The sequence below is a fragment of the Actinokineospora xionganensis genome (assembly GCF_014323725.1).
Classification (GTDB): Bacteria; Actinomycetota; Actinomycetes; order Mycobacteriales; family Pseudonocardiaceae; genus Actinokineospora; species Actinokineospora xionganensis.
The window spans coordinates 1-57,671 of record NZ_JABVED010000026.1 but is presented as its reverse complement, the minus strand read 5'-3'; the positions used below and the strand labels follow the sequence as shown (position 1 = coordinate 57,671).

Genomic DNA, 57,671 nt, shown 5'->3' with positions numbered 1-57,671 from the left:
GGCCTTCGCCTCCTGGCTGGGCTGGCTGGCGCCCGACGACCGGCCGTTGGTGATCATGCGCGGCCCCGACCAGGATGCCGCCGAGATCGCCTGGCAGGCCGCCAAAATCGGGTACGCCAACCTGGCGGGCGAGTGCGCCTTCGACGCTTGGACGGCCGCGCGGTTGCCGACCACCGCCACCAAGCTGATCACGGCCGACGAGGTCTCCGGAAATGTGCTCGACGTCCGACAGTCGGCGGAGTTCGCGGGCGGGCACCTGCCGGGCGCGACCCACATCGAACTCGGCGACCTCGCCGACCGTGCCGATGAGGTGCCCGCGGAACCGACCGTGGTCATGTGCGGCCACGGCGAACGCGCCATGAGCGCGGCGAGTGTGCTGGAACGAGCGGGCCACCGTGGCCTGGCGGTGCTGGTCGGCGGGGCGGAGGACTGGGGCCACGCCACCGGCGGCCGGCTCGCCACCGGCCCATGACTTCCCGATCCTCCAACACCCTCCACATGGGACAGACCGGAGACAGCCGCGTGAGCACCGACCTTCGTCTCGGCCTGCGGGCCAACCTCGCCCAGTTCAGCCTGCTCGTCGCCGTCAACGCGCTGGTCGGCGGCGTGCTGGGCCAGGAGCGCACGGTCCTGCCGCTGCTCGCCGAGCAGACGTTCCACCTGTCCGGCTACACCTTCCTGCTGACCTACGTGCTCGCGTTCGGCCTGACCAAGGCCGCCACCAACTACTTCGCGGGCACCTGGTCGGACCGGTTCGGCCGCAAACCCGTGCTCGTCGCGGGCTGGCTGATCGCGATTCCCGTGCCGCTGATGCTGATCTGGGCCCCGAGTTGGGGCTGGGTCGTCGCCGCGAACGTGCTGCTCGGCGTCAACCAGGGCCTCACCTGGTCCACCACGGTGATCATGAAGATCGACCTGGCCGGCCCCAGCAGGCGCGGCCTGGCGATGGGACTCAACGAGGCCGCCGGGTACATGGCGGTCGCCGCCACCGCACTGGCCACCGGCTATCTCGCCGCACGCTACGGGTTGCGGCCCGCGCCGTTCCTGCTGGGCCTGTCCTACGCCGCGCTCGGCCTCGGGTTGACCGTGTTCGCCGTCAAGGAGACGCGTGAACACGCACGGCTCGAAGCCACCAACCACGTCGCCCGCGAGGACGGCCGCCACGACCATCTGCACGCCGACCTGACCAGCAAGGAGATCTTCGCCCACACCAGTTTCCGCGAGCCCGCGCTGTCCTCGGCCAGCCAGGCCGGGATGGTCAACAACCTCAACGACGGCCTCGCGTGGGGCCTGTTCCCGATCCTGTTCGCCACCGCCGGGCTCTCCGTGTCCCGCATCGGCATCCTCGCCGCCGTCTACCCCGCCGTCTGGGGTCTCGGGCAGTTGGTCACCGGCCCGCTCTCGGACCGCTGGGGGCGCAAACACCTGATCACAGCCGGGATGCTGCTGCAAGCCCTCGCCCTGGCCATGGTCGCGCTCGTCGACACGTTCGGCCTGTGGGTCACGGCCGCGGCGCTGCTCGGCGCGGGCACGGCGATGGTCTACCCGACGCTGCTGGCCACCGTCGGCGACGTCGCCCACCCGGTCTGGCGGGCGCGGGCGGTCGGCGTCTACCGGCTCTGGCGCGACGGCGGCTTCGCGGTCGGCGCGGTGCTCGCGGGTGTGGTGGCCGACCTGTGGGGCCTGCGCGCGGCGATCTGGGTGGTCGCGGTGATCACCGCCATCTCCGGGCTGGTGGTGGCGGTCCGGATGTACGAAACCAAGACAGTTCAGCAGTAGCTGTATAGTTCTGCGAATGCTGACCTGTGAGACCCGGGAGTCCGCGCTCGCCCGACTGGGAAGGGCGCTGGCCGACCCGACCCGCTGTCGGATCCTGCTGTCCCTTCTCGACGGACCGGGCTACCCGGCACGGCTCGCCGAGGAACTCGCGCTCACCCGGTCCAACGTGTCCAACCATCTGTCGTGCCTGCGCGGCTGCGGACTCGTCGTCGCCGCGTACGAGGGCAGGCAGGTCCGCTACGAACTCGCCGACGCCCACCTGGCCCGCGCGCTGCGCGAACTCGTCGACGTCGTGCTCGCCGTCGACCCCACCGACGACTGCGCGGACCCGGCATGAGCGAGTGCGCTTGCTGCGCCCCCGCGGCGGAGAGAACCGTGGAGCGCCAACAGGTCCTGACCCGCCGGGTACGGCTGCTGGTCGCGGCGACCATCAGCTACAACATCGTCGAGGCGATCATCGCGATCACCGCGGGCACCATCGCCTCCTCGACCGCGCTGATCGGGTTCGGCCTGGACTCGGTCATCGAGGTCGCCTCGGCGACCGCCCTGGCGTGGCAGTTCGCCGCGAAGGACCACAAGACCCGCGAACGGACGACGCTGCGGATCATCGCGGTGTCGTTCTTCGTCCTGGCCGCCTACGTGACGGTCGAGTCCGTCCGAGCGCTGCTCGGCGCGGAGGCGGCCGACCACTCACCCGTCGGCATCGCCCTGGCCGCCGCGTCGCTGGTGATCATGCCCGGCCTGTCCTACGCCCAGCGCCAGGCCGGGCGGGAACTCGGCTCCGCGACCGCCGTCGCCGACTCCAAGCAAACCCTGCTGTGCACGTACCTGTCCGCCGTCCTGCTTGTGGGCCTGGTCCTCAACAGCACGCTCGGCTGGTGGTGGGCGGACCCGATCGCGGCCATGACCATCGCCGCCGTCGCCCTGAAGGAGGGCCGCGAAGCCTGGCGCGGAAACCACTGCTGCTAAAGGAGAGAAGGACGACGATGAACGTCGATCTGTTCCACGCCCCCGACTGCCCCAACGCCGCGACGACTCGGGAACTCGTGCTGGACTGCCTCGCCGAAGCGGACGACATCGTCTTCGCCGAGCACATCGGGGACTACCGGTCGCCATCGGTCCTGGTCGACGGGGTCGACGTCATGGACGGCGGCCGGGAGGTCGCAGGCACCGCGTGCCGACTGGACCTGCCCACGCGTGAGCGGCTGTTGGCGGCATTCGCCGCCCGCGGGTGACCAACACGAGTATCGACGGGTATCGATGGTTGCATTAATCGACGGGAGTCGATACATTCGTCCTCGTTACATCGAACAACGTCGATGAAAGAGGTTTGGACGATGACTGACCTTCCAGTCGTGGTGGTGGGGGCCGGACCCGTGGGCCTGGCGGCGGCAGCCGAACTCCTGGAGCGTGGCCTGACCCCGTTGGTGCTCGAGCGCGGTGACCGAGCGGGCGCCGCGGTGGCCGAGTGGAACCACGTGCGCCTGTTCTCCCGCTGGGCCGAGCTGGTCGCCCCGGCCGCCCGCAGGCTGCTGGAACCGCGCGGCTGGACGCACCCGGACGTCGAGGCCTACCCGACCGGCGCCGAGTGGGCTTCGCTGTACCTCGCCCCGCTGGCCGAGGCCCTGGGCGAGCACGTCCGCTTCAACGCCGAGGTCGTCGGCGCGGCCCGCCGGGGACGCGACCGGGTCGTCGACGCCGGGCGCCACAGCGAGCCCCTGACCGTGCACCTCCGCACCGCCGAGGGCCGCGAGGAGCGAATCACCGCGCAGGCGCTGATCGACGCCTCCGGCACCTGGGGCACGCCGAACCCGCTGGGCGGCGACGGCCTCCCGGCGATCGGCGAGTTGGCCGCGGCCGACCGCATCAGCTACCGGGTGCCGAACCTGGCCGACGAGAGCGAACGCCTGGTGGGCAAGCACATCGCCGTCGCGGGCAGCGGGCACTCCGCGCTCACCGCGCTGGTGGTGCTCGCCGGTCTGGCCGAGCGCGAGCCTGCCACGAAGATCACCTGGGTGCTGCGTCGCGGCGCGACGGGCACCGTGTTCGGCGGCGGCGACTCCGACCAGCTCCCGGCCCGCGGCGCGCTGGGTCTGCGGGCGAGGGCGGCGGTCGAGTCCGGCCACATCTCCGTCGTCACCGGGTTCCGCGTCGAGCAGGTCGACCGAGCCGAGGACGGCAGGCTGACTCTCGTGTCCTCGGCAGGTGAGACCGTCGACGGAGTGGACGAGGTCGTGGTGCTGGCGGGCTTCCGCCCGGACCTGACCTGGCTCTCCGAGATCCGCCTCGACCTCGACCCGACCCTGCAGGCGCCGGTCGCGCTGGCCCCGCTGATCGACCCGAACGCGCACTCCTGCGGAACGGTGTACCCGCACGGCGCCAAGGAGCTCTCGCACCCGGAGCCGAACGTGTACCTCGCGGGCATGAAGGCCTACGGCCGGGCGCCGACGTTCCTCGCGCTCACCGGGTTCGAGCAGGTCCGCTCGATCGCCGCCGAACTCGCGGGCGACCGCGAGGCGGCCGAGCGGGTGGAGCTGGTGCTGCCCGAGACCGGTGTCTGCGGCGGCGCGGGCCTGTTCGACGACGCGCCGGCGGAGGCCTCGGGTGGCGGCTGCTGCGCCCCGCCCGCGGTCGAGTCGCTGACCCTCGCCGCGCCCGCCGCGCGCTGACATCGTGACGGCGGTAGCCACAGAAGTCGCCCCGACGGAGACCCCCGCGGGTCTCCGTCGGGTGCTGATCACCTTGTGCGTCACCGTGATCACCGGCTGGGGCGTGCTCTACTACGCCCTGCCGGTGCTGGCGGGCGACATCGCCGCCGACACCGGCTGGTCGACCACCGGGATCATCGCGGCGCTCTCGGCGAGCCAGCTGGTGGCCGCGGCCGCGGGGATCCCCATCGGCCGGTGGCTCGACCAGCACGGTCCACGCGGGGTGATGACCGCGGGCTCCGCGCTCGCGGTCCTCGCGCTGGTGGCCGTGGCGTCGGCGCCGACGCTGTGGTGGTTCATCGGGGCGTGGTCGGTCGCGGGCGTCGCGAAGGGCGCGACCCTCTACGCGCCCGCCTTCTCCGCGGTGACCCGCTGGCACGGACCGAACCGGGTGCGCGCGCTCACCGCGCTGACCTTGGTCGGCGGTTTGGCGAGCACGGTCTTCGCTCCCCTGACCGCGCTCCTCGCGGATTCCCTGAACTGGCGCGGCACCTTCCTGGTGCTGGCCGCGATCCTCGGCGTGATCACCATCCCCGCCCACTGGTTCGGCCTGCGTCTGCCGTGGCCCCCCCGCCCGCAGGCGCAGCCGGAGCACGCCGATCCCGGCCGGATCAGCCGCAGCCGGGAGTTCATCACGCTGACCGTCGCGTTCAGCGTGGCCGCGTTCGCGACCTCCGCGGTCGTGATCAACCTGATCCCACTGCTGGCCGAACGCGGCATCGACACGGCGACAGCGGCGATGGCTCTCGGGCTCGGCGGCGCGGGCCAGGTGGCAGGCAGACTCGGCTACGGCGTCCTCGCCCGGCACACCACCCCGAGGACCCGCACCGCCGCGATCCTCGCCGCGATGGCGGTCACGACAGTCGTCCTCGGTGTCCTGACCACGGTGACCGCGCTGATCGGCGCCGCCATCCTCGCGGGTGTCGCCCGAGGCGTGTTCACCCTGATCAAGGCCACCGCGGTCAGCGACCGGTGGGGCTCGGCGCACTACGGCAGGCTCAGCGGCGTGCTGTCGGCGCCGCTGACGATCTGCACCGCGCTGGCCCCGTTCGCCGGCGCGGCACTCGCCCAAGCGGTCGGCGGCTACTCGACGGCCTTCGTGATCCTCGGGGCGATCACCCTGGCAGGCGCCCTGATGGCGCTCGCGACAGGCGGGGCGACCCTCAAGGGCGCGTAAAGATCGCCCGCAGGCGCGTCAGGACGTCGTCAGCGACGCTCAAGGCGGATCGGCGCGACCGCAGGATGGCGATGCCCGGGCCGCCACAGGCGGCGGCCCCGCCTGAAGAGAGTCGTCATGGCCGATACGGCCTACCTCTTACTGCTGATCGCCGGTTTCGCGGTCCTCACGCTGATCGTCCGCGGGCTGGAGCGCGGGTGAACGACGTGCTCGCCAACGCCGTCGGCGGCGTCCTCGCCCTGCTGCTGGTCATCTACCTGTTCGTCGCGCTGATCCGCCCGGAGCGGTTCTGATGACCGACACCACAGCGGGCCTCTTACAACTCGGTGTGCTGCTCCTGGCCCTGGCGGTCGCCTACAAACCGCTCGGCGACCACATGGCCCGCGTGTTCACCAGCGACCGACACCTCCGGGTCGAACGCGGCGTCTACGCGGCGGCCCGGGTCGATCCGGATTCCGAGCAGAACTGGGGCACCTACGCGAGGGGTGTCCTCGGGTTCTCCTTCGTCTCGATCCTGTTCCTCTATCTGCTGCAGCGGATCCAGCCTTGGCTGCCCATGGACTTCGGTCGCGGCGCGGTGGAGCCGTCGATGGCGTTCAACACCGCGGTCAGCTTCGTGACCAACACGAACTGGCAGTCCTACGTGCCGGAGACCGTGCTCGGCCACTCCGTGCAGCTGGTCGGGCTGACCGTGCAGAACTTCGTCTCCGCCGCGGTCGGCCTCGCGGTCGCGATCGCACTGATCCGCGGGTTCACCCGCTCGCGCACCGACCGGCTGGGCAACTTCTGGGTCGACCTCGTTCGTGGCGTGGTCCGCATCCTGCTGCCACTGTCCTTTGTGTTCGCCATCGTCCTGGTCGCGCTCGGCGTCGTGATGAGTCTGCGGTCCGGTGTGGACTACACGACTCTTGACGGCGCGGGGCACACCAGCGCGCTCGCCCCGGCCGCGAGCCAGGAGGCGATCAAGGAGCTGGGCACCAACGGCGGCGGCATCTTCAACGCGAACTCCGCGCACCCCTTCGAGAACCCGAGCGCCTGGACCAACCTGCTGGAGATCTTCCTGCTGCTGGTCATTCCCGTGTCGCTGACCCGCACGTTCGGGACGCTCGTCGGCGACCGCCGCCAGGGAACCGTGCTGCTCGCGGTGATGGGCACGATCTGGGCGGGCATGCTCGCGGTCCTCTGGTGGGCCGAGACGCACCCGAACGGTCCGGCCGCCCTGGTCGCGGGCGCTTCCACCGAGGGCAAGGAGGTCCGCTTCGGCATCGCCGGGTCGGCGCTGTTCGCCAACAGCACCACCGGCACGTCGACCGGCGCGGTGAACTCGACGCACGACAGTCTCAGCGGCCTCGGCGGCGGCACCGCCATGCTGAACATGCTGTTCGGCGAGATGACACCGGGCGGTGTGGGGACCGGGATGTACAGCATCCTGGTGATGGCCATCATCGCCGTGTTCCTCGCCGGGCTGATGGTCGGCCGCACCCCGGAGTACCTGGGCAAGAAACTCGGCCGCCGCGAGGTGACGGCCGCGGCGATCGTGCTGCTGGCCATGCCGACAGTGCTGCTGGTCGGCGCCGGGATCGCCGCCGTGCACCCGGGAACGGCCGCCGCGCTGAACAACTCCGGCGCACACGGGCTTTCCGAGATTCTCTACGCCTACGCGTCGGCGTCGAACAACAACGGCAGCGCGTTCGCCGGGATCACAGTGACCAGCGACTGGTTCCAGTCGTCGCTGGGCCTGTGCATGCTCTTCGGCCGGCTCATCCCGATCATCGCCGTGCTCTGCCTCGCCGGTTCCCTTGCCGCGCAACGCAAGACCCCGGCGACAGCGGGCACGCTGCCCACCACCGGCCCGCTGTTCGTCGGCCTGCTCAGCGGCACGGTCGTCCTGGTCGCAGCGCTCACTTTCGTCCCGGCGCTGGCGCTGGGCCCCATCGCGGAGGCACTGGCATGAGCGTTCTCACCCGTGAGCCGGTCGACGCCCGGCAACACCACGCCGAGAAGACCGGGCGCGTCGGCGCGGGCGTGTTCAGCCCGCGGCAACTCCTCATTTCGCTCCCGGACGCGCTGCGCAAGCTCGACCCGAGGCACCAGGCGCGCAACCCGGTCATGTTCGTCGTGTGGGTCGGGTCGGTGCTGGTCACGGTCTTCGCGATCACTGATCCCAGCGTGTTCACCGTGGCTCTGGCCTGCTGGCTGTGGTTCACCGTGCTGTTCGCCAACCTGGCCGAGGCGGTGGCCGAGGGGCGTGGCCGGGCGCAGGCGGAGACGCTGCGCCGGGCCAAGCGGGAAACCGTGGCGCGTCGACTCCGCGACGGCCGCGAGGAATCCGTTCCCGGCGCGGAACTCGCGATCGGCGACCTGGTCGTGGTCGAGGCGGGCGAGGTGATCCCGGGCGACGGCGACGTCGTGGAGGGCATCGCGACCGTCGACGAATCGGCCATCACCGGGGAGTCCGCGCCGGTCATCCGCGAATCCGGCGGCGACCTGACCGCGGTCACCGGGGGCACGACCGTGCTCTCGGACCGCATCGTCGTGCGGATCAGCACCAGGCCCGGCGAGTCCTTCGTGGATCGCATGATCGCGTTGGTGGAAGGCGCCAAGCGGCAGAAGACACCCAACGAGATCGCGCTGACGATCCTGCTGTCCACGCTGACAATCATCTTCCTGCTCGCGGTCACCGCGCTGCAGCCGATGTCGATCCACGCCGGGGCGCCGCAGTCCGTGGCGGTGCTGGTCGCACTGCTGGTCTGCCTGATCCCGACGACGATCGGGGCGCTGCTCTCGGCGATCGGCATCGCCGGGATGGACCGGCTCGTGCAGCGCAACGTGCTCGCCACGTCCGGCCGGGCGGTCGAGGCGGCGGGCGACGTGAGCACCCTGCTGCTGGACAAGACCGGCACCATCACCTTCGGCAACCGCCGGGCGACCGAACTCATCCCGGTCGGCGAGTCCACAGTGGACGAGCTGTGCGCGGCCGCCCGGCTGTCCAGCCTGGCCGACGAGACCTCGGAGGGCCGCAGCATCGTCGAGCTCTGTCCCGGGTTCACGACCGTCCCGAACGCGGAGTTCGTCCCGTTCAGCGCGCAGACCCGGATGAGCGGCGTCGACTTCGACGGCGTTTCGGTCCGCAAGGGAGCGGCGAGCGCGGTCACCGACTGGGTTCACGCCCACGGCGGCGAGGTTCCCGAGGCGGTCGCCGCGATCACCGACCGGGTCGCGGCCGATGGAGCCACTCCCCTGGTCTGCGCGGAGCTGTCGGACGGTGTCGCGACGGTGCACGGGGTCATCCGACTGTCCGATGTGGTCAAACCAGGGATGCGCGAGCGGTTCGCCGACCTGCGCGCCATGGGGATCAAGACGGTGATGATCACCGGCGACAATCCCCTGACGGCCAAGGCGATCGCGGCCCAGGCCGGGGTCGACGACTACCTCGCCGAGGCCAAGCCGGAGGACAAGCTCGCGCTGATCCGGGCCGAACAGGAGGGTGGCAGGCTCGTCGCGATGACCGGCGACGGCACCAACGACGCGCCCGCGCTCGCCCAGGCCGACGTCGGGGTCGCGATGAACACCGGGACGGCGGCGGCCAAAGAGGCCGGGAACATGGTCGACCTGGACTCCGACCCGACCAAGCTCATCGAGATCGTGGCGATCGGCAAACAGCTGCTGATCACCCGCGGCGCGCTGACGACGTTCAGCCTGGCCAACGACCTGGCCAAGTACTTCGCGATCCTCCCCGCGATGTTCGCGGCGATCCATCCGGCGCTGGACAAGCTGAACGTCATGGGCCTGGCCACGCCGAAATCGGCGATCCTGTCCGCGGTGATCTTCAACGCGCTGGTCATCGTCGCCCTGATCCCGTTGGCGCTCAAGGGAGTCCGCTACCGGCCCGGCGGCGCGTCCGCGCTGCTGCGACGCAACCTGCTGGTCTACGGGCTAGGCGGGGTGGTCACGCCGTTCCTCGGCATCTGGCTGATCGACCTGCTTGTCCGTCACATCCCCGGGATTGGGTGACTCCGATGACCTCGTTGTTCCGCCAGACCACGGCAGGCCTGCGGGTCCTGCTTGTGCTGACCGTGCTCACCGGTGTGCTGTATCCGCTGTCGGTGTGGCTGGTGACCAGGCTGCCCGGCCTGCAGCACCACGCCGAGGGCTCGGTGGTGTCCGTCGACGGCCGCGCGGTCGGCTCCGACCTGATCGGAGTTGACCTCGTGCCTGCCGATCCCGCGCACGACCCGTGGTTCCACACCCGGCCCAGCACCATCACCGACACCACCACCTCGGGCGCTTCCAACAAGGGCGCGGGCGACGCCGACCTCCTGTCCGCGGTCGCCGAACGCCGGGAGACGGTGGCCCGACGGGAGGGCGTCGACCCGGCGGAGGTGCCCGCGGACGCGGTGACCGCGTCCGCGTCCGGGCTCGACCCGCACATCAGCCCGGCCTACGCCGACCTGCAGGCCCCCAGGGTGGCGCGGGAGACCGGGGTGCCGGTCGAGACGGTCCGCGGGCTGATCCGGGAGCACACGACCGGATGGTTCTCCGCCGTCGACGTGCTGCGCCTCAATCTCGCCGTGCGCGCGGCCGCGGGCGGAGCAAACTGACCAGGTGAGCGAGACCGAAGGGAACCGCCCGCGCCGGGGCGAGCTGCGCATCTACCTCGGCGCGGCCCCCGGCGTGGGCAAGACCTTCGCCATGCTGGACGAGGGCAGGCGCAGGCGCGACCGGGGCACCGACGTCGTCGTCGGGCTGGTCGAGACGCACGGGCGGGCGAAGACGGCCGCGCTGCTCGACGGCTTGGAGGTGGTCCCGCGGCGGCGGTCCGAGCACCGCGGGGTCGAGCTGACCGAACTGGACGTGGATGCCGTGCTGGCCCGCAGGCCGCGGCTGGCCCTGGTCGACGAACTCGCCCACACGAACGTCCCCGGCAGCCGCAACGCCAAGCGGTGGCAGGACATCGAGGAACTGCTCGACGCCGGGATCGACGTGCTGTCCACGGTGAACATCCAGCACCTGGAGGGGCTCAACGACGTCGTCGAGGGGATCACCGGTGTGCGCCAGCAGGAGACCGTGCCCGACGAGGTGGTGCGCCGGGCCGAGCAGGTCGAGCTGGTCGACCTGACCCCGGAGGCGCTGCGCCGCAGGCTGGCCCACGGCAACGTCTACCCCGAGCACCGGGTCGACGCCGCCCTCGGCAGCTACTTCCGCCCCGGCAACCTGATCGCCCTGCGCGAGCTGGCCCTGCTCTGGGTCGCCGACCAGGTCGACGTCGCCCTGCGCCGCCACCGCGCCGACGAGTCGATCACCGACGCCTGGGAGACGCGGGAACGCGTGGTCGTCGCCGTCACCGGTGGCGCCGAGAGCGAGACCATGATCCGTCGCGCCCGCCGCATCGCGTCGCGGGCGGGCGCGGACTTCCTAGTCGTGCACGTCCTGCGCGGCGATGGCCTGGCGGGCGCCGACCCGCTCGCCCTCACCCGGTTGCGCACCCTCGCCGAAGACGTGGGCGCGACCTTCCACACCGTGGTCGGGGACGACGTGCCCACCGCGCTGCTCGACTTCGCCCGCGGCGTCGACGCCACCCAGCTCGTGCTGGGCACCTCGCGGCGCTCCCGCCTCGCCCGACTGCTCGACGCGGGCATCGGCTCGGCGGTGCTGCAGGGCTCGGGCGCGATCGACGTGCACATGGTGACCCACTCGGAGTCGGGAAGGCGGTCCGGCTCGACGGCGCGCGGCGCGCTGAGCCGTCGACGGCGGCTGCTCGGGCTGGCCGCCGCGGTCCTCGGCCCGGTGCTGGTCTCCGTCCTGGGACTGCCGCTTCGCGCGACCCTGGAGATCTCGACGCTGGTCGTCGGGCACATGCTGGTGATCGTGCTGGTCGCGATGCTCGGCGGCATCGGGCCCGCGCTCGTGGCGGCGCTGCTCAGCGGGGCGCTGCTCAACTTCTTCTTCACCGCGCCGTACCACACGCTGCTCGTGGCGGATGGTCAGAACGTCCTCGCCCTGGCCGGAATGGTCGTCGCCGGCGTGCTGGTCGCGGCGATCGTCGACCGGGCGAGCAGGCGGGCGGAGGAAGCCGCCCGGGCCGGGACGGAGGCGGCGCTGCTCGGCTCCTACGCGCGGACCGTGCTGACGCACAAGGAGCCACTTCCCCGGCTGCTGACCAAGATCCGGGAGAACTTCAGCCAGGACTCGGTGGCGCTGCTGGAGAATCGCGACGGCGAGTGGCATGAGGCCGCGCTCGCCGGGACGCACTCCTCCGGCGAGCCCGACACCGAGGTCCCGGTCACCGAGGGCATCGTGCTCGCCCTGCGCGGCAAGCCGCCTGCCGCGGCGGACCGGCGCGTCCTGGAGACGGCCGCGAGCCAGGCGCTGCTCGCACTGCGCCAGCAGCGGATGGCCGAGGAAGCCGCGCACGGGCGGGCCATGGCCGACACCGCCAAGCTGCGCACCGCCCTGCTCTCCGCGGTCGGACACGACCTGCGCACCCCGCTCACCTCCATCAAGGCCGCCATCGGCAGCCTGCGCGACACCTCCATCGAGCTGTCCCCGCACGACACGAACGAACTGCTCGCCACCGTCGAGGAGTCCGCCGACCGCCTCGCCGGGCTGGTCGACAACCTGCTCGACGCGTCCCGGCTGGCCACAGGAGCGGTCCGCCCGCACCTCGACGAGGTCGGCTACGACGAGGTGGCGAGCCGCGCGCTGTCCGGAATGGACGGACGGGAGGCGGTGGCGGTCGACATCGACGAGCGGCTGCCACCGGTGCTCGCCGACGCGGGCCTGCTGGAGCGGGTCATCGCCAACGTCGTCGACAACGCCCTGCGGCATGGCGGTTCCGGGGTCGCCGTGCGGGCCAGCAGCCACGCCAACCAGGTCGAACTGCGGGTCGTCGACCGCGGCCCGGGGCTGCCCAAAGGCGCCGCCGACACCGCGTTCGAACCGTTCCAGCGGCTGGGCGACCGGGACCCGACTACCGGTGTCGGCCTGGGGCTGGCGGTCGCCAAGGGGTTCACCGAGGCCATGGGTGGCACGATCAGCGCGGAGGACACCCCAGGCGGCGGCCTGACCATCGTGATCGCGCTGCGCGCGGCCGGGAACGGAGCGACGTGACCAAGATCCTGGTTGTCGACGACGAGCCGCAGATCGTGCGGGCGCTGCGGATCAACCTGACCGCGCGCGGGTACGAGGTCGTCACCGCCGCCGACGGCGCCGCCGCCCTGCGCGCGGCCGCCGAGACCAAACCCGACGCCGTCGTGCTCGACCTCGGGCTGCCCGACATCGACGGCACGGAGGTGATCCACGGCCTGCGCGGCTGGAGCACCGTCCCGATCATCGTGCTGTCGGCCCGGGTCGACTCCACCGACAAGGTCGTGGCCCTGGACGCGGGCGCCGACGACTACGTCACCAAGCCCTTCGGCATGGACGAACTCCTGGCCCGCCTGCGCGCCGCCGTCCGCCGGGCCTCGACCGTGCCCACCGACGACGACCCGGTCGTGGAGACCGAGGCGTTCACGATCGACATCGCCGCCAAGAAGGTCCACCGCGACGGCGTGGAGGTACACCTGACCCCGACCGAATGGGGGATGCTGGAGATCCTGGTGCGCAACAAGGGCAAGCTGATCGCCCAGAAGCAGCTGCTGCAAGAGGTGTGGGGCCCGAACTACGGGGACGAGAAGCACTACCTGCGGGTGTACATGGCCCAACTGCGCCGCAAACTCGAACCGCGCCCCAGCGACCCGCGCTACCTGCTCACCGAACCAGGCATGGGCTACCGCTTCGAGACCCCCGAGCTGGGAACAAGACTCGGCGACCGGGATCGGACTTAGGCCCGCGCGTGCCCTCAGCACCGCGCGGGCCCGCCCGCCCTCACGTTAGTGGCCGAATTTCTTCGGCCGGGACAGCCGTGAGCGGTTCCCCGCGCTGAGAAGCCCCCTGGCCCTCTCAGCAACCGTCCGCTTTAGCGGATGCCCTGTGGTGAGCATAGGCTAAGACTGCCTCCGTTTGTCAACCACACCAGGGTGATCCACACTAAGCTCTGAACGAAAGCGTCCGCTGCAGCGGATGTGAAAGCCGAGGATGAGGACAGCGCGATGGGCCCCCAGCAGCGCAGGGACGAGGTTGCCGAGGGTGTTCTCGCCGAGAAGATCAACCACCTGTTGTCCCGGTTGTACCCCGAGAAGGAGTCACGGCCCGGCTACGCGAAGCTGGCGGGTCAGATCCGGGAGCAGACCGGGAAAGCCATGTCGGCGACCTACCTGTGGGAGCTGGCCAGCGGCCGCAAGCGCAACCTGACCCAGGACACCCTGGTCACCCTGGCCGAGTTCTTCGGCGTCCCGGCCGAGTACTTCCTCGACGACGTGGTGGCCTCCCGGGTCGACGCCCAGCTCGACCTGGCGCTCGCGCTGCGCAACCAGAAGGTTCGCTCGATCGCGCTGCGGGCCGAAGGACTGTCTGACGATACGCTGGACGCGCTGCTGGCCATGGTCACCGAAGCGCGTCGGATCGAGCGGCTGGGGCCCGCGACGGACTCGGGCGAGCCCCGGCCCGAGCGGGACGAGTGATGCTCTGCACTCCCGGACCGTGGCCGCGGTTCCGGAGGTGCCCAAGCGGAGGTGTCGGCGACGACATGATCACACGACGCGGCTACAAGAAGTGCCGCACACTGGTGGACGGTCTCGCGCTGCCCAGGCCGTTCTCCGTCTCAGCGCTCGTGGAGATGCTCGCCGAGCAGCGGCAGCGGCCCATCGACATCGGCACGCTGCCCGCGGGGCTCACCGTCAACGCCTGCGGCGCGTGGCTGCACCTCGCCGACCGCGATGTGATCTTCGTCGAAGCCAAGACCAGCCCGTTCCACCGCGACCACATCGTGCTGCACGAGATCGGCCACATGCTGTGCGACCACCGCAGCAAGGCGGACGATATCGTGGCCGAGCTCGGGCGGTTTCTTCCTGACCTGTCGCCCGCGCTGGTGCGCCGACTGCTGGCGCGTACCAGCTACAGCACCGACGAGGAGCAGGAGGCGGAACTGGTGGCGAGCTTGATCCGGATCACCGCGCAGGCACAGGCGCCCGGTGGTTCCACCGGGGCGCTGAGCGAACTAGAGGCCGCGCTCGGCCTGTGGAGCCGCTGACATGACACCGGCTCTGCTCAAGCAGTTCGGCACCGCCCTTGTCATGTACGGCGCGATCGCGCTCTGGATCGCCCTCGCCCTGCGCATGCCCGGCGCGATGCGCTCCCGGCCGCAGCGGCGGCTGCTGATCGCCATCGCGGGCCTTGCCGGGTCGATCACCGTGTACCTCGACCCGATCACCAAGGTGCTCAACGAGACCTACGTGCTCGGAACAAGTTGCGGCATCGCGATGAACATCTGGGGCGTCATCAGCTCCGCGTTCATCCTCGACTTCGTGCTGGCGGCGATCTCGCGCCGCAGGCCGCTGCTCGTCTACGGGTCCGCGGCCGCTGTCTGCGTCGCGCTGATCTGGCTCAACACCGGCCCGGTGCCCGCCGCGGGCTGCGTCACCTCCATCGCGGTCCCCTGGTACAGCCCGTTCTGGTGGCTGCTGTGCGTCGCGCACGTCGTCGCCGTGCTGCCCTGCGCCGTGCTGTGCGCCCGCTACGCCCGCCAGGCGAGCACCCGCGCCCTGCGTGCCGGTCTTCTGCTCCTCGCGGCGGGTTTCGCCTCGTCGACGATCTTCTGGTCGTTCGTGGTCCTGGGCTACCTGCTGACGCACAACCCGTGGCTGGGCTCCTCGTTCTCGCTGAACATCGGCATCACCGCCTGGCTGATGGTGGCCGGGGTGACGGTGCCGGTCGTCGCCCACGTCTGGCGCCTGTCGCGTGACCTGCGGGTCCTGCGCGCGCTCGAACCGCTGTGGCAGGACCTGGTCGAAGCCGTTCCGCACGTGCGGATGCCCGACCCCAAGGCCCGTTTCGCGTCCATCGACATGCGGCTCTACCGCCGGGTCATCGAGATCCGCGACGCGCTGCTGATCCTGCGCGACTACGTCGACCAGGACACCGTCGACGCGGCGAAGGCCCACGCGCTGGCCGACGACCCGAACTCCGACACCGTCGAGGCGCGCGCCACCGCGCGCTGGCTGGTGGTGGCCCAGCAGGCCAAGGCGCGGGGCGTCGAGCCGCGACCGGACGCCGACGCCACGGCGTCGCAGCGGCCGGGCAACGACGACCAGTGGACCGGCGAACTGGCCTTCCTCGAACTGCTGTCGCAGGCCTGGCGCTCGCCCGGCGCGCTGGAGTTCGCCGGAGCCAAGTCGGCGGCGGAGGAGACCGCGTGAGCGGCGGCTACCGCGACGGTGTGCTGAGCAAGGACTCCCCCGGGGAACGCAACAGGCTCGGGTCCATCCAGTCCTCCGTGGACGGATTCACCACCGGCATCCTCGACGAGCTGGGGGTCGACAAGGACTGGGCGTGCCTCGAACTGGGGGCGGGGGCGGGCTCCATCGCCGACTGGCTGGCCGAGCGCTGCCCCGATGGCCGGGTCGTCGCGGTCGACGTCGACACCCGCTACCTCAACGCGGACCGCTACGAGGTGGTCGACGCCGACATCACCGACGCCGCGTTCTCTCCCGGCCGGTTCGACCTGGTCCACGCCCGGTTTGTGCTGTGCCACCTGCCCGAGCGCGACAAGGTCGTCCAGCGGGCGGCGTCATGGCTCAAGCCGGGCGGCTGGCTGGTCGTGACCGACCCGTACCAGTTGCCTGGTGAGACGTCGCCGTTCCCGGTGATGACCCGGATCATGGACACCTACCGCGAGGTCATGGCAGGCCACGGCGCCGACCTCACGTGGGCGCGCGGACTGCCGTCGCTGCTGGCGGGCGCGGACCTGTCGTCGATCGACTTCACCGGCAGGCTCGCCTGCATGGGCAACCTGGAGCGGGACAGGTGGCGTCCGCTGATCGACCAGGCCGCCCCCGGGCTGCTGAAGAGCGGCAAGGTCACCCAGGCCGACCTCGACGAGTTCCACACCCTGCTCGCCGACCCGGAGTTCATCGACATCCCCCAGTTCACCCTCGCCGCCTGGGGCCGCGCCATTACTACCAACGCGTAATAATGTGCGGGTGGTGACCGGACGCGAAGTACCGACCAAACGCAAGCGGCGCGTGTACGCCGCCCGCGTCCCGGTCGAACAACGCCGATCGGAACTCCTCAACGCCGCCCTGCACTTGGTGGTGACCTCAGGACACACGGCGGTCACAATGGACGCGGTGGCGGAGCAGGCCGGGGTCACAAAACCAGTCGTCTACGGCGTCTTCAACAACCGCGCGGAACTCCTGGACACCCTGCTGCGCCGCGAACAGGAACAGGGCCTGTCCCAACTGGCGGCGATCCGCCCAGACCCGGCGAACACGAACCCGGGCGCCCAACTCGCCCACATCCTCGCGGAGTTCTTGACGGCGGTTCGCGAGGCCCCGCAGCGGTGGACCTGCATCGTGATGCCGATGGCGGACATGCCCGCGCAATTCCACGCGGTACGGGAAGAAGCGCGGGAAAGGGTGCTGAAACGCACCGAGAAATTGGCAAGCGAACTGCTTCCGAAGAACAAGGCCGACATCGACCCGGAGATCGTCGCCCACACGGTGGTGACCTTGTTCGAGATGGCAGCACGCCTGGTTCTGGCCGACCCTGAGCACTACCGACCGGAGCGATTCACCGCCGCAATCCAAGCCGCACTCACTTAGCGCCGAGCACCGGCCACCCCACCGAACGCGCCGGGCCTGACCAGGTCGGGCCGGGCTCTTCAGCCTGACTTCGGAACCACCCGAACAGGCACCCGCCCGGTCACGCCAGCGAACCACCCAACAGGCACCGCCCCAAGCCGGCCAGCGGACCACCAGGCGATCTCAAGCCACCGAACGACTCCGAAACACAGAGCGCCGCGAAGCCCGCAAACTCTCCAGGCAAGCCCGAACCACCTGCCTGTTCGCCAAAGAGTCCGGCACCGCCCCACAAGTCCCGCACAGCAACGCCACAGTCCCCGCGACCTCATCCACCGCCACCGAAACCGCCCGCCCACACCCACGGCACCATCGGTGCCCGGTCACCGCGATGGCGTGCTGCGGCGACGAAACGCACTCGTGGACCCACCGTCGGTGCAGCCCACACGTGATCCGGTCGTGCGGCGACAGTGTGCCGCGTTGCTCGGCACGGTCCTCCACGTCGAGCGTGACGGCCAGCCCGGCGGAGATGGTCGCGATCGGTTTGGTGTCCATGCTCCCAGCATCGACCGTCCCACCCGGACAGTGAATTCGTGAAGTTACGTATTTCGGTACCTACATCGCACGTACGTACCCTCGGCGGGCTGGGAATTTCACATCGGGGCCCAGCCCCGAGATGTGGGCCACACCGCGAACGGTGTTCAGCCATCGCTGCTAGTTTCGAGATCATGAGGATTCAGCCGACTCGCACGTCGCGGCGTGGTTCGTGGTCGGCCGTCGCCTTGCTGGTCTCTTCGCTGCTCGCCCTCGCGGTCGCCCTCTGTCCGCCGCACCAGGACACCATCGGCGCCGCGCCCGTCGCCGCCGAGCAGCACCTCGACGGATGTGGCGTCGCGGCACACGAGCGGCATGTGCCCGATCCGGTGAGCACTCCCGGCGTGCCCCAGGGCGAACCGGTGGCGACGGAGTTCTCCACGCCCCTCGCCGAACTCGAAGCCGTGATCACCCCGTGCGCGCCATTACCCAGACCGTCGGGTCGCGCGTTACTCGTCGAGATCTCGGTCGCCAGGTCCTGACAGGGCCCCCGGCCCGGTCCCGCCACGCATGCGCACGTGGCAGGTGATCCGGCCGGTCACGGCCATTGCTGAGGACACTCGTGAATCGGGAACTCGATGACTGACATTCTGCGTGCGCACGCGAACACGGCACTGCACGTCAACCCCGCGGCGGCGACCTGCCTGACCGCCGCCAACGCGGTGGGCAACACGCCCGTGCTCTGGATCGACCGCCCACTGAGCCCCGCCGGACGGGGTTTCTGGGCGAAGCTCGAAGGCTGCAACCCCGGCGGGATCAAGGACCGCCCGGCTCTGCACATGGTGACCCGGGCCCGGGCGCGCGGCGACCTCGCGCCCGGCGCGACCATCGTCGAGTCCACCAGCGGCACCCTCGGACTCGGCTTGGCCCTGGCCGGGATCGTGCACGGGCACCCGGTCACCCTGGTGTCCGACCCCGGGATGGAACCGATGATGCACCGCCTGCTGAGCGCGTACGGCGCCCGGGTGGAGACGGTGACCGAGCCACACCCGCGGGGCGGGTGGCAGCAGGCGCGCAGGCAGCGGGTGCGCGCCATTCTCGACGCGGTCCCCGGCAGCTACTGCCCGGACCAGTACAACAACCCCGACAACGTCGCCGCCTACGCGCCGCTCGCGATGGAGTTGCTCGCCCAACTCGGCCGCATCGACGTGCTGGTGTGCTCCGTGGGCACGGGCGGGCACTCGGCGGGCATCGCGAAGGTGCTCCGCGAGCACTTCCCGCACCTGCGGCTCATCGGCGTCGACACAGTGGGGTCGACGATCTTCGGCCAGCCCGCGGGGACCCGGCTGATGCGCGGACTCGGGTCGAGCATCCACCCGCGCAACGTCGATTACGCGGCGTTCGACGAGGTGCACTGGGTCGCCCCCGCGGAGGCCGTCAAGTCGTGCCGCGCCTTGGCTTCCACGCACCACGCGGGCGGCGGCTGGAGCGTCGGCGCGGTCGCGCTCGTGGCGGGCTGGGCGGCCCGCACGCTGGACCCGCACACGCGGATCGTCGCGGTGTTCCCCGATGGCCCCCACCGCTACTTCGACACCGTCTACAACGACGATTACTGCGCCGCGCACGGCCTTCTCGACTCCCCGACACCCGTGGAACCGGACGTGATCGCGAGTCCGTCGGACCGGGTGGTCACCCGCTGGACCCGCTGCACCACGGTGCGGGCGCCCGAGGCGGCGGACGCATGACCGGCGTGCTGCGGGAGTACCGGTCGTTCGGCAGGCCGGTCCGGCTGATGGTGCTCAACCAGTTCACCATCAACCTGGGCTTCTACATGCTGATGCCGTACCTGGCGATGCACCTCTCTGGTGAGCTCGCGCTGGCCGGGTGGCTGGTCGGCCTGGTGCTCGGGGTGCGCAACTTCGCCCAGCAGGGCATGTTCCTGATCGGCGGCACCCTCGCCGACCGGTTCGGCTGCAAACCGCTCATCGTCGCCGGATGTGCCTTGCGCACAGCGGGTTTCGCGCTCCTCGGTCTGGTCGACACGGTCCCGGCGCTGATCATCGCCTCGGCCGCGACGGGATTCGCGGGGGCGCTGTTCAACCCGGCCGTGCGCGCCTATGTCGCCCGCGACGCGGGGCCTCGGCGGGTCGAGGCCTTCGCCCTGTTCAACGTCTTCTACCAGGCGGGAATCCTGCTCGGCCCGGTCGTCGGCCTCGGCCTCACCGCGCTGGACTTCCGGCTGACGTGCCTGGTGGCGGCCGGGGTCTTCGCGGTGCTGACGGTCCTGCAGATCCGGTCCCTGCCCCATCAGGAAGCGCCGCCGCGCCAGGCGGTCCGGGTGACCCGGGTGTGGCGGTCGATCCTGGCCAACCGGCCGTTCCTGCTGTTCTCCCTGGCGATGGTCGGCTCGTATGTCCTGTCGTTCCAGGTCTACCTGGCGCTGCCGCTGGAAGCCCGGCGGGTGATGGGCCCCGGCCCGGCCGGAACCGCCGTGGTGACCGCGTTGTTCGCCGTGTCCGCGGGTCTGGCGGTGGCGGGTCAGCTGCGGGTGACGGCGCTGTTCAAGCGCAAACTCGGTCCAGGCGGAAGCCTCGTCGCGGGCCTGGCCATGATGAGCGCCGCGTTCCTCCCGCCCGCCCTGACGTCCGGCTCAGGCGCCGCGCCCACCGTGGCGGCCCTGCTGACGAGCGCGATCCTGCTGGCGCTGGGCACCGCGGTGGTGTTCCCGTTCGAGATGGACACGATCGTCCGCCTGTCCGGCGACCACCTCGTCGCCACCCATTACGGCCTGTACAACACCGTCGTCGGCATCGGCATCCTGCTCGGCAACCTGTTCACCGGCACGGCACTGGACCTGGCGCGCGCCGCCGGGACGCCCGCGCTGCCCTGGCTGGCGCTCACCGTGATCGGAATCGCCTGCGCCGCCTACGTACACCGCCTGACCCGCTCCGAAGTGGAGCGGTCGGCGGCGGCGGTCCCGAGCCCGTGAGAAACAATGGGGCGGACCGGGACGAGTGGAGCAGGCCATGACGCGGCGTGACGACTTAGGGATCAGCATTCAGGAGCGGCTGTATCCCGATCTGCCGTGCTTCGGCTGCGGACACGGCAACGACAAGGGCCTGAAGCTGCGCAGCTACCCGGCCGACGGGTTCGTGACCGCCGAGTTCACGCCGTGGCCCGAGCACGACAACGGGCTCGGCTACCTCAACGGCGGCATCATCGGCACCGTCCTGGACTGCCACTCGGCCGCGGCGGTGATGTTGGAGGCGGACCGGCGGGGGTGGCCGCCGCTACCCGGGGCCGCGCTGTCGTATGTGACGGCAGGGCTGTCCGTGCGCTACCTGCGGCCCGCTCCCCTGCACGAGACGGTCGGCCTGAGCGCGACGGTGATCGAGGCGGCGGAGGCGGAGATGACCGTCGAGGTCGAGCTGACCTGGGACGGCAAGACCCGCGCCGCCGCGACCGCCGTGTGGAAGCGCTGGCGGCCGCGGTGACCCGCTGTCCCTGTGGAACCGGGGAGACCCTCGACGCCTGCTGCGGCAGGCTGCACTCGGGCGAGGCCAAGGCCGCCACTGCCGAGCAGCTGATGCGCTCCCGGTTCAGCGCCTTCGCCGTGGGCGACGAGGAATATCTGTTGTCCTCATGGCATTCCTCGACGCGCCCGCGGGAGCTTGACCTCGACCCCGGGCAGCGCTGGACCGCCCTGGAGATCATCGGCAAAACCCGCGGCGGCCCGTTCGACACCGAGGGGACGGTCGAGTTCCGCGCCCACTACCGCGAAGGCCGCACCACGGGCGTCCTGCACGAAAACAGCACCTTCACCCGCGAAAACGGCAACTGGCTCTACGTCAACGGAAGCTAGTCCGCCGCCTCCCGAGTTCCCTACCGGCTCCCAGCCGCGAGTCGCCCCGCGACTCACTTGCTGGAAGGGGCGACTCGCGCCCCTGTCGGTATCGTCGCGGGGCTTGCCGACACTTAGCCCCGGGCGGCCAAGGCCAAGGTCAGTTCCAGGACGGTGCGCGGGTCGTCGAGCTTGTCGCCGTACAGCTCGCGGAGCTGGCCCATGCGGTAGCGCACGGTCTGGGCGTGGACGAACAGGTCCGCGGCGATGTCCTCGCGCCTGCCGTGGTGCAGCAGCCACGACCGCAGGGTGTCGGTCAGCTTCTCCGCCGTCGTCGGCCGCAGCGCGCGGATCGGGGCCAGGACGCGGGCCCGCAAGTCCTCCAGCGCGCCTTCGTCGGCCCGCACCACCAGCTCCGCCAGGTGCTCGTCGGTGTCCCCGGCCAAACCGAGACGCCAGGCGCGCAGGGCGCGGTCATAGGACGTGCGCACCTGAAGCCAGTCGCGGGTCGGCCCGACGATGGCGTCCGTCCGCCGCAGCGCCCGCAGCAGTGTGGACCTGGGCGCGTCGGGTACCAGCAGGGCGCCGACCTCGTCCTCCAGACCGGGGACGTCCTCGGCGGGCTGCAGCGTCCGCGCGTCGAGCGGGGTCAGGGCCTTGCGCAGTTGGTCGACGGGCACCAACACCGCGGTCAGGGTCCGCGGCGGTGGCCAGTCGGCCCGCTCGGCGGCGGCGAGGACGGCGTCGGCGGGCGCCCCGGTCAGCAGGGCGTGGCTGAGCCGCTCCAGGTGCCGCTGCCTGACCCGGCCAGTGGTGGCCAGCTCGTCGGCGTGCCCGGCGACGCTGGCGGCGGACAGCTCATCGATATAGGCGAACACCAGCTCGGCGAACTGGGCCAGCGCCGCCGCGTCGAGACCGCCCTCCAGCGCGGCTGCCGCCAGCTCACGCCAGGACACCCTGGCCCCGACCCGGTACGCGGCGAGCAGCGCCTCCATCGACCGGCCGCTGCGCGCCTCGCCGCGGCCGAGGTCGCGGGCCCCGTCGACCGCGGGTCCCATCGGGATGCTCGGGTCGTCCCCTTTGGTCCGCGAGGCCAGGTCGAGGAAGCGGCCGAGGGCGAGTCGGACCGCCTTCTCGATGTTCGCGCCCATCTTGCCGCTGAGCGCCCCGGTGTAGCTGGGCACCTCGACGATGATCGCCGCCACCGTCAGCTCGGCGATCGACGGCAGCCGCGCTCGCAGGACGGCCTCGGCCGCGGCGGACAGTTCGAGGTCGGACACCTCACGTGGCCCTGGCGGCATGCGCACCTCTTTGTTCGCAGGGAATAGTTTCCCGCGCCCGATTCACACCTACTGGTCAGGACTTTACGCCGTACGGACCAGCAATATTGAAGTATGACCTCGACCGTGCCGCGACTGCGCGACCGGCTGCTGCGACTCGCCGAACTGGCGACGACCCCGCTGGTGCCCAGCGACTACCTCGACATCCTCAACCCGCTGCGTGCGGGCGCTGACCTGCGCGGACGCATCGAGGAGATCCGTCCGGAGACGCGTGACGCGGTCACCCTGGTCATCCGCCCCGGTCGCGGCTGGCGGCCGCACACCCCCGGTCAGTATGTCCGCATCGGCGTGGATGTCGACGGCGTGCGCCAGTGGCGGGCCTACTCGCTGACCTCCCCCGCCGACCGGGCCGACGGCCGCATCACCGTCACGGTGAAGGCCATCCCGGACGGCGTGGTCAGCAACCACCTAGTCCGACGCGCCCGGCCGGGCACGGTCATCCAACTCGACCAGGCCACCGGCGACTTCGTGCTGCCCGCCGAGCGTCCCGAGAAGGTCCTGTTCATCACCGCGGGAAGCGGCATCACCCCGGTGATGGGCATGCTCCGCTCGGCCCTCGGCGACCAGCGTGACCTGGGCGACATCGTCCTGCTCCACTCGGCGCCGACGTCGCAGGACGTGATCTTCGCCGGCGAGCTGCGCGCGCTGCGCGGCCGGATCACGCTGATCGAGCTGCACACCGACACCGACGGCATGCTCGATGTCGCCGACCTGGGAAAGCTCGTCCCGGACTTCGCCGAGCGCGAGACCTGGGCGTGCGGCCCCACCGGCCTGCTCGACGCGCTGCAGGCGCACTACACCGAGCGCGACCTGACCCTGCGCACCGAGCGTTTCCGCCCGACCGTCCTCGTCACCGGCGACGGCGGCACGGTCACCTTCGCCAATTCCAACACCGTCGTCAGCACAGACGGAACCGGCCCGCTGCTCGACGCGGGTGAGGCCGCGGGCGTCCTGATGCCGTCGGGCTGCCGCATGGGCATCTGCTTCGGCTGCGTCGTCCCACTTCGCGAAGGCGCGGTGCGCGACCTGCGCAACGGCGCCCTCACCACCGCCGCCCCCGGGGACGGCGTCCGCATCCAGACCTGCGTCACGGCCGCCGCGGGCGACTGCACAATCGAGCTGTAGAGGACTATCGCCATGACCGCACTCACGGCTACCAGCCGCGGCCCCGTCGAACACCTGAGCGCCGAGGACATCGAGCTGCTCGGCAAGGAACTCGACGCCATCCGCCAGCAGATCCTCGACTCGCGCGGCGAGCGGGACGCGGCATACATCCGCAAGGTGATCGACGCCCAGCGCAAGCTGGAGCTCACCAGCCGCGGCATCCTGCTGTTCTCCCTGTTCCCGCCCGCGTGGCTGGTCGGCACGGCCGGTCTCGGGATCGCGAAGATCCTGGAGAACATGGAGATCGGCCACAACATCATGCACGGCCAGTGGGACTGGATGCGTGACCCGAAGATCCACTCCACCACCTGGGAGTGGGACAACGCCTCGCCGTCGGCGCAGTGGAAGCACTCCCACAACGAGTTGCACCACACGTACACCAACGTCATCGGCAAGGACAACGACCTCGGCTACGGCATCATGCGCGTCGACGAGGACCAGAAGTGGCACCCGATCTACCTGGGCCAGCCGCTGTGGAACTTCGTCAACGCCTGCATCTTCGAGTACGGCATCGCGGCTTATGACCTGGAGCTGGGCAAGAACCTGCACAAGCGTCGCCGCAAGAACCCGGAGTTCCAGGCGCGGCTGAAGCAGGCGCTGAAGAAGATCCGCGGGCAGATGACCAAGGACTACGTCATCCACCCGTTGCTGTCGGGCCCGTCGGCGCTCACCACCCTGACGGCGAACCTCACCGCGAACCTGATCCGCAACCTGTGGACCCACTCGGTCATCATGTGCGGCCACTTCCCCGAGGGCGTGCAGACGTTCTCCAAGAAGTCCATCGACGGCGAGTCCCGCGGCGAGTGGTACCTGCGCCAGATGCTCGGCTCGGCCAACATCTCCGGCGGCCCGCTGATGCACCTGATGACGGGCAACCTGTCGTACCAGATCGAGCACCACCTGTTCCCGGACCTGCCGAGCAACCGGTACCAGGAGATCGCCCCGAAGGTGCAGGAACTGTTCGAGCGCTACGGCCTGACCTACGTCAGCGGCTCCCTGCCCAAGCAGGTCGCGTCCGCGTGGGGCAAGGTCATCCGCCTCTCGCTGCCCAACGACCTGCTGGACAAGCTGGGCAAGCTCACCAAGGCCGTCAAGCCGGCCTAAGCGAGCACGGCGCGACTTGTCCCCACGACCCGCGAACCCTTAGTGTCATTTGTACCGACATTTAAGGGGGCGCGGGTTGACCAGACTCGTCTTCCAGCAGTTCTACCTCGACTGCCTCTCGCACGCGTCCTACCTCATCGGCGACCGCCACACCGGTCGAGCCGTCGTGGTGGACCCCCAGCGGGACATCGGCGGCTACCTCGAAGCCGCGAAGGGCCTGCGGATCGAGCGGGTGATCGAGACCCACGTGCACGCCGACTTCCTCTCGGGGCACCTGGAACTCGCCGAGGCCACGGGCGCACGGATCTCGTACGGCTCGGCGGCCCAGGTCGACTTCCCGATCGAGCCGCTCGACGACGGCACGCGGCTCTCGCTCGGCGAGGTCGACCTCGAGATCATGCACACGCCCGGGCACACCCCCGAGTCGATCTGCGTCGTCATCCGCGAACATCCGGACGAGCCGCCCTACGGCGTGCTGACCGGCGACACGCTGTTCATCGGCGACGTCGGCCGACCCGACTTGCTCGGCGCCAACGGGTGGTCGGCCGAGGACCTGGCCCGCGCCCTCTTCCGCTCGACCCGCGAACGCCTGCTCACGCTGCCCGACGCGACCCTGGTGTTCCCCGCGCACGGCGCGGGCTCGGCGTGCGGGAAGAGCCTGTCGTCCGAGACGAGCAGCACCATCGGCGTGCAGCGGGCGACGAACTACGCGCTGGCGCCGATGTCGGAGGACGAGTTCGTCCACGCCGTGTGCGACGGCCAGTCCATCGCGCCCATGTACTTCGCGTTCGCGTCGCACCGCAACCGGGAGAACCGGCCCACGTTCGACGAGAACCTGCCGGTCCCCGTCGTCGACAGCCTCGACGGCGTCACCGTGCTCGACACCCGCGACCCGGACGCCTTCGCCCGCGGTCATGTGGCGGGCGCGATCAACGTCGGCCTCGACGGCCGGTTCGCCGATCTGACCGGCCAGGTCCTGCGTTTCGACGCGCCGATCGTGCTGGTGTGCGAGCCGGGTCGCGCCGAGGAGGCCCGCAACCGGCTGGCCCGCATCGGGTTCGACCGCGTCCTGGGCCGATGGGACCAGCCTGGCGACGTGACCACCCGGCGGCTGAACCCGGAGGAAGTCGAACGCACCACCGCGCGCGTTCTCGACGTGCGCGCGGCCGGTGAGGTCGAGTCGGCGGGCGCCATCCCGGGCGCGCTGCACATCCCCCTTCCCGAACTGCTCAACCGGCTCGACGAACTCGACCCCGCCGAGCGCACCGTCGTCTACTGCGCGGGCGGTTTCCGCTCGTCGGTCGCCGCGTCGGTGTTGCGAGCCAACGGCTTCACCGACGTGGCGGACCTGGCGGGCGGCTACAACGCCTGGCAGGAGGCCCGAGTGGAGACGGTGTGAACACGGTGCTGCTCGCGTTGACCGCCGGCGCGGTCATCGGGATCGCGCTGGGCGCGCTGGGCGGCGGCGGCGGGGTGCTGGGCGTGCCGGTGCTGATCTACCTGCTCGGCCTGGACCCGGCCAGCGCGGCCACCGCCAGCCTGCTGGTCGTCTCGGTGACGTCGGTGACGGCCCTGGTCCGGCACGCGCACAACGTGCGCTGGCGCACGGGCGCGGTGTTCGCCGCCGCGGGCCTGCTCCCGGCGATCGGGGCGGCGACACTGGCCGAACAACTCCCCCGGTCGGTGCTGACCGGCACCTTCGCCATGGTCGCCGCCGCCGCGGCCTTCGCCCTCGTCCGCAAGGTCGCCGACGACGAGACCCCCGCACTGCTCGGAGGGGTCAGCCTGAAGGCGACCAAGGAAACCCACAGCAGGACAAACCCGGAGTCCGCCCCACGCTCGACCGAAAGCCACACCGCCGACATGGTCGGCGGCAACCCGATCATGGGTCCCCTCGGCGGTGCGGACAATACGAGTGGCGCAGACTCCCGTCCAGGCGGTGGCAGTCCGATCACCACCACGACAACCACCATCGGGCAGCGACCGCGCGCAGGCATCGGGCGGGCCATGGCCTCCGGCGGTGGGCTGGGTGCGATCACCGGGCTGCTTGGCGTCGGCGGCGGATTCCTCGCCGTCCCCACGCTGGTCACGGTCATGCGGCTGCGGATGCGCGCGGCCGTCGCCACCAGCCTGTTCGTCATCGCCGTCAACTCCGCCGCCGCGCTGGCGACCCGGCTGGGCACCACCGCGCCCGACCTGAACTGGGCCGTGCTCGGCCCGTTCGCGGGCGCCGCCCTCCTCGGCGCGTGGGATGGCAAACGCTTGTCCGCCAAGGTGTCCGAGACGACCCTGCGCAGGCTGTTCGCGGTCCTGCTGTTCGGTGTCGCGGCGTTCATGCTGGTCGACTCGGTGATCAGGCACGTCGCTCGATAACGCCGTGTTCAGGCGGTCGCGTGCGGTGACTCCCGTGGTTCTGCGCGCCGGCGGTCTGGCGCTCCGCGTCGTTCGCCGCCGTCCTGTCACCGGCCTGGTGATCAGCAGCGGGCTGGCACCACTCGGCCCGGAGTCGGCCAATGTCATCAACGGCATGTGAGGGTCCGCCACACCCACCTGATCATCATGTCGGTCCGCCACATTGACCGCGAGGCCGACCGGAGGCAGGGTTCGCCTACCGGACCACGCCGTGGTGGGCCCGCCGCCTCGGGAGGTCGTATGCCGAAGCTGTCCCGAGTGCCCGTGCCGGGCGGCGACCTGACCGTGGCGACCTGGGGCGAGGGCAGCCGCCCGGTCCTCGCGATCCACGGCATCACCGCGTCGCACCTGGCGTGGGCCGAGGTGGCCCGGCTGCACCAGGGCCGGATCATCGCGCCGGACCTGCGCGGCCGGGGTGGCAGCGCCTGCCTGTCCGGCCCGTTCGGGATGGCCGCGCACGCCGAGGACTGCGTCGCCGTGCTGGACGCGCTGGGCATCGAGCGGGCCACCGTTGTCGGCCACTCGATGGGCGGGTTCGTCGCGGCCACCCTTGCCCACCGACACCCGTCGCGGGTGCACGACCTGGTCCTCGTCGACGGCGGCGCTCCCCTGCCCGAGGGTGAGGTGGACACCGAGGCCCAACTGGGTCCGGCGATCCACCGGCTGTCGATGCGGTTCGCCTCGGTCGAGGAGTATCGCGACTTCTGGCGCGGGCACCCGGCCTTCGCCGAGTGGTCCCCCGCCATCGAGTCCTATGTGGACTACGATCTGACCGGTACACCCCCGAACCTGCGCAGCCGGGTGAACGCCGACGCCGTGCGGGCGGATTTCCTTGACCTGCACACAAGATCCACCGCTTTCGACGCCGTCCCGGCGGGCACCGTGTTCCTGCGGGCCGAGCGCGGCCTGCTCGACGAGCCCGTCCCGCTCTACCCGCACCCCGAGGAGTTCGCCGACCGCGTGCGCGTCCGGACGATCCCCGGCACCAACCACTACACGATCCTGTTCGGTGCGGACGGCGCCCACGCCGTCGCCGCCGAACTCGTCCCCTGACACCCGGAGACCATTGATGCGCGCGATCCTCGCTGTCACGGCCTTGGTCGCGGTGCTCACCCCAGTGCGCACCGCCGCCGCCGATCCCTTGTACCTGACCAAAGAAGCCACCTTCACCACCGTCGCCAACGGCTGGGAGAAGGTCGACCGCTACCGCGACGGCACCGCGGGCTTCGTCGACGAGCAGTACCCGCCGGACGGGCGCGGCGACCAGGACGGGCAGCGCAAGACGTTCTTCGGCGGTGTCGCCTGGCCGTCATCGAGCCGGTTCCTGCTCTATTCGGCACCCGGATGGTCGACCGGGGCGAAGACCACACCGGTGCTGCTTGTCCACGGCGCCAACGACAACCCGGATCGCGCGTGGGCCAATCCAAACGAGTCCGGCGGCTTCGGCTGCGGCTCGATGACCTGCCCGTCGACCGGGATGATGCAGCACCTGCGCGCGCAGGGGCACCGGGTGTTCGCGATCGGCTTCGCGCACAAGCAGGGCGACAACCGCCAGCACGCGCAGCAGGTCGGCGACGCGATCGCGGTGATCAAGTCGCGGCTCGGCGTGGCCAAGGTCGACGTGGTCGGCTGGAGCAAGGGCATGATGTCGGCCCGCATGTACGTCTCGTCCGTGCGTCCCTCCTGGGGCCGGGTCTACGCGGGCGACGTGCGCAGGCTGGTCACCCTCGGCGGCCCGAACGGCGGCTACGACTACCCCTTCGCCCACGGTTGGGCGCATGACTTCTCCATCTGGCCCGAATGCGGCGGGAAGGTCAACGCGCCGAGCCCGCACACCCGGATGACCTGCTACGGGCAGTACACCTACCACCCGGAGCTGTCGATCACACCGACCGCGGGCTGGGACGCCTATCCCGGGCAGCGGCAGATGCTCAAGCGCTGGGACGGCGCCTACGGGGTGAACACGTCCACACAGGACTGGTACACGACCTACTACGGCGGGCAAGGCGTGTACACCGCGGGTCCCGGCATCCAGGCCGCGGTCGACGCGGGGTCGCTGATCGCGGCCATTCAGGACTCGCCCACCCCGAGCGCGGTCCCGGTGTACCTGCTGGCGGGCGGCGCGGCGAACATCGCGGGCATCTGGAACGAGACCCGCGGCCCGAGTGACGGCGTCGTGTTCATCGCCAGCGCCCTGGACACCACGGGTGTCACGACGGTCGGCGCCACCACGACCGTGAGTTCGGCCAACCACCTCCAGCTCGGCTGGGCGTCGGCGACGATGTCCCAGGTCGCGACCTGGCTGTCCTGAAAGGACCGACATGCTGCTCGACGGAATCACCGCGCGCCGGGTCGCCACCGACCGGCTGACCGTGAACGTGCTCGAACGTCCCGACCGCGACGGCGACCCCGTGGTGTTCGTGCACGGCAACGTCTCATCAAGCCTGTTCTGGCAGACCACGATGCTGGACCTGCCCGCGCACCTGCGGCCGATCGCCGTCGACCTGCGCGGCTTTGGCGACACCGACCCGGAGCCGGTCGACGCCACCCGGGGGCTGAGTGACTACGCCGACGACGTGCTCGCCCTGCTCTCGGCGCTGGGGATCGACTCGGCGCACCTGGTGGGCTGGAGCATGGGCGGCGGCGTGGCGATGCGGATGCTGCGCGACCGGCCCACCGCCGTCCGCACGCTCACGCTCGTCAACCCGGTGTCACCCTTCGGTTTCGGCGCGACCAAGGGAGCCGACGGCGAACTCACCGACGCGGGCGGTGTCGGCTCCGGCGCGGGCGGGGCGAACCCGGAGTTCGTTCGGCGCCTGACCGAGGGCGACACGTCCGCGGACTCCCCCTTCTCGCCTCGGCAGATCCTGCGGAACTTCTACGTGAAGCCGATGTTCGAACCCGATCACACCGACATCTATGTGGCGTCGATGCTGTCCACCCGAACCGGCAAGGATCACTACCCCGGCGACGCGGCCGCCGCCGAGGCGTGGCCGGGCGCGGGCCCCGGCACCCGTGGCGTGCTGAACGCCATGGCGCCGCATCACTTCCGGATCGACGACCTGCACACCGTCACCCCGAAACCACCGATCCTGTGGGTGCGCGGAGCCGACGACCAGATCGTGTCGGACACGTCGATGTTCGATCTCGCCTACCTCGGCGCGCTGGGCGCGGTGCCGGGGTGGCCGGGCGAGGAGACGCACCCACCGCAGCCGATGGTCACCCAGACCCGGGCGGTGCTGGACCGGTACTCGGCCGACGGCGGAACGTACGAGGAGGTCGTCATCGCGGACTGCGGGCACAGCCCGCACCTGGAAAAGCCCGTCGAGTTCGCGGCGGCACTGGAGGCGATCCTCACCAAGGGCTGATAGCGGAGAAAGGCGCAACCACTTCCTTCCACTTCAACTTATAACGCATCGGGGGGCTTGCGGCAAGCCCCCGGTCGTGCCGCAGAATTCCCAGCCTTGGCTGAGATCTGCGGAAATGAGAGTGGCGGAATGCGTGTTTTGTTGTCGGGGTACGACTCGCGTGGGGGCATCGAGCCGCTGGTGGCTCTCGCGGTGCGGGTGCGGGAACTCGGCGCGGAGGTGCGGGTGTGCGCGCCGCCGGACTTCGCGGAGCGGTTCGCCGCTGTCGGCGTGTCGTTTGTGCCGGTCGGCCAGTCGCTGCGCGCGATGGTGAACGCGCCGACGCCGCCGACGGCGGGCGGCCTGCCCCGGCGCGCGGCGGCGGTGGTCGCCGCGCAGTTCGACACGGTCACCGAGGCGGCGCGGGGATGCGACGTGCTGGTGGCGAGTGGAGTGATGCCCGCAGTGGCGGCGGCACGGTCGGTGGCCGAACTGCTGGGCATCCACTACGTGTACGCGAGCTTCCAGCAGCTCACCCTGCCGTCGCCGCACCACGCGCCGCTGGCGTACCCGGGCTACCCGTTCCCTGAGGGGGAGACGGACAGTCAGGTGCTGTGGGACCACGACGCGTGGAGCATCCAGGCGTTGTTCGGCGCGGCGCTCAACACCCACCGGGCGGCGCACGGCCTCTCACCGGTGGACAACCTCCGCGACTACGTCATCACCGACCGCCCGTGGCTGGCGACGGACCCGGCCCTGGACCCGTGGCTGACGCCCGCGGACCTCGAAGTCGTGCAGACCGGCGCGTGGACGCTGCCGGACGTGCGGCCACTCCCGGCTGACCTGGAGGCGTTCCTGAACGCCGGCGCGTCGCCGGTGTACGTGGGTTTCGGCAGCATGCCCATGCGCGGCTCCGACATCGCCCTGGCGGCCATCGCGGCGGTGCGCGCGCAGGGCCGCCGCGTGCTCGTCTCGCGCGGGTGGGCCGACCTGGGGCTGATCGACGACCAGGACGACTGCTTCGGTGTCGGCGAGGTCAACCACCAGGCGCTGTTCCGGCGGGTGGCCGCGGTCGTGCACCACGGCGGCGCGGGCACGACGACGACGGCCACTCGGGCGGGTGCGCCACAGGTCGTTGTGCCGCAGATGGGAGACCAGCCGTACTGGGCGAGTCGGGTGGCCGACCTGGGCATCGGCGCGGCGCACGACGGGCCGATGTTCACCACCGAGTCGCTGTCGACCGCACTCCGGACGGCACTGACCCCGGAGACCCGCGCGCAGGCGACCGCTGTGGCCGGCTGGATCGGCTCCGATGGGGCGATCGCGGCGGCGGCGCTGCTGCTTGACATGGCGAGCCGAGAACGGCCGCCCGTGCCCGCGTGAATGCTTTGTGTTTCACGACGGGGCTTGACAAAAGGTGGACAATTAAAAATCGGCGTGCCCTCCATAAACTAATGGAGAACCCGCCTTATCTAATTTCCAGATTAGCCGCAGTGAGGGGCATGTGTCAACTCAGGGATACGAAGACGAATTGCGGTCCGAGCGAAGCTATGTGGCCGGGCTCTACACGCGGCTCGACGCCGAGCGCGCACGGGTGCGGGGTGCCTACACCGCGGCGCTTCGGGGAACCGGCGGCACACCCATGGAACGCGACGCCGAGGTGCGCGCCTTGGCCAAGGAGGGAAAGCGGCTCGACGTGGCGGACAACGGGCTGTGTTTCGGCCGGTTGGACAGCCTAGCCGGCGAGCGTTCCTACATCGGCCGGATCGGTCTCTTCGACGAGGAGGACGAGTACGAACCCGCGCTGCTCGACTGGCGGGCCCCGGCGTCGCGCGCGTTCTACGTCGCCACCGGCGCGAACCCGGAGAACACGCGTCGGCGGCGCCAGTTCCACACCCGCGGGCGCCACGTCGCCGACTTCACCGACGAGGTGCTCGGCCGTCCCACTGGTGAAACGCAGGGGGACGCGGCGCTACTCGCGGCGGTCGACGCGCCGCGCGGCGAGGGCATGCGCGACATCGTGGCGACGATCCAGGCCGAACAGGACCAGATCATCCGGCTCGACCACCCGGGTGTGCTGGTGATCGAGGGCGGCCCGGGCACGGGCAAGACCGTGGTGGCGCTGCACCGGGTCGCGTATCTGCTCTACACCCAGCGGGAGCGGATGGAACGCCATGGCGTGCTCGTGGTCGGCCCCAACCCGGCGTTCCTGAACCACATCGGCCGAGTCCTGCCCTCGCTGGGCGAGTCCGACGTGGTGTTCATGACCCCCGGTGACCTTGTGCCGGGTCTGCGCGTCACCGCCGAGGACACGCCGGAAGCCGCGCGGCTCAAGGGATCAGTGAAGATCCTCGACGTGCTCGCGGCGGCTGTCGCCGACCGGCAGCGGCTGCCGGAGGAGCCGCTGCAGATCCAGCTGAAGGACGTCCCGGTGCGGATCGACGCCGCGACCGCGGAGTGGGCAAGGGATGAGGCGCGGGCGAGCGGGCAGCCGCACAACGAGGCCCGCGCGGTGTTCACCGAGATCATCACGTACGTGCTGACCGAGCGGGCGATCGCCCGGATCGGGCGGGGCTGGCTGAGCCGGGCGGACCGCGAAGCGTGGGAGGAGATGCGGGCGGACCTGCTCAAGGAACTGGCCGAGGACGAGCAGTTCGCCGCGGCGCTCGACGCGCTCTGGCCGATCCTGACGCCGGAGACCGTGCTGGCCCCGCTGTACACCTCACCCGAGCGGCTGCGCGCGGCGGGCGCCGACCAGGCACTGCTGCGGGCCGACGGCGAGGCGTGGACGGTGTCGGACGTGCCGCTGCTCGACGAGTTGGTCGACCTGTTGGGCCGCGACAAGGCGGCGGACAGGGCTGTTTCGCTTGCCGCGGAACGGGAGCGCAAGGCCGAGGCCGAGTACGCCGCGGGCGTCATGGACATCCTGGTCGACCGCCAGGACTCGATGGACGACGAGGACCACCTCTACGCGACGGACCTGCTCTACGGCGAGGACCTGGCAGACCGTTTCGTCGAACACGACACCCGCGACCTCGTCGAACGCGCCGCCGCGGACCGGGACTGGACCTACCGCCACGTCGTGGTCGACGAGGCGCAGGAGCTGTCCGAGATGGACTGGCGGGTGCTGATGCGGCGCTGCCCGGGCCGGTCCTTCACCGTGGTCGGCGATCTTGCCCAACGCCGGTCACCCGCCGGCGCGACGTCGTGGGACGCGGTGCTGGAGCCATACGTCCCCGGCCGGTGGGTATACCGGCCGCTGACGGTGAACTACCGCACCCCGGCGGAGATCATGACCGTCGCGGCGGCGGTGCTCGCCGGGTTCGCCCCCGATGTCCGCCCCCCGGAGTCAGTCCGCGCGTGCGGTGTCCGGCCGTGGTCCAGGCGGGTCGCGTCGGAGGAAGTGGCGGCGGCAATCGAGGACTTCGTCCGGGATGAAGCGGGCCGTGAGGGCACCAGCGTGGTGATCGGGCCACCGGGGGTGCCTGGCACGGTGCCCGCATCGGAGACCAAGGGCCTGGAGTTCGACGCGGTGCTGGTGGTGGACCCCGAGCGGATCCTCACCTCCGGCCCTCGCGGCGCGGCGGAACTGTACGTCGCCCTCACCCGCGCCACCCAACGCCTCGGTGTGCTGCACCAGGGCCCATTGCCACAGGCCCTGACCGGCCTCGCCGAGTTGGGAACACCTGCTCAGGCCGGACACCCCCGATAACCCCGGTGGCGGCCTGCCCGAGTAAGGACCGGCCGCCACCCACATTCGACCAGCCCACCGACCGAACTGGCCGCGTCACTCCCCCGCACGCCGGCCGAAACAACCGGCCAATCGCTACTGTCGGCGGATGGCCACCTGGGAGGACGTCCGCCGACTGGCTCTAGTGGCCCGAGACCACCGAGCAGTCCTCCCAAGACACAGTCCAGTGGCGGGTCAAAGACAAGGGCTTCGTCTGGGAGCGTCCGTTGCGCCGCGCCGATCTGGCAGCGCTCGGGGATGACGCGCCGGACGGGCCGGTGTTGGGCGCGTCCGTGGCTGATGTCGGGGTGAAGGCCGCCTTGATCGCGGACGACCCCGACGTCTTCTTCACCACTCCCCACTTCGACGGTTACGCCGCCGTCCTCGTGCGACTCGACAAGATCACCGTCGACGAACTCGAGGAGCTGACGGTCGAGGCCTGGCTCGCCAAAGCACCCAAGGCCTCGCCGCGGAATACCGTTCCCGCTGACCCGCACGAATCCGCACGACCCGACTGGGGAATATCCGCACCGTATCGCGCGGTACCCGATCGAGGGAGGTCGAATTCTACTGCGAGTGTCCGTTCGCGGCCGATTCCGCACACCCGAAGTTTACTCCATCAGATTTGCCGAAATTCACCCTTGATCATTCCACGCTCTGTGTCGTAGTGAATTATTCAAGCACTTCAGCGCCCCTGTGCGAGGTTGCAGGACCACCATCACCGGGTAACTGTGATTCACAGGAGGTGGTACCTGATGACAATCTCCATGAAACCGCAAGATCTGATCGGACACGATGTGTTCGACCCGGAAGGCGAACGCATCGGGCAAGTGGAATCCGTTTATATCGGCGAGCAGTCGCACGAACCGGAATGGGTGACCGTGCGGACCGGGCTGTTCGGCACACGTGAGTCTTTCGTTCCGCTGAGCGGGGCCCACGAGGAGTCCGACGGCCTGCGTGTAGGGGTCACGAAGGGCCTGGTGAAGGACGCCCCGCACATCGACTCCGGGCGCACCCTCACCGAGCAGGAAGGCATGGACCTGCGCCGCCACTACGGCCTGCCCATGCAGCGCGGTTCGACAGGTCCGGTCTCGCGGCCCGGCGGGCAGCAGCCCGGCCAGACGGTGACCGGCACCGGCATGACCGACCCGACCATGACCCAGGACGGCATGGCCGGACGGCCCACCGGCAAGCACGGCACCGACCGGTCCGCGATGGGCATGGCGGGCACCGCGCCGCCCGGAGGCATGTCGAACCCGACCACGGCCGACCCGCGTCTCGCCGGGACCGACCCGCGCCTGGCGGATCGGGCGACGGGTGAGCGGCAGGGCCGCACCGCCGATCCCGCACAGGCCCGGGACGACACACAGACGGTGATCCGCTCGGAGGAGCGGCTCAAGGTCGGCAAGGAGAACGTCGAGGCCGGGCATGTGCGCCTGCGCAAGCACGTCGAGACGGAAAAACAGCAGGTCACCGTGCCGCTGAGCCACGAGGAAGTCCGGATCGAACGTGAGCCGATCACCGAGGCCGACGCGGCCAAGCTGACCGGTCAGACCGGCGACCTGGCCGACTCCGAGATCGAGATGACGCTCTACGAGGAGCGTCCGGTGGTCAGCAAGGAGCGGGTCGCGGTCGAGAAGCTGCGCATCAGCAAGGAACAGGTCACCGAGGAACGGACGATCACCGACGAGATCCACAAGGAGAAGTTCGACGTCGTCGACGATCGCCAGACGGGTGGCAAGCCCAAGCGCTGACCTCAGCGTGGGATCTCTGTCCACGTCGGGTCCGGTCCACTACGGACCGGACCCGACGGACGCTCAGGGGACGATCTCCATCTGCGCCATCATGCCCAGCGACGAGTGCTCCATGTAGTGGCAGTGGTACATGTACTTGCCGAGGAACTCGCTGTCGAAGTGCGCCTGCACCCGGACCGTCTCCCCCGGCGCGACGAACACAGTGTCCTTGCGGCCCGCGTCGTCGAGTGTGGGCGGCTTGCCGTCGCGGTCCAGGACCGTGAACTGCACCAGGTGCATGTGGAAGGTGTGCGTGATGCCGAATTCGGTGTCGCCGTTGTAGAGGCTCCAGATCTCCGAGGCGCCGCGCTTGATCCGCATGTCCACCCGGTTGTGGTCGAACGGCTTGCCGTCCATCAGTCCCAGCGGAACCTCGCTGCTCAGGTCGAACGTCATCGACACGTGCCGGTCGACCGTCGCGGGCGGCATGACGGGAAGAGCGCGCAGCGTGTCGGGGACCCGGCTGTTGTCGAACGCCTCGCGGGTCACGTCGAAGCGCATCACCGGGCCGCGCGGGTCGTTCAGGACCAGCTTGGCGCCGAGCGGGTACCGGGCGAAGTCGATCACGATGTCCATCCGCTCGGCGGACCCGAGGGTGATCTCGGTGCGCTGGATCGGGGCTGGCAGCAGGCCGCCGTCCGACCCGATCTGGATCATCTCGGCACCGCCGAGGTCCAATTGGAACACTCGCTCCGTGGCCGCGTTCGCGAACCGGAACCGGTACTTGCGCCTGGCGACCGGGTAGTGCGGGACCGGCTTGCCGTTGACCAGGGTGACGTCGCGCTCGCCGGGGTGCACGCCCCAGACAAAGGCGCCGGTGTCGTCGAACTGGGCGTCGCGCAAGGTGATCGGCACGTCGTAGCGGCCGCAGGGCAGGCCGAGGTGGTTCTCGCCCGGGTCGTCGATCACGTAGAGCCCGTGCAGGCCGCGGTAGACGTGTTCGGCCTCGGTGCCGTGGCTGTGGTCGTGATACCAGAGGGTCGCGCCCTGCTGGGTGTTCGGGTACTCGTAGACCCGCCCCGCGGAGCTGGGGATGAGATCCGTGGGGTAGCCGTCGTTGGCCGCGGAGACGTGCCCGCCGTGCAGGTGGACGTTGACGTCCTGCGGGAGCTGGTTGCGCAGGTTGAGCTTGACCCGTCGGCCCGCCCGCGCCCGGATCGTCGGGCCGGGGAAGTCGCCGCCGTAGGTCAGCACGGGCGTCTGGTAGCCCGGCAGGATCTCGATTGTCTTGGCCCGCACGGAAAGCTGGTAGATGTCGGTGTCCGACGTCCGGGTGACCGGCGCCAGGACCCTGGACTCCGGCATCCGCGCGGCGAACGGGGTGAACGCGGGCGAGGTCATCCCGGTCCGTGCGGCCCGCGGTCCGGCGTTGCGGCCGGGCCCGTGGTGTCCCACCCCCGGCGCGGCGTTGCCGATCCACATCGGCGAGACGAGCAGCGTGGCGCCCGCGGCGCCTCCGATGCCCAGCAGCTTTCGTCGGTCCAGCATCCGCTCCCCCTTGTCGACGCGGATTCCGTTGCCATGACAAGGAAATCCAGCGAAGCACGACGTTCCTGACGACGGAATTCCCGTCGGAGGAGATCGTTTCATTCGCCGACAATGGGCGTCTTCTTCAGCTGTGCTCGGGAAATCGTGAGTAATTCAGGAATTCCCATGATGAGATCACGCTGTCGCCGCGGTGCGTACACGCGGCAAGCTGGTCGCGCCGTGACGCCCAGCCCCAGAGGGCACCCAACCCCACCCCGCGAGTCGCCCCTCCCGGCAACAAGTCGCCCCTCCAGGCGAACGAGTTCGACATTCGCCGGACACGAATGTCGAACTCACCTGCCGGAGGGGGCGACTCGGTTGCTGGACGGGGCGACTCGCGGGTCAGGTGTCGAGGAGTTCGGCGAGGAGGCCGCGGACGCGGCGGTCGATGTCGTCGCGGATGGGGCGGACGGCGTCGATGCCCTGGCCCGCCGGGTCGTCGAGCTGCCAGTCGAGGTAGCGCTTGCCGGGGAACACCGGGCACGTGTCGCCACAGCCCATGGTGATCACCACGTCCGACGCCTCGACGTCCTCAGTGGACAGCTTGGACGGTATCTCGGCGGTGATGTCGAGACCCCACTCGGCCACCGCGGCCGCCGCCGCCGGATTGACCTTCTCGGCGGGCGCGGACCCCGCCGAGCGCACCGCGACCCGTCCCATCGCGTAGTGCGTGAGCAGCGCGGCGGCCATCTGGGAGCGGCCCGCGTTGTGCACGCAGACGAACAGCACTTCGGGGATGGCGGTCATGAGTCAGTGCCTCCGGTGAGGTCGTCGAGGAGTTGTCGGACACGGTTGTCGAGGTCGTCGCGAATCTGACGCACGACGGCGAGTGGCTGCCCGGCCGGGTCAGGCACATCCCAGTCGAGGTAGCTCTTTCCCGGGTACACCGGGCAGGTGTCGCCGCAGCCCATCGACACCACGACATCGGCGGCGTTCACGACCTCGTCGGTCAGCGGCTTCGGGAACGCCTCGTGGAGGTCGATGCCGATCTCGGCCAGCGACTCGACACAGGTAGGGTCGAGCAGCCCGGTCGGCGCCGATCCGGCCGAGCGGACCGATACCCGGCCGAGCGCGTGTCTGCGCAGCAGCGCGGCGGCCATCTGGGAGCGGCCCGCGTTGTGCACGCACAGGAACAGCACCTGCGGCACCGAACCGGCCCCGAGGCCCTCGGCGTACGCGGCAAGCCGGTCTTTGGCGAAGTGCGAGGTGAGGGCGACGAGGTGGTGGCGGACGGTCGCGTGCGCCGCGAGCAGGTCGTAGGACTCCCACACGAATCGCGAGACGGTGTCGCGGTCGAAGATCCCGGTGTAGCGATCGGTCAGTTCATCGGTGATCCGGCCGAGTTCGCGCCGGACCTCCTCCGCTGCTGGTTCGGGAATCCCGCTCATCAGGTGTCCTTACCAAGCAACAGGGCCGCCAGGCCGACCCCGATCACCGCGCCGACCAGCTGGGCGGCGACGAACGCGGGCACCGACGCCGGGTCGATCCCCGCGAAGGACCCCGTCAGCGCCCGGCCGACGGTGACGGCGGGATTCGCGAAGGACGTCGACGAGGTGAAGAAGTAGGCGCCGAGGATCCAGGCCGGGACCATGACGGCGGCGAGCGGCCCACGGCCGGTGCGGACCAGCATCGCGATCACCAGCAGCAGGCCCGCCGTGGCGACCACCTCGCCGATCAGCTGGCCGAAGCCGCCGCGCGTCTTGCCGGTCCACTGCACCAGGGGCTGCTCGAACATCGCGTGCGCCAGGATCGTGCCCAGGCACCCGCCGAACAGCTGCGAGCCGATGTAGGCCGATGCCGCCGACCAGGTGATCCGGCCGGTGATCGCGTCGGCGAGGGTGACCGCCGGGTTGAAGTGGGCGCCGGAGACCGCCCCCATCAGCGCGATCAGCACGCCCAGGACCGCGACGGTCGCGAAGGCGTTGCAGAGCAGCTGTAGCAGCACCTGGTCGGGCGCGAGGACCTGACCCATGATCCCGGAGCCGACCACGGCCGCGACGAGAACGCCCGTGCCGACGGTCTCGGCCGCGATTCGCCGCCCAAGGGGAATCGCCACTGACTCCTGTACCGCCGTCACCACATGCCGCTCCCGAGCCAGATTTATCAGTGTCGATGCAGTCCACCAGCAGGATCGACCGATGTCAATCGACTGGGTAGTGTCGACGCTGTGACATCCGCCCCGAGAGTGCGCCGCCTCAAATCGCCGAGCGACCCCGAGTGCGCCTCCGACCCGTTGTGCTGCGCCGCGATCGGCGACGCGATCCTCGGCCAGACCGACGCCGAGCGGCTGTCCAACGTGCTCAAGGCGCTGGCCGACCCGGGACGGCTGCGGCTGCTCTCGCTGATCCGCGCCGCTCCCGCGGGCGAGGTGTGCGTGGGCGATCTGGTCGACGCGCTGGACCTGAGCCAGCCGACCGTGTCCCACCACCTGCGGATCCTCACCGACGCCGGGCTCCTCGACCGCGAGCGGCGCGGCAACTGGGTCTGGTACGCCGCCAACGACGCCCGCCTGACCGAGGTCCGCGACCTGCTCCACTAGATACAACTTCGCATCGGATACAGAAATGTATCCATTCCGGGGTACGCTGCCGCCGTGCCTGAGGCCAAGCGCGTCACCAAACGCCGGGGTGAGACCCGTCAGCGGCTGCTCGACGCCGCCCTGGAGGTCTTCGCCGAGCAGGGTTTCGGCGCGTCCACCGTGGAGCAGGTGTGCGACCGCGCCGGCTACACCCGTGGCGCGTTCTACTCGAACTTCGTCTCCCTCGACGAGCTGTTCCTCGCCATGTGGGAGCAGCGTTCCGAGCGGATGCTGACGGACCTGCGCGACGAGCTGACCGACGCGCCCGAGACCTCCTCCCTGGACGCGGCGATCGGCCGCGTGCTGGCCGTGATCCCCGTGGACGACACCTGGTTCCGGGTCACCGCCGAGTTCACCGCGCACGCCCTGCGCAAACCGGCGCTGCGCCGGGTGGTGGCGGCCCGAGAGGAGGCGATCCTCGCGACGATCATGCCGATCCTGGAGTCCGCGCTGAGCGCCGCCGGACTGCGGATCACCGACCGGCGGGCGCTCGGGATGGCGCTCGTGGCGGTGCACGACGGGACCGCCGTGCAGTGCCTGATGGAACCCGACGACAAGGCCGTGTGGGCCGCGCGTCAGCAGTTGTTCGTCAACGTCGTACGTGCGTACAGCGAAGGGGCAAGATGACTGACGCGGATGTCTCGGACGTCATTGTCGTCGGAGCCGGGCTCGCGGGCCTGGTCGCGACCTACGAGCTGGTCCAGGCGGGTCGGCGGGTGGTCGTGGTCGACCAGGAGAGCGCCGCGAACCTCGGCGGCCAGGCGTTCTGGTCGCTGGGCGGACTGTTCCTCGTGGACAGTCCGGAGCAGCGCAGGCTGCGGATCAAGGACTCCTACGAGCTGGCCTTGCAGGACTGGCTTGGCAGCGCGGGCTTCGACCGCGAGCGCGAGGACCACTGGCCGCGCCAGTGGGCCGAGGCCTACGTCGGTTTCGCCGCCGGGGAGAAGCGGTCCTACCTGCGGAACCTCGGCCTGCGGGTGATGGCGACGGTCGGCTGGGCCGAACGAGGTTCGGGTGTCGCGTGGGGCCACGGCAACTCGGTTCCCCGCTTCCACCTCACGTGGGGCACCGGGCCGGAGGTGGTGCGGGTGTTCGCCGAGCCGGTGCTCGCCGCGGCCGAACGGGGTCTGGTCACCTTCAAACACCGCCACCAGGTCGACGACCTGATCATCGAGGGCGGCGCGGCCGTCGGCGTGCGCGGCACCGTCCTGGAACCCTGCGACCTCACCCGCGGGTGCAGTTCTTCGCGCACGCGCGTGGGTGATTTCGAGCTGCGCGCGCAGGCGGTCGTGGTGACATCGGGCGGCATCGGCGGCAATCCCGAGCTGGTGCGCGAGAACTGGCCGGTCGAGCGGTTCGGCCGGGCGCCGGAGAAGATGATCACCGGGGTGCCCGCCCACGTCGACGGGCGAATGCTGGAGATCACCGAGGCGGCGGGCGGCAACATCGTCAACCGCGACCGGATGTGGCACTACACCGAGGGAATCCGGAACTGGGACCCGATCTGGCCCGCGCACGGCATCCGGATCCTGCCCGGCCCGTCGTCGCTGTGGCTCGACGCGACCGGCAAGCGGCTGCCGGTGCCGCTGTTCCCCGGCTTCGACAGCCTCGGCACCCTCAAGCACATCGTCGGCACCGGGTACGACCACACGTGGTTCATCCTCACGCAGTCGATCATCGAGAAGGAGTTCGCGCTCTCGGGTTCCGAACAGAATCCGGACATCACCGGCAAGGACGTGCGGCTGCTGCTGAACCGGATCAAGAAGGGCGCGCCCGGTCCTGTCGAGGCGTTCAAGAACAAGGGCGCGGACTTCGTCGTCCGTGACAACCTGCGCGACCTGGTCGACGGGATGAACGCCCTCGGCGCGGGTCCCGCGCTGAAATTCGAACAGGTCGAACGCGAAGTCACCGCGCGCGACCGCGAACTGGACAACACGTTCTCCAAGGACATGCAGATCATGGCGATCCGCAACGGCCGCACCTACCTGTCGGACAAGGTCATGCGGATCGCGAAGCCGCACAAGCTGCAGGACCCGGCGCACGGCCCGATGATCGCGGTCCGACTGAACCTGTTGACCCGCAAGACCTTGGGCGGCCTGGAGACCAATTTGGACTCCCAGGTCATCCGGCCGGACGACACGGTGTTCGACGGCCTCTACGCGGCGGGCGAGGTCGCCGGATTCGGTGGCGGCGGCGTCCACGGGTACAACGCTCTCGAAGGGACATTCCTCGGCGGCTGCATCTTCTCCGGCCGCGCCGCGGGCCGGGCGCTGGCCCGCGATCTGGGCTGAAACAAGGGAGTTATACCCGAACGGGATATCCACTGAACGGTGTCGCCGCTGTGCCGAATGGCGCAGCGGCCATACCGTTCGCCGTGGATTTCTCGTGAAAGGAACAACTCCAGCATGATGCGTTCGACGGCCATCGCCCTAACCGTCCTGATAGGACTCACGGGGTGCACGACACCGGAGTCGACGCCCGCGCCGAGTCCGGCCCAGCAACCCGACGGCCTCGACGACCTGGCACGTCAGCAGCTCAAGTGGGCCGAGTGTGAGAACGCCGACCTCAAGGACGGCGGCGCCGAGTGCGCGTCTGTCGAGGTTCCGATGGACTACCGCGAACCCGCGCGCAAGAAGATCACCATCGCGATCGCCCGCAAGCAGGCGAGCGACAAGGCCCGCAGGCGCGGCGTGCTGCTGACCAACCCTGGTGGGCCGGGGGCGGAGGGCAGGAGCCTGGCCCTCGGGCTCGAAGGCCGACCCTCGGCCGCCGTGTACGACACGATCGGCATGGACCCGCGGGGTGTCGGGAAGTCCACGCAGCTGTTCTGCGACCCGCGGCCCGAGTCGGCTACGCTGCCCAGCAGGCCGACCGAGGACGACCTCCCGAAGTACACCGAGCACGCCAAGGGCGACGAGGCCGCCTGCGCCAGCGGCGGCGGTGACCTGCGCAAGCACATCACCAGCATGAACACCGCCCGCGACATGGACCTGATCCGCCGGGTGCTGGGCGAGGAGAAGATCAGCTTCCTCGGGTTCTCCTACGGCACGTTCCTCGGTCCGCTCTACGGCGAGATGTTCGCCGAACACCTCGACCGCATCGTCCTGGACTCCACTCAGGACCCGAACCAGTCCTGGCGCGACCAGGAGAAGGACGACGTGGCGGCCCACCACGCGAACGTGCGGGCGTGGAAGCAGTGGGTGGCCGACCGGGACAAGTCCTTCCACCTCGGCGCCTCCCCGGCCGACGTGCAGGGCGTGCTGGACCGGTTCGCCGCCACGCTCAGGGACAAGCGGCTCGGCGACCTCGACGACGTGACCTCGTTCGACAGCGCGGTCGGCACGGGTGCGCGGTACCGCTCGCTGTGGGCGGCGTTCGCCTGGGCGCTGGGCGACCTGATGCCCGCGCTCGACGGCGGCGACGTCGAGGCCGACCCGGCGGGTCAACTCGCCAAGCTGGCACATCCCGACGAGGGCGACTCGCTGCGCCAGGACGAGAAGCCCAATGGCACCTACCAGGCCATCCTGTGCGACTGGTCGTGGCCGACCAACCAGGAGGACTACTACGCCGACATGCGCAAGGTCGCCGCGGAGACGCCCTATGGCGAGGCGGTCAACAGTGTGGCCCCGAACAACTGCTCCTTCACCTCCGGTCGTGACCCGATGGTCGAGATCAAGAATCGCCGCTACCAGCCGGGGGTGGTCGTACAGGCCGACGGCGACACGCAGACCGCCTACCGCGGCGGGACCGCCGCGGCCGACAAGCTCGACATGCCGCTGATCACCGTCCAGAACAGCGGTGTCCACGGCCACTACGGCGCGCGCAAGAACGCCTGCGTCGACGACGCCGTCAACGCCTACCTGATCGACGGCAAGCTCCCCGAGCGCCGCACCACCTGCGCCGCCGTCGCCGACAAGCTCGCCGGCATCGCGCCCGACTCCGCCGGTGGCGAGCCCGCCAAGAAGGGCGACTCGCCCTCGCTGGAGGAACTGGTCAAGAACGTCAAGTGACCGGCTGGGCCGCCACCATCCGCGCCGCCCCCATGGCGCAGATGGTGGCCCTGGCGCCTTCCGGGGCGTGCGCCGACAGCGCACCGACGTTCGCCTCCCACCAGCTGCGGTAGTGCGGCCGCAGGCTGACTTCCCGGTGGTAGTTCTCGACCAGCCGCAGCCGCAGCTCCGGGACCAGCTCGTCCACAGTGGATTCCTCGCGCCAGGCGATCGTGATGGACCGGTAGTGCGGACTGCCCACGATGGGCCGGATCACCACACCGTCGGGCGGCAGGCACAGCGGATGCATGACCGCCACCGCCCCGGGCGCGCGCAGCAGCGGGATGGCCATGTCGCAGTCCCCCACGTAATGCCTGATCCGCGGGGTGAATCCGGCGCCCGCGCACGCCCGGTGGAAGCCCGCCAGCCTGCCGGTGTCGTCCTCGGCCGCGGAGATGACCCAGGACGCGTCGGCCAGCGCGGCCAGCGGGACCTCCGTCAGCCCGGCGAGCGCGTGGTCCGCGGGCAGACCGACGAACGCGGGCTCGACCGCGACGACGTCACTGAGGTGTACGGCGGCCGGGGCGGGCGCGCCGTGCGGGAACCGGTAGAGCAGCGCGATGTCGAGCTCTCCCGCGTCCAGCAGGTCGAAACCCGACCGCAGCGAGTCGAGCTGCCAGGTCGCGGTTTCGCACGCGGGCAGCAGATCGGTGACCGCGGCGAACAGCGTCGCCGAGTCCAGGTCACGCATCGCGCCGATCCCCAACGCGCGCTGCCGCTTCGCGCGCGTGCGCGTGGCGGCGATGAGCCGATCGAATTCATCGACCACCTCGCCGCCTTCGGTGATGAGAAAGCGGCCGAGTTCAGTGGGTTCGACACCTGTGCGGCTGCGCACGAACACCGGACCGCCGACTGTCTCCTCAATGCGCTGCAGTTGACCGAGCAATGCGGGCTGCGAGACGAGCAGCGCCGCGGCCGCGCGTCGAATGCTGCCCGCGCGCGCGATCGCGACGACCACTCGAAGATGTCTCAATTCCAGACGCATACCGGCCACTGGCGTACTTTATGGCAATGCGCTTGGAGATGAGACATCTGGTCATCGTGCTCACCACCGCTGACCTGGGCACTCTTCGGCAGGCGGCACCCGCGCTGGGCATGTCCCAGATCGCCCTGAAAGCGCAGTTGCGCAGAATCGAACAGGCATTGGGCGGAAACCTGTTCCGACATGACAACAACGCGATGGAATTGACCGATCTCGGTCGGACTTTCGTGTGCGGGGCACGCAATGTGATCACCCGATTCGACGCGCTGCGAGCGCGGGTGGCCGACTCCGCGAAACACTGAAGCTATCGCCGGACGGGATATACGCGAATCGACTTCGGATGTGAACAATATCCGAAAGATCATTTTCAGGTGGAAGGAACACCCGCACTCTCATGAACGATGATCGCGAACGGCGCGCGGCCGAACTCTGGTTTCGCGGCCGGGGGCTCCCCTCGATCGTCGGCCACCGAGCCGACCGGCTGGTCGTCCGGATCATCCCCGCGGTCGCGTTCCTGCTCGCCTGGGACCTGCTGAACATCCCCCTGGAAATCCTTGACGGCGAGTCCGAGGAGGAGTTCGAACGCCAGATGGAGTCCCAGGTGCTTCTCGCCGGGTACCACGCCCTCTGGTTCGCGACCGTCATCGTTCCCATAGTCGCCGCCTGGATGGCCGCGCGCTGGACGCGCGGGCGGGTCGTCGCGGGAAACGGCACCGGCGCCGCCACCGTCGTCATCAGCGTGTTCCTGCTCGGCCCGACACTGGTCGAGCTGGCCCTCTTCGGCGAAGAGGCCATCTTCGGCCTGCTGTTCAGCTTGGTCGTCACCGGGGTCCTGGTCAGCCTGACCGTGCTTGGGGTGGGTTCGGTCTTCGCGGCCGCGCTCCGTTCGGCGGGCAGGCAACTGAAATCGGTTGGCAGCCTCACGACCCGAGCGATGCCGCTGCTGCTGTTGTTCGCCGTTTTCGGACTGCTCACCAACGAGGTCTGGCAGATGTCGGCGGCCTTCGGCACCGCCCGGATGTGGCTGGTGGTGAGTCTGTTCCTGCTGGTGGGCATCCTGTTCCTGGTCTCGACCGGACGGCAGGAACTGCGCAAGCACCTGCGGGCCGTACCCCAGCGGGTGCCGCTGCGGCGGGCCGAACGCGCCGACATGGTGATGGTCCTCGTGCTGACACAGTTGGTACAGGCGCTGCTCGTCGCATTGGTGATGTACGTGTTCTTCGTGCTCTTCGGGCTCGCGGCGCTCAAGGATGAGCTGATGAAGACGTGGAGCGGTCGCGACCTCACCACCGGGAACGTGTTCGGCGTGCAGGTCTCGGCCCCGCACGAGTTGCTCCAGGTGTCGCTGTTCATCGCGGCGTTCTCCGCGCTGTACTTCATCACCTCCACAGTCACAGACTCTCTCTACCGGCCGACGTTCTTCGACCCGTTCACCTTGGAGATGGCCGTCAGCCTCGCCGAGCGTGACGAGTACCTGGCCAAGTGGTCCACGGCCGGGCGCAGTTGTCCACAGGGTCGCGCCGATCGCACCGAGGATCCCGGAGACCTCGTACGATCGCCTGTGTGACTTCCGCCGACACCCTGACGCCCGAACTCGACGTCCTGCGCCGGATCTTCGGCTACGACGCCTTCCGCGGCGACCAGGAAGCGATCATCAGCCACGTCGTCAGTGGTGGCGACGCGCTGGTCCTGATGCCGACCGGCGGCGGCAAGTCGCTCTGCTATCAGATTCCCGCGCTGGTCCGCGAGGGTGTGGGCGTGGTGATCTCGCCGCTGATCGCCCTGATGCAGGATCAGGTCGACGCGCTGCGAAACCTTGGTGTGCGCGCGGGATTCCTCAACTCGACGCAGGACGGCCAGCAGCGGCGCGAGGTCGAGGACGCCTTCGTCAACGGCGAGCTCGACCTGCTCTACCTCGCGCCCGAGCGGCTGCGGCTGGAGTCCACGACGCGGCTGCTCGACCGGGGCAGGGTGTCGCTGTTCGCGATCGACGAGGCGCACTGTGTGTCCCAGTGGGGCCACGACTTCCGCCCGGACTACCTGGCGCTGTCGGACCTGCACGAGCGCTGGCCGGACATCCCGCGCATCGCGCTGACCGCGACGGCGACGAAGGCGACCCACGCGGAGATCGCGCAGCGGCTGAACCTGGGTGATGCCAAGCATTTCGTGGCCAGCTTCGACCGGCCCAACATCCAGTACCGGATCGTCCCGAAGAACAGCGCGCAGAAGCAGCTGCTCGACCTGCTGCGCACAGAGCACCCAGGCGACGCGGGCATCGTCTATTGCCTCTCCCGCGCGTCGGTGGAGAAGACCGCGGAATTCCTTGTGCAGAACGGGATTCCCGCGGTTCCGTACCATGCCGGTCTCGACTCGCGGGTGCGTGCGCGCAACCAGAGCCGATTCCTGCGGGAGGACGGCCTGATCGTGGTCGCGACCATCGCGTTCGGCATGGGCATCGACAAGCCGGACGTCCGGTTCGTCGCGCACCTGGACCTGCCGAAGTCGGTCGAGGGCTACTACCAGGAGACCGGCCGCGCGGGCCGCGACGGCCTGCCGTCGACGGCGTGGCTGGCGTACGGCCTGGCCGACGTCGTGCAGCAGCGCAAGATGATCGAGACCTCCGAGGGCGACCTGGCGCACCGCCGCAGGCTCAGCGCCCACCTCGACGCGATGCTCGCGCTGTGCGAGACCGTCGAGTGCAGGCGGGTGCAGCTGCTCAACTACTTCAGCCAGGAGGGCAAGGCCTGCGGCAACTGCGACACGTGCCTGACTCCCCCGGAGTCCTGGGACGGCACGGTCCCCGCTCAGAAGCTGCTTTCGACGGTCTTCCGGCTCGACCGCGAGCGCAACCAGAAGTTCGGCGCGGGCCAGGTGATCGACATCCTGCTGGGCAAGCAGACGGAGAAGATCACCCAGTTCCGACACGACCAGCTCAAGGTGTTCGGCATCGGCACGGAACTGAACGACAGCGAGTGGCGCGGTGTCGTCCGCCAACTCCTGGCCCAAGGCCTGCTGGCGGTCGAAGGCGACTACGGAACCCTGGCGCTGACCGAGGCCAGCGCCGACGTCCTCGGCCGCACCCGCCAGGTGATGCTGCGCCGCGAGCCGGAGCGCACCCGCCAACCGCGGACCCGCAAGCCGGCGGCAGCCGCTGTGGACATGCCCGCCGAGGCCGCCCCGATCTTCGAACGCCTCCGCGCGTGGCGAGGGGCCACCGCGAAGGAACAGGGCGTCCCGGCGTACGTGATCTTCCACGACGCCACCCTGCGCCAGATCGCCGCCCAGACGCCGTCCACCCTTGAACAACTGGGCACCATCAGCGGCGTCGGTGAGAACAAGCTCGCCAAGTACGGCCAGGGCATCCTCGACACCCTGGCTGAAGCGTGACCGCCCCCTGGGCCCGCGTGTCGTCGGCGCTGGCCCCGGTGGCGCTGATCGGCGGCTGGACCATCGCCGCGGCCAGGACGGCGGACTTCGACTCGGTCCGCGACACAATCAGCGCTCTGGCGGCGATCAACGCCAACGAACGCTGGATCATGACCACCGGCCTGGCCATCACCGGCATCTGCCACGTGGTGACGGCGACCGGCCTGAGGTCGACTCCCGTCAGCGCCCGCGTGGTCCTCGCGGCCGGTGGGGTCGCCACGGCGGCGGTCGCCGTGTTCCCGCAGCCGTTGGAGACCCATGCACCCGTCGCGGCGGCGGCCTTCGGTCTGCTGTCGGTGTGGCCATTACTCGCGGGCACTCGGCGATCGCGGATAGCGGGCTTGGTCTTGTTGGCCTTGCTCGCGGTGTTCGGGGTGTCGCTGCGGTCGGAGCGGTGGGTGGGGTTGTCGGAGCGGGTGCTGGCGGCGGCACAGTCGTTCTGGCCTGCGGTGGTGGCGTTTCATACCCAGAGAACGCTCAACCATTAGTGGCATTCGCGGGCCGGGAAACTTCTGATCTCATGAGCGGATGAGCGAACGACTCCCGGCCCGAATGCGAGCCCTCGCAACGGAACTGACCAAGCTACGTGAAGCGGCTGGCCTGACCACCCGCCAAGCCGCCACCCGACTCGATCAGTCGATCGCGACGCTGAACCGCACGGAGAACGCCAGGCGGACCGCGACGGTGGCGGAGGTATCCGCCATGCTCGCGATCTATGGGGTTGTCGGGGCTGAACGCAAGCGGATCATGGCACTGGTCGACGAGCTGAACACCCCACGCTGGCTCGGCATTGACACCGACCCCCAGCGCCCCACCTTGCCGATCTTCGAGTCCGAAGCGGTCTCCATCGTCAACTTCGCGCCGTGCACCGTGCCTGGCCTGTTGCAGACGCCCGCATATGCCCGGGCAATCACCTCTCTGGGCCAGACAACGGAACTCCACGAAGCCATGATCGCCGCGCGTTTGGACCGGCAGAAGGTCCTCGCCCGGCTCGTCGCACCGCAGTATGTCGCGATCTTGGATGAGGCGGCCCTGCGCCGAGCGCAGGGTGGATCCGCGGTGATGGTCGAGCAGATCAACTGGCTCATCGACATGGCGAAACGGCCGAACATCGCACTCCATGTGATCCCATTCCGCCATGGCGGCTACCACAACCCCGGCTACTTCTCCCTGCTGGAATTTCCCAAGGCACCGCCGATCGTCTACGTGGAGCACAGCCTGGTATCGGGCTTCCTCGATGCGCCAGAGGACACGCAAGCGTTTCGCGCCCACACCGCTTCCCTGATCCAGGCATCGCTCGGCTGCGCCGATTCGGTGAACTTCCTGACCAAGATGGCGGCCGATCATGAACGGGGTTGAAACACCGTGCACACAGAGTGGCGGAAGTCGAGCTTCAGCAATCACCAACAGGACTGTGTCGAGGTCGCTTACGCGGCCGTGATCCGCGTGCGGGACTCCAAGAACCCCGGGGCGGGCACCCTGACCCTTCCCGCCTCCTCCTGGTCCCCGAAGCGGCTGGCCACCATCACGACCGATACGGCGGAATCGGCACCTTGACCGTCCGTCCAGGCCAGTCCTCGTCGGCCGCCTGGTCGATCAGCACGTGCCATCCATTGTGGTACCGGCACTTCTCGAAAACTCCACCCACATTCCTGAACCCGTGCGCCATCCGCTCAGCCGCCATCCTCACCAGCAACGGCGTGTTCCCACACCCCGCGCAGACCGGCGCTGTCTGATAGGTCTGGCTCGCCGGCAACTCGCCGCGTCTTCTCATCCTCCCGATTTTCCCGACGCCAAGATCGCCCGGCCAGGACGATCACTCGAATGATGGAACTTCAGTCCGGCCGCCTTCCCGCCGACTTATGATCATCGGAGGAGGGATGCCATGGCCATGCCCACTGACTTCTGGCCCGCGTGGATCTCGTTCGGCGCCGCGCTCATCCAGACCACCGCCGCGATCATCCAAGTCAAGCAGGGCAGTCGAGGCTCGACCGCGATCGGACCCGGCGTCAGCCCGGGGGTGCGGTTCGGCCTCGCCGCCCTCGTGTTCGAACTCGGCGGATGGCTGGTCGTCCGCAACGTCGACAACGGTCCCCCATGGATGGGTCTCGCGGCGTTCGCCCCGGCCGTCGCGCTCGGGCTCGCCGCCTTCCTCAAGTGCGTGCGCGACCTCCTCACCACAACCCCCGAACCTGAACGACCCCGACCCCTCAACGCACCACTGAACCCGAACTACCTGCCCATGGCGCAGCGAGTGATGGACGACCGGCAACGTGAGTATGAGCAGAAGGTCCGCGAGTCCCGACTGACCGGCGCCCAAGCCGTCTCGCTCGTGCTCGGCGCCGCCGCGGGCCTCGCGGTCGCCTACACGTCACTCTTCCTCGCCGATGTCCTGCCATGGCTGGTTCGGTGATCTTGCCACTGCGGATGGGTGCCTTTCGTCCCGCCAATCCGACCGTTCATCACTTAGGCAACATTCCGGGCCCATGATCAGTTGAGTATGCACAGACTTTCTGCCTAAGGTGCCTTGAGTCACACCCCCGTTCGGCCTAGACCAGTCCCCCGACTGGCCCAGACGGAAGGTTCCGATGGGCACACCAACCAGGCGCCAAATTCTGGCGTTCCTCGTCGCCGCTCCGACCCTGACCATCGCGGTCAATCTCACCGGCGACGAACCCACAGCCGAGGCGGCCATCCCGACGCCGCCCGCGCCCGCCGACCTGATCGACCTCGGCGAGCTCCTCATCCTCGCGGCGGCCCCCACCTCGAACATGCTGATCCTGACCGTCGAGTCCGACGGCATGGTGACGCTGCAGCTGCCGCGGGAGGAAGTCGGGCAGGGCATCACCACGGCCACCGCGATGCTGGTCGCCGAGGAGATGGACATCCCGCTCTCGCAGGTGCGGGTCCGTCTGGACGACGCGCGGCCCGAGCTGCTTTTCAACCAGCTCACCGGCGGCTCCAACACCATCCGCGCGGTCTACGAACCGGTCCGCCGGGCCGCCGCCGCCGCGCGGACCCGGCTGGTCGCCGCCGCGGCCGCCCGGTGGGACACGGAGGCGTCGAGCCTGCGGACGCAGGAGGGCGAGGTCGTCTCGCTCGACGGGCTACACATCAGTTTCGGCGAACTGGCCGTCGAAGCGGCGAATACGGCGCTGTCCGTCGGGTCTCCCGCGCTCAAGCCGGAGTCGGAGTTCACGCTCATCGGCAAGGCGACCTCGCGCATCGACGCCCGCGCGATGGTCACCGGCACCCAGCAGTACACGCTCGACCTCGACGTCCCTGGTGCGCTGCCGACCATGGTGCGCAGGCCGCCGTCGATCAACGGCACTGTCCGCTCCGTCGACAACGCCGCCGCGGTGCGCGCGATGCCCGGGGTGGTCGACCTCGCGGTGATCCAGACCGGTGTCGCCGTGGCCGCCGAAACGTTCGGGCAGGCGCTGGACGCGACCCGGGCGCTCAAGGTCACCTGGAACGCGGGCACCGTCGACAGCGAGTCCGACGCGACGATCAAGAAGAAGCTGCGGGCCGCCGCGCTGCCGTTCGTGGTGCCGCCGCTGCTGACCCAGCACGTCGATGCCGAGTTCGACTTCGCCTTCGCCAGCCACGCCCCGCTGGAGACGAACTCCGCGATCGCCGACGTGCGGGCCGACCGCGCCGAGATCTGGGCCGGTCTCAAATCCCCGATCGTCGCCCAACAGACCATCGCCCAAGAGCTGGGGCTGTCGGAGGACGCGGTCAAGGTCCACGTGATCCAGGGCGGCGGCTCGTTCGGTCGCAGGCTGTTCTTCGACTCCGCATTGGAGGCCGCGCGCATCTCCAAGGCGATGAAGCGGCCGGTCAAGCTGATGTGGAGCCGCATCGATGACATGCGACACGGTCGCGCCCGCGCCGCGAGCCATCACAAGATCCGCGCGACGTACGCGCTGGGCAACGTGCTCACCTTCGAGCACCGCGTCGCCAGTGTGGAGACCGACTTCCGGCACGGCCTCGGCGAGATCCTCACCGCGATGGCGGCGAACCTTCCCGTGGGCGGCAACCTCAGCTTCGCGCAGACGGTCTTCCTCACGACCATCAAGTCGCCCTACAACTTCGGTGTCACCACGCAGCTGCTCAACGAGGTGCCGCTGAAGATGCACACCGGCAGCTGGCGGTCGGTCTACTCGGCCAACACGCGCGGCGCCGAGGAGATCATGGTCGACGAGCTGGCCCGCAAACTCGGGAAGGACCCGGTCGCGTTCCGCCGTGAGTTCCTCAAGACCGACAAGCAGCGCGCCGTGCTGAACAAGGTCGCAACGGAAGGCAAGTGGGGCCAGAGCCTGCCCGCCGGGTTCGCCCAGGGCGTCGGTTTCCACGAGGAATACAAATCCTGCACGGCATGCATGGTCACGATCGACGCCCGGGACACGAAGAACCCGCGCGTGGTCAAGGCCGTGATCGCCGCCGACTACGGCAGGCCGATCAACCCTCGCGGTTTGGAAGCGCAGCTCCTCGGCGGGCTCACCGACGCGATCGCCACGACGCTGCGGGCGGGTCTGCACTTGGACCGCGGTCTGCCGTTGGAGGGCAGCTACTCGCAGTTCCACTACGCCCGGCAGAAAGACTCCCCCACCGACGTCAAGATCTTCATCATGCCGCCGAACGGCGAGCCGGGCGGCGCGGGTGAACTCGGCGTCCCCGCGGCGGTCGGCGCCATCGCGAACGCGTACGCGCGCGCGACCGGTATCGCGCCGCGCAGCTTCCCGATCAACTTCCCCGTCGACTTCGAACCGTTCCCGCGTTAAGGAGAACCCGTTGCCGAACTACACCTTCTCCGTGAACGGCAAGACGGTCACCGTCGACGCGCCCGCCGACCTGCCGCTGTTGTGGGCGCTGCGCGACAAGCTGGGCGTCAAAGGGCCGAAGTACGGCTGTGGCATCAACGTCTGCAAGGCGTGCACCAGCCACATCAACGGCAAGGCCGTGAACCCCTGTGTCGTGCCGGTCGCCGACGCGCAGGGCAAGGAGGTCACGACCATCGAGGGCCTCGCCGACGGCGACATCCTGCACCCGGTGCAGCAGGCGTGGCTGGAACAGGACGTCGCGCAGTGCGGGTACTGCCAGCCCGGGCAGATCATGGCGGCGGTCGCGCTGCTCAAGCGGACCAAGAAGCCGACCGACGCCGACATCGACGCCATCGAGAACGTGTGCCGCTGCGGGACGTACTTCCGGGTGCGCAAGGCGATCAAGCGGGCGGCAGAGCTGATGGGCGGGTGAGATCACCGGTGTCGGGCGCCCGTGCGAGTATCGAGGCGTGGGCTCACTCCTGGCTATCAGCGATCTGCACATCACCTACGCGGAGAACCGCGCGATCGTGGAAGGGCTGCGGCCCGAGTCCGCGGACGACTGGCTGATCGTCGCGGGCGACGTCGCCGACCAGGTGCCCGACATCGAGTGGGCGCTCGGCCTGTTGGCCGAGCGGTTCGCCAAGGTCATCTGGGCGCCCGGCAACCACGAACTGTGGACCGTCGGCGCCGACCCGGTCCAGGCGCGCGGCGTCGAGCGGTATGAGGCGCTGGTGGAGATGTGCCGCGGGCTCGGTGTGGTGACCCCGGAAGACCCGTACGAACGGTGGGACGGCGAGGGCGGACCGGTCCTCGTCGCACCGCTGTTCATCGGCTACGACTACACCTTCCGCGCGCCGGGTTGCTCCACCAAGGAGGAGTCGCTGGCCTACGCCCACGAGACCGGCGTGGTCTGCACCGACGAGGTCTACCTGCACCCCGACCCGTACCCCACCCGAGACGAATGGTGCCGCGCCCGCGTCGCGCTGACCGAGCCCCGGCTCGCCGCGTGCGACCTTCCCCTGGTCCTGGTGAACCACTATCCGCTGGTGCGCGAACCCACCCGGATCCTGCGTTACCCCGAGTTCGCCCAGTGGTGCGGGACGGAACTGACCGCCGACTGGCACACCCGCTTCCCCACCGCCGCGATGGTCTACGGGCACCTGCACATCCCGCGGATCACCCACCACGACGGCGTCCGGTTCCAGGAAGTGTCACTGGGTTACCCGAGAGAGTGGCGACGACACGGTCACCCACACGGGATCCTTCGGCGGATCCTGCCTGCGTCCATTCGCGTGTAGACGGTCGCGACCTGCTGATTCGCGACTCATCAGGCGAACGTTATGCCTTACTGAGATGGGTGACCGGGGCCACCATCACTCATCCTGATGAACAGAAGTCGACGATCGGACCAACCACGCCACAGGAGGCGCACCCGACCCGTCGACGGCGAAAGGTGGCTCGCCATGACGGCGGCGGAACTATCCGACTTGCACGCACTGGACGGTGGCGCACAACCGCACGCACCCACGTTCGAAGTGCCTGATTACCGGACCACCCTGGGCTGGCCGGTCGACGGCGACGCACTCGGCGCGTACCTCGACCTCGGCGAACACGTAGGCGGCCTGCGAATGCGCGCGGGCTTGGGCGCGGAAGTCCAATGGTGGCTGCGGCTGCGGATGCTCGCGGGCCCCGTGCTCGCGACCCCGGGCAAGCGCACCGAGTGGACCTTCCTCACCCAACCGATGACCGACGAACAGCGCCGCAGGCCGCTGCCCCCTGGCGTCGAGCCAGTGCACGCGCGAGTCCTGCTGCCCACCGACCTCACGGACCGCTCAGTCGCCTTCTGGGCGACCGCCCCGGACCCGGTACACCCGGCCCTGCCGCTGTTCAGCTCCGTCGTGGGCGCTGTTCGCAGCGTGCTGTACGGGCACCGGTTCTAACCACACAGACCATCCCAGGCTGGTGCACTGTCCCGCCACGGCCAGCCTGGGATCTCCAACTCGCGCATCCTCTCGGACGATCGGCGCAATTCGCCGTTGGGTATTGGCATGCCAATTACCTACCACGAGGCGACATTCCCCGATGATTTTCGTTCCAAGAGGCATGAGGAACCGTCGATATTTGTCGCGCGTCGTAAACTGCCACCAGCTTAGCGTCAGCCCAAAGCGGCCCGCACTACTTCTTCGTTAGGGTCTACATCTTCGAGCGAGTTCGCATACTGTCTGACAAAATCACTCTTGAGCTGATCCGACAATTTTGCAATCTGAGCAGATCTGCGAGCTTCACTTAGTTCAGTCGCATCTCGAACCTTGTCCATAATTTCCTTGAAAGACTCTTCGGACATGCGCTTAGAAAGCGTTACACCCAGCAAGCTCGGAAACACTGTGCCGAATGTCTCTCGGATCTCTTGCGTACTAGGCGCTAGGGCGAGGAAATTGAGGAGAAAATCAGGTCTCATCATATATCTCGCACCATTATTGCGTTTTACAAGCAAGCCGGTCTTTCTGGCTATAGCGGTCTCGCCCGTCAACCACCACGTCCTATATCCGAACTCCCCTCCTGACCCATCTTCGCGATTCTCCAAACGTTTTCCATAGACCGTAAGTGCCGTGAGTGCATCGTTTAGTGCGAGTTCATATTTGTTACCTTTTAACGAAAGTAGACGCCGCGTAAGGTCGGCCAAAGCGTCATCATTCACCACGGACCGCATCTTTGCGGCAGCCTCGTAACTCAGATTGTATCCCGTTTGTAGATACCTGCGCATATCGTCCATCGCGCGAGAGGTATGCAAATCAGTATAGTCGCAGAATTGCCCAACGAATGATTCCCAATTTCTTGGCTTTAGAGCGGCAGTAGTTACGTCCAGGCGCGCATAAAAGTACGCACGAAGCATGATTTTGGACACATTACGCGTCATATTTAGATCGACGTGAGCGTCGATCGCTTTGTAGTGATTCTTGTATTCTCGATCAGTTCCTCGGAGGTTATTGACCACCTCATCGAGAGCTGGTTCGGTTAAGATCAGTTCGGCTCCGCAACGCGACGCCATCTCTAGCGTGTTTGTCGTGGCCTGGTCTTCTTTGGCGAGACAGTGCTCACTGAGAGCGCGGACTAACACGTCGGCGCCAACATACAGCCTGAGATCGCCAGTCATGTCCTGAAAGAAGTCAATCAACCGCGGCTCAGTATTTAGGGTAAATAACAAGGCGTATGTACGCGAAAGTTTGGAGAGATAAACCCTCTCATGCTCTTGTGATGAATAGAGTACCCGCCTGACCGTGGCCATTACGGCAGTTGCGACACGCACTCGCTTCTTGCCCACAAGGCTAAAGTGATCGATAGCGTGTCGCACCGAATCGGCGATAGTAGGGTACTCGCCCCGCTGCTTGTCTTCAAGAAAGTGGGCAAACTCAAGCCCTTCCGTCTCAAACGCGAACTGCAAAGCACGTAGCATTACTTGAGCCGCTAGTTCAATCTCGGCATCGTTTCGGACAGGGAATTCTGGCAATTCCCTAATGCGATCTTCAAAACCTGCAAGAACAGTGAGCCGCAAGGTTTCATCGGCAAGATTTTCGTCGCCGATCCTCCTGCGAGTCTCGTAAGGTAGGCAGAAGTTATTCGATTGCCTATACCAACGCACTTCCCTGAGCCCTTTTCATCCTGGGCTGGATGCGTTGAC

Annotated in this window: 56 protein-coding genes and 1 pseudogene (1 of these 57 running past the window's edge); 50 read left to right on the top strand and 7 right to left on the bottom strand. The window is 69.3% G+C overall.

The window, feature by feature from the left end; translation table 11 throughout:
* The 23 genes from GPZ80_RS29355 to GPZ80_RS29245 form a co-directional block, all read left to right on the top strand.
* Positions 1-472 carry the 3' portion of an MBL fold metallo-hydrolase gene (locus GPZ80_RS29355; RefSeq protein ID WP_187224353.1) on the top strand. The gene continues 881 nt to the left of window position 1, outside the view, so 472 of the gene's 1,353 nt are visible here — the last part of the coding sequence; its start codon lies off the left edge, out of view; the stop codon is at positions 470-472.
* Positions 473-498: 26 nt separating this feature from the next.
* On the top strand, positions 499-1,779 hold the full coding sequence (locus GPZ80_RS29350) for an MFS transporter (RefSeq protein WP_222720038.1): 1,281 nt from the start codon (positions 499-501) through the stop codon (positions 1,777-1,779).
* Between the two features lie 16 nt (positions 1,780-1,795).
* Positions 1,796-2,116 carry a Cd(II)/Pb(II)-sensing metalloregulatory transcriptional regulator CmtR gene (gene cmtR, locus GPZ80_RS29345; RefSeq protein ID WP_187224351.1) on the top strand — a complete coding sequence of 107 codons (321 nt, stop codon included), beginning with the start codon at positions 1,796-1,798 and terminating at the stop codon, positions 2,114-2,116.
* Positions 2,113-2,748, top strand: a complete 636-nt coding sequence (locus GPZ80_RS29340) for a cation diffusion facilitator family transporter (protein ID WP_187224350.1) — start codon at positions 2,113-2,115, stop codon at positions 2,746-2,748. Before cmtR ends, GPZ80_RS29340 begins: the two co-directional genes overlap by 4 nt.
* A 17-nt stretch (positions 2,749-2,765) precedes the next feature.
* Positions 2,766-3,014, top strand: coding sequence for an alkylmercury lyase (locus tag GPZ80_RS29335; RefSeq protein ID WP_187224349.1), 249 nt, complete (start codon positions 2,766-2,768; stop codon positions 3,012-3,014).
* A gap of 102 nt (positions 3,015-3,116) precedes the next feature.
* On the top strand, positions 3,117-4,448 hold the full coding sequence (locus GPZ80_RS29330) for an FAD-dependent oxidoreductase (RefSeq protein ID WP_187224348.1): 1,332 nt from the start codon (positions 3,117-3,119) through the stop codon (positions 4,446-4,448).
* A 4-nt stretch (positions 4,449-4,452) separates the two neighbouring features.
* Complete coding sequence (locus tag GPZ80_RS29325) at positions 4,453-5,664, top strand: MFS transporter (protein WP_312880646.1); 1,212 nt, start codon at positions 4,453-4,455, stop codon at positions 5,662-5,664.
* Positions 5,665-5,861: 197 nt separating this feature from the next.
* Complete coding sequence (gene kdpF, locus GPZ80_RS33085; protein WP_187224347.1) at positions 5,862-5,957, top strand: K(+)-transporting ATPase subunit F; 96 nt, start codon at positions 5,862-5,864, stop codon at positions 5,955-5,957.
* Positions 5,957-7,618 carry a potassium-transporting ATPase subunit KdpA gene (kdpA, locus tag GPZ80_RS29315; RefSeq protein WP_187224346.1) on the top strand — a complete coding sequence of 554 codons (1,662 nt, stop codon included), beginning with the start codon at positions 5,957-5,959 and terminating at the stop codon, positions 7,616-7,618. Before kdpF ends, kdpA begins: the two co-directional genes overlap by 1 nt.
* Positions 7,615-9,678 (top strand): potassium-transporting ATPase subunit KdpB, encoded by a 2,064-nt coding sequence (gene kdpB / locus GPZ80_RS29310; protein WP_187224345.1) that lies wholly within the window; start codon positions 7,615-7,617, stop codon positions 9,676-9,678. The genes kdpA and kdpB overlap by 4 nt, the downstream gene beginning before the upstream one ends.
* Before the next feature lie 5 nt (positions 9,679-9,683).
* The gene (locus GPZ80_RS29305; protein WP_187224344.1) at positions 9,684-10,265 is read left to right on the top strand and encodes a potassium-transporting ATPase subunit C; all 582 of its coding nucleotides are present in this window, start codon (positions 9,684-9,686) and stop codon (positions 10,263-10,265) included.
* 4 nt (positions 10,266-10,269) lie between these two features.
* The gene (locus GPZ80_RS29300) at positions 10,270-12,774 is read left to right on the top strand and encodes a DUF4118 domain-containing protein (protein ID WP_312880645.1); all 2,505 of its coding nucleotides are present in this window, start codon (positions 10,270-10,272) and stop codon (positions 12,772-12,774) included.
* The gene (locus GPZ80_RS29295; RefSeq protein WP_187224343.1) at positions 12,771-13,490 is read left to right on the top strand and encodes a response regulator; all 720 of its coding nucleotides are present in this window, start codon (positions 12,771-12,773) and stop codon (positions 13,488-13,490) included. The genes GPZ80_RS29300 and GPZ80_RS29295 overlap by 4 nt, the downstream gene beginning before the upstream one ends.
* A gap of 237 nt (positions 13,491-13,727) precedes the next feature.
* The gene (locus GPZ80_RS29290) at positions 13,728-14,225 is read left to right on the top strand and encodes a hypothetical protein (protein ID WP_312880644.1); all 498 of its coding nucleotides are present in this window, start codon (positions 13,728-13,730) and stop codon (positions 14,223-14,225) included.
* Positions 14,226-14,290: 65 nt separating this feature from the next.
* On the top strand, positions 14,291-14,794 hold the full coding sequence (locus GPZ80_RS29285) for a hypothetical protein (protein ID WP_187224342.1): 504 nt from the start codon (positions 14,291-14,293) through the stop codon (positions 14,792-14,794).
* A 1-nt stretch (position 14,795) separates the two neighbouring features.
* Positions 14,796-15,959, top strand: coding sequence for an MAB_1171c family putative transporter (locus GPZ80_RS29280; RefSeq protein ID WP_187224341.1), 1,164 nt, complete (start codon positions 14,796-14,798; stop codon positions 15,957-15,959).
* The gene (locus GPZ80_RS29275) at positions 15,956-16,732 is read left to right on the top strand and encodes a class I SAM-dependent methyltransferase (protein WP_312880643.1); all 777 of its coding nucleotides are present in this window, start codon (positions 15,956-15,958) and stop codon (positions 16,730-16,732) included. The genes GPZ80_RS29280 and GPZ80_RS29275 overlap by 4 nt, the downstream gene beginning before the upstream one ends.
* Before the next feature lie 13 nt (positions 16,733-16,745).
* Entirely contained in the window at positions 16,746-17,363 is a 618-nt protein-coding gene (locus GPZ80_RS29270; RefSeq protein ID WP_187224340.1) for a TetR/AcrR family transcriptional regulator, read from the top strand.
* A gap of 704 nt (positions 17,364-18,067) precedes the next feature.
* A complete protein-coding gene (locus GPZ80_RS29265; protein ID WP_187224339.1) occupies positions 18,068-18,415 on the top strand; it encodes a hypothetical protein in 348 nt (115 codons plus the stop codon).
* A 96-nt stretch (positions 18,416-18,511) separates the two neighbouring features.
* A complete protein-coding gene (locus GPZ80_RS29260; protein ID WP_187224338.1) occupies positions 18,512-19,618 on the top strand; it encodes a PLP-dependent cysteine synthase family protein in 1,107 nt (368 codons plus the stop codon).
* Complete coding sequence (locus GPZ80_RS29255; protein WP_187224337.1) at positions 19,615-20,862, top strand: MDR family MFS transporter; 1,248 nt, start codon at positions 19,615-19,617, stop codon at positions 20,860-20,862. Before GPZ80_RS29260 ends, GPZ80_RS29255 begins: the two co-directional genes overlap by 4 nt.
* A 37-nt stretch (positions 20,863-20,899) precedes the next feature.
* The gene (locus tag GPZ80_RS29250; RefSeq protein ID WP_187224336.1) at positions 20,900-21,367 is read left to right on the top strand and encodes a PaaI family thioesterase; all 468 of its coding nucleotides are present in this window, start codon (positions 20,900-20,902) and stop codon (positions 21,365-21,367) included.
* Positions 21,364-21,735 (top strand): YchJ family protein, encoded by a 372-nt coding sequence (locus GPZ80_RS29245; RefSeq protein ID WP_312880641.1) that lies wholly within the window; start codon positions 21,364-21,366, stop codon positions 21,733-21,735. Before GPZ80_RS29250 ends, GPZ80_RS29245 begins: the two co-directional genes overlap by 4 nt.
* Before the next feature lie 113 nt (positions 21,736-21,848).
* Here GPZ80_RS29245 and GPZ80_RS29240 read toward each other — a convergent pair whose 3' ends face one another.
* Entirely contained in the window at positions 21,849-23,015 is a 1,167-nt protein-coding gene (locus GPZ80_RS29240; protein WP_187224335.1) for a PucR family transcriptional regulator, read from the bottom strand.
* Between the two features lie 93 nt (positions 23,016-23,108).
* On the opposite strand from GPZ80_RS29240, the gene GPZ80_RS29235 reads away from it, so the two are divergent.
* From GPZ80_RS29235 to GPZ80_RS29185, 12 genes and pseudogenes are all read left to right on the top strand, one after another.
* Complete coding sequence (locus GPZ80_RS29235) at positions 23,109-24,179, top strand: ferredoxin reductase (RefSeq protein ID WP_187224334.1); 1,071 nt, start codon at positions 23,109-23,111, stop codon at positions 24,177-24,179.
* 12 nt (positions 24,180-24,191) lie between these two features.
* Positions 24,192-25,322 (top strand): fatty acid desaturase family protein, encoded by a 1,131-nt coding sequence (locus tag GPZ80_RS29230; RefSeq protein WP_187224333.1) that lies wholly within the window; start codon positions 24,192-24,194, stop codon positions 25,320-25,322.
* Positions 25,323-25,398: 76 nt separating this feature from the next.
* On the top strand, positions 25,399-26,721 hold the full coding sequence (locus GPZ80_RS29225; RefSeq protein ID WP_187224332.1) for an MBL fold metallo-hydrolase: 1,323 nt from the start codon (positions 25,399-25,401) through the stop codon (positions 26,719-26,721).
* Entirely contained in the window at positions 26,718-27,695 is a 978-nt protein-coding gene (locus tag GPZ80_RS29220) for a sulfite exporter TauE/SafE family protein (RefSeq protein ID WP_187224331.1), read from the top strand. The genes GPZ80_RS29225 and GPZ80_RS29220 overlap by 4 nt, the downstream gene beginning before the upstream one ends.
* A 34-nt stretch (positions 27,696-27,729) precedes the next feature.
* Positions 27,730-27,855: a hypothetical protein gene (locus GPZ80_RS33515; RefSeq protein ID WP_281401518.1), complete on the top strand. Its 126-nt coding sequence runs from the start codon at positions 27,730-27,732 to the stop codon at positions 27,853-27,855.
* 119 nt (positions 27,856-27,974) lie between these two features.
* Complete coding sequence (locus GPZ80_RS29215; RefSeq protein ID WP_187224330.1) at positions 27,975-28,787, top strand: alpha/beta hydrolase; 813 nt, start codon at positions 27,975-27,977, stop codon at positions 28,785-28,787.
* Positions 28,788-28,803: 16 nt separating this feature from the next.
* The gene (locus GPZ80_RS29210) at positions 28,804-30,045 is read left to right on the top strand and encodes an esterase/lipase family protein (RefSeq protein ID WP_187224329.1); all 1,242 of its coding nucleotides are present in this window, start codon (positions 28,804-28,806) and stop codon (positions 30,043-30,045) included.
* A 10-nt stretch (positions 30,046-30,055) separates the two neighbouring features.
* A complete protein-coding gene (locus GPZ80_RS29205; protein WP_187224328.1) occupies positions 30,056-31,102 on the top strand; it encodes an alpha/beta fold hydrolase in 1,047 nt (348 codons plus the stop codon).
* A 129-nt stretch (positions 31,103-31,231) separates the two neighbouring features.
* Positions 31,232-32,464 (top strand): glycosyltransferase, encoded by a 1,233-nt coding sequence (locus tag GPZ80_RS29200; protein ID WP_187224327.1) that lies wholly within the window; start codon positions 31,232-31,234, stop codon positions 32,462-32,464.
* A gap of 121 nt (positions 32,465-32,585) precedes the next feature.
* Positions 32,586-34,793, top strand: a complete 2,208-nt coding sequence (gene helR, locus GPZ80_RS29195) for an RNA polymerase recycling motor ATPase HelR (RefSeq protein WP_187224326.1) — start codon at positions 32,586-32,588, stop codon at positions 34,791-34,793.
* Positions 34,794-35,020: 227 nt separating this feature from the next.
* Positions 35,021-35,479 (top strand): annotated as a pseudogene (locus tag GPZ80_RS33080) (hypothetical protein); the annotation flags it as partial.
* 87 nt (positions 35,480-35,566) lie between these two features.
* Positions 35,567-36,565 (top strand): DUF2382 domain-containing protein, encoded by a 999-nt coding sequence (locus GPZ80_RS29185; protein ID WP_187224325.1) that lies wholly within the window; start codon positions 35,567-35,569, stop codon positions 36,563-36,565.
* Between the two features lie 63 nt (positions 36,566-36,628).
* Here the strand turns inward: GPZ80_RS29185 and GPZ80_RS29180 are convergent, their stop codons facing one another.
* From GPZ80_RS29180 to GPZ80_RS29165, 4 genes are all read right to left on the bottom strand, one after another.
* Positions 36,629-38,092, bottom strand: coding sequence for a multicopper oxidase family protein (locus GPZ80_RS29180; protein WP_187224324.1), 1,464 nt, complete (start codon positions 38,090-38,092; stop codon positions 36,629-36,631).
* Between the two features lie 381 nt (positions 38,093-38,473).
* Positions 38,474-38,878, bottom strand: a complete 405-nt coding sequence (locus GPZ80_RS29175) for an arsenate reductase ArsC (RefSeq protein WP_187224323.1) — start codon at positions 38,876-38,878, stop codon at positions 38,474-38,476.
* Entirely contained in the window at positions 38,875-39,519 is a 645-nt protein-coding gene (locus GPZ80_RS29170) for an arsenate reductase ArsC (protein ID WP_187224322.1), read from the bottom strand. Before GPZ80_RS29170 ends, GPZ80_RS29175 begins: the two co-directional genes overlap by 4 nt.
* The gene (locus tag GPZ80_RS29165) at positions 39,519-40,187 is read right to left on the bottom strand and encodes an aquaporin (protein WP_222720035.1); all 669 of its coding nucleotides are present in this window, start codon (positions 40,185-40,187) and stop codon (positions 39,519-39,521) included. The genes GPZ80_RS29170 and GPZ80_RS29165 overlap by 1 nt, the downstream gene beginning before the upstream one ends.
* Positions 40,188-40,298: 111 nt before the next feature.
* On the opposite strand from GPZ80_RS29165, the gene GPZ80_RS29160 reads away from it, so the two are divergent.
* The 4 genes from GPZ80_RS29160 to GPZ80_RS29145 all read left to right on the top strand — a co-directional run bounded on the left by GPZ80_RS29160 (position 40,299) and on the right by GPZ80_RS29145 (position 44,719).
* Positions 40,299-40,670, top strand: coding sequence for an ArsR/SmtB family transcription factor (locus tag GPZ80_RS29160; protein ID WP_312880640.1), 372 nt, complete (start codon positions 40,299-40,301; stop codon positions 40,668-40,670).
* Positions 40,671-40,724: 54 nt separating this feature from the next.
* Complete coding sequence (locus GPZ80_RS29155) at positions 40,725-41,336, top strand: TetR/AcrR family transcriptional regulator (RefSeq protein WP_187224320.1); 612 nt, start codon at positions 40,725-40,727, stop codon at positions 41,334-41,336.
* Complete coding sequence (locus tag GPZ80_RS29150) at positions 41,333-43,000, top strand: FAD-binding dehydrogenase (RefSeq protein ID WP_187224319.1); 1,668 nt, start codon at positions 41,333-41,335, stop codon at positions 42,998-43,000. The genes GPZ80_RS29155 and GPZ80_RS29150 overlap by 4 nt, the downstream gene beginning before the upstream one ends.
* A gap of 114 nt (positions 43,001-43,114) precedes the next feature.
* Positions 43,115-44,719 (top strand): alpha/beta fold hydrolase, encoded by a 1,605-nt coding sequence (locus GPZ80_RS29145; protein ID WP_187224318.1) that lies wholly within the window; start codon positions 43,115-43,117, stop codon positions 44,717-44,719.
* Here the strand turns inward: GPZ80_RS29145 and GPZ80_RS29140 are convergent.
* Positions 44,712-45,731 carry a LysR family transcriptional regulator gene (locus GPZ80_RS29140; RefSeq protein WP_187224317.1) on the bottom strand — a complete coding sequence of 340 codons (1,020 nt, stop codon included), beginning with the start codon at positions 45,729-45,731 and terminating at the stop codon, positions 44,712-44,714. The genes GPZ80_RS29145 and GPZ80_RS29140 overlap by 8 nt on opposite strands.
* A 38-nt stretch (positions 45,732-45,769) precedes the next feature.
* Here GPZ80_RS29140 and GPZ80_RS29135 point away from each other — a divergent pair, with 38 nt between their 5' ends.
* The 11 genes from GPZ80_RS29135 to GPZ80_RS29085 all read left to right on the top strand — a co-directional run bounded on the left by GPZ80_RS29135 (position 45,770) and on the right by GPZ80_RS29085 (position 55,932).
* On the top strand, positions 45,770-46,042 hold the full coding sequence (locus GPZ80_RS29135) for a LysR family transcriptional regulator (RefSeq protein ID WP_187224316.1): 273 nt from the start codon (positions 45,770-45,772) through the stop codon (positions 46,040-46,042).
* A gap of 92 nt (positions 46,043-46,134) precedes the next feature.
* The gene (locus tag GPZ80_RS29130; RefSeq protein WP_187224315.1) at positions 46,135-47,307 is read left to right on the top strand and encodes a hypothetical protein; all 1,173 of its coding nucleotides are present in this window, start codon (positions 46,135-46,137) and stop codon (positions 47,305-47,307) included.
* A complete protein-coding gene (gene recQ / locus GPZ80_RS29125; protein WP_187224314.1) occupies positions 47,304-49,127 on the top strand; it encodes a DNA helicase RecQ in 1,824 nt (607 codons plus the stop codon). The genes GPZ80_RS29130 and recQ overlap by 4 nt, the downstream gene beginning before the upstream one ends.
* Complete coding sequence (locus GPZ80_RS29120) at positions 49,124-49,654, top strand: DUF998 domain-containing protein (RefSeq protein ID WP_187224313.1); 531 nt, start codon at positions 49,124-49,126, stop codon at positions 49,652-49,654. The genes recQ and GPZ80_RS29120 overlap by 4 nt, the downstream gene beginning before the upstream one ends.
* A 40-nt stretch (positions 49,655-49,694) precedes the next feature.
* Positions 49,695-50,525, top strand: coding sequence for a helix-turn-helix domain-containing protein (locus tag GPZ80_RS29115; protein WP_187224312.1), 831 nt, complete (start codon positions 49,695-49,697; stop codon positions 50,523-50,525).
* 6 nt (positions 50,526-50,531) lie between these two features.
* Positions 50,532-50,723 carry a DUF397 domain-containing protein gene (locus GPZ80_RS29110; RefSeq protein ID WP_187224311.1) on the top strand — a complete coding sequence of 64 codons (192 nt, stop codon included), beginning with the start codon at positions 50,532-50,534 and terminating at the stop codon, positions 50,721-50,723.
* 328 nt (positions 50,724-51,051) lie between these two features.
* On the top strand, positions 51,052-51,579 hold the full coding sequence (locus GPZ80_RS29105; RefSeq protein ID WP_187224310.1) for a hypothetical protein: 528 nt from the start codon (positions 51,052-51,054) through the stop codon (positions 51,577-51,579).
* Between the two features lie 175 nt (positions 51,580-51,754).
* A complete protein-coding gene (locus tag GPZ80_RS29100) occupies positions 51,755-53,950 on the top strand; it encodes a xanthine dehydrogenase family protein molybdopterin-binding subunit (protein ID WP_187224309.1) in 2,196 nt (731 codons plus the stop codon).
* A 10-nt stretch (positions 53,951-53,960) separates the two neighbouring features.
* A complete protein-coding gene (locus GPZ80_RS29095) occupies positions 53,961-54,422 on the top strand; it encodes a (2Fe-2S)-binding protein (RefSeq protein WP_187224308.1) in 462 nt (153 codons plus the stop codon).
* Between the two features lie 37 nt (positions 54,423-54,459).
* Positions 54,460-55,290: a metallophosphoesterase family protein gene (locus tag GPZ80_RS29090; protein WP_312880639.1), complete on the top strand. Its 831-nt coding sequence runs from the start codon at positions 54,460-54,462 to the stop codon at positions 55,288-55,290.
* Positions 55,291-55,527: 237 nt separating this feature from the next.
* Entirely contained in the window at positions 55,528-55,932 is a 405-nt protein-coding gene (locus tag GPZ80_RS29085; protein WP_187224307.1) for a hypothetical protein, read from the top strand.
* Positions 55,933-56,147: 215 nt separating this feature from the next.
* On the opposite strand, the gene GPZ80_RS29080 is transcribed toward GPZ80_RS29085, so the two are convergent.
* Positions 56,148-57,632, bottom strand: coding sequence for a hypothetical protein (locus tag GPZ80_RS29080; RefSeq protein ID WP_187224306.1), 1,485 nt, complete (start codon positions 57,630-57,632; stop codon positions 56,148-56,150).
* Positions 57,633-57,671: the final 39 nt, after the last annotated feature.

What these genes read in the sequence shown, in the direction of transcription:
- cmtR (WP_187224351.1), top strand. Translation starts at nt 1,796, where the DNA reads ATGCTGACCTGTGAGACCCGGGAGTCCGCGCTCGCCCGACTGGGAAGG.
- GPZ80_RS29150 (WP_187224319.1), top strand. Translation starts at nt 41,333, where the DNA reads ATGACTGACGCGGATGTCTCGGACGTCATTGTCGTCGGAGCCGGGCTC.
- GPZ80_RS29350 (WP_222720038.1), top strand. Translation starts at nt 499, where the DNA reads ATGGGACAGACCGGAGACAGCCGCGTGAGCACCGACCTTCGTCTCGGC.
- GPZ80_RS29210 (WP_187224329.1), top strand. Translation starts at nt 28,804, where the DNA reads ATGCGCGCGATCCTCGCTGTCACGGCCTTGGTCGCGGTGCTCACCCCA.
- kdpA (WP_187224346.1), top strand. Translation starts at nt 5,957, where the DNA reads ATGACCGACACCACAGCGGGCCTCTTACAACTCGGTGTGCTGCTCCTG.
- GPZ80_RS29235 (WP_187224334.1), top strand. Translation starts at nt 23,109, where the DNA reads ATGACCTCGACCGTGCCGCGACTGCGCGACCGGCTGCTGCGACTCGCC.
- GPZ80_RS29230 (WP_187224333.1), top strand. Translation starts at nt 24,192, where the DNA reads ATGACCGCACTCACGGCTACCAGCCGCGGCCCCGTCGAACACCTGAGC.
- GPZ80_RS29265 (WP_187224339.1), top strand. Translation starts at nt 18,068, where the DNA reads ATGAGGATTCAGCCGACTCGCACGTCGCGGCGTGGTTCGTGGTCGGCC.
- GPZ80_RS29255 (WP_187224337.1), top strand. Translation starts at nt 19,615, where the DNA reads ATGACCGGCGTGCTGCGGGAGTACCGGTCGTTCGGCAGGCCGGTCCGG.
- GPZ80_RS29135 (WP_187224316.1), top strand. Translation starts at nt 45,770, where the DNA reads ATGCGCTTGGAGATGAGACATCTGGTCATCGTGCTCACCACCGCTGAC.
- GPZ80_RS29105 (WP_187224310.1), top strand. Translation starts at nt 51,052, where the DNA reads ATGGCCATGCCCACTGACTTCTGGCCCGCGTGGATCTCGTTCGGCGCC.
- GPZ80_RS29240 (WP_187224335.1), bottom strand. Translation starts at nt 23,015, where the DNA reads ATGCCGCCAGGGCCACGTGAGGTGTCCGACCTCGAACTGTCCGCCGCG.
- GPZ80_RS29330 (WP_187224348.1), top strand. Translation starts at nt 3,117, where the DNA reads ATGACTGACCTTCCAGTCGTGGTGGTGGGGGCCGGACCCGTGGGCCTG.
- GPZ80_RS29175 (WP_187224323.1), bottom strand. Translation starts at nt 38,878, where the DNA reads ATGACCGCCATCCCCGAAGTGCTGTTCGTCTGCGTGCACAACGCGGGC.
- GPZ80_RS29340 (WP_187224350.1), top strand. Translation starts at nt 2,113, where the DNA reads ATGAGCGAGTGCGCTTGCTGCGCCCCCGCGGCGGAGAGAACCGTGGAG.
- GPZ80_RS29215 (WP_187224330.1), top strand. Translation starts at nt 27,975, where the DNA reads ATGCCGAAGCTGTCCCGAGTGCCCGTGCCGGGCGGCGACCTGACCGTG.
- kdpB (WP_187224345.1), top strand. Translation starts at nt 7,615, where the DNA reads ATGAGCGTTCTCACCCGTGAGCCGGTCGACGCCCGGCAACACCACGCC.
- GPZ80_RS29185 (WP_187224325.1), top strand. Translation starts at nt 35,567, where the DNA reads ATGACAATCTCCATGAAACCGCAAGATCTGATCGGACACGATGTGTTC.
- GPZ80_RS29260 (WP_187224338.1), top strand. Translation starts at nt 18,512, where the DNA reads ATGACTGACATTCTGCGTGCGCACGCGAACACGGCACTGCACGTCAAC.
- GPZ80_RS29200 (WP_187224327.1), top strand. Translation starts at nt 31,232, where the DNA reads ATGCGTGTTTTGTTGTCGGGGTACGACTCGCGTGGGGGCATCGAGCCG.
- GPZ80_RS29115 (WP_187224312.1), top strand. Translation starts at nt 49,695, where the DNA reads ATGAGCGAACGACTCCCGGCCCGAATGCGAGCCCTCGCAACGGAACTG.
- GPZ80_RS29100 (WP_187224309.1), top strand. Translation starts at nt 51,755, where the DNA reads ATGGGCACACCAACCAGGCGCCAAATTCTGGCGTTCCTCGTCGCCGCT.
- GPZ80_RS29180 (WP_187224324.1), bottom strand. Translation starts at nt 38,092, where the DNA reads ATGCTGGACCGACGAAAGCTGCTGGGCATCGGAGGCGCCGCGGGCGCC.
- GPZ80_RS29145 (WP_187224318.1), top strand. Translation starts at nt 43,115, where the DNA reads ATGATGCGTTCGACGGCCATCGCCCTAACCGTCCTGATAGGACTCACG.
- GPZ80_RS29335 (WP_187224349.1), top strand. Translation starts at nt 2,766, where the DNA reads ATGAACGTCGATCTGTTCCACGCCCCCGACTGCCCCAACGCCGCGACG.
- GPZ80_RS29250 (WP_187224336.1), top strand. Translation starts at nt 20,900, where the DNA reads ATGACGCGGCGTGACGACTTAGGGATCAGCATTCAGGAGCGGCTGTAT.
- GPZ80_RS29170 (WP_187224322.1), bottom strand. Translation starts at nt 39,519, where the DNA reads ATGAGCGGGATTCCCGAACCAGCAGCGGAGGAGGTCCGGCGCGAACTC.
- GPZ80_RS29205 (WP_187224328.1), top strand. Translation starts at nt 30,056, where the DNA reads ATGCTGCTCGACGGAATCACCGCGCGCCGGGTCGCCACCGACCGGCTG.
- GPZ80_RS29285 (WP_187224342.1), top strand. Translation starts at nt 14,291, where the DNA reads ATGATCACACGACGCGGCTACAAGAAGTGCCGCACACTGGTGGACGGT.
- GPZ80_RS29280 (WP_187224341.1), top strand. Translation starts at nt 14,796, where the DNA reads ATGACACCGGCTCTGCTCAAGCAGTTCGGCACCGCCCTTGTCATGTAC.
- GPZ80_RS29130 (WP_187224315.1), top strand. Translation starts at nt 46,135, where the DNA reads ATGAACGATGATCGCGAACGGCGCGCGGCCGAACTCTGGTTTCGCGGC.
- GPZ80_RS29305 (WP_187224344.1), top strand. Translation starts at nt 9,684, where the DNA reads ATGACCTCGTTGTTCCGCCAGACCACGGCAGGCCTGCGGGTCCTGCTT.